This window comes from Arenibacter palladensis (genome assembly GCF_900129275.1).
In the GTDB taxonomy this organism is placed as follows: Bacteria; Bacteroidota; Bacteroidia; order Flavobacteriales; family Flavobacteriaceae; genus Arenibacter; species Arenibacter palladensis.
Map to the genome: position 1 here is coordinate 145,138 of NZ_FQUX01000006.1, position 57,671 is coordinate 202,808.

47 protein-coding genes (1 of these 47 running past the window's edge) are annotated in these 57,671 nt (G+C 40.7%); 25 read left to right on the top strand and 22 right to left on the bottom strand.

Going from position 1 to position 57,671, the window contains the following annotated elements; all coding sequences use genetic code 11:
- The 6 genes from BUA60_RS23460 to BUA60_RS23065 all read left to right on the top strand — a co-directional run.
- Window positions 1-2,385, top strand: a 2,385-nt coding sequence (locus BUA60_RS23460; protein ID WP_218587933.1) for a hypothetical protein, incomplete at its 5' end; no start/stop codon positions are given.
- 191 nt (window positions 2,386-2,576) lie between these two features.
- Entirely contained in the window at window positions 2,577-4,178 is a 1,602-nt protein-coding gene (locus BUA60_RS16155; protein ID WP_072863455.1) for an autotransporter outer membrane beta-barrel domain-containing protein, read from the top strand.
- 4 nt (window positions 4,179-4,182) lie between these two features.
- The gene (locus tag BUA60_RS16160; protein ID WP_072863457.1) at window positions 4,183-5,352 is read left to right on the top strand and encodes a T9SS type B sorting domain-containing protein; all 1,170 of its coding nucleotides are present in this window, start codon (window positions 4,183-4,185) and stop codon (window positions 5,350-5,352) included.
- Between the two features lie 288 nt (window positions 5,353-5,640).
- The gene (locus BUA60_RS16165) at window positions 5,641-6,375 is read left to right on the top strand and encodes a M15 family metallopeptidase (protein ID WP_072863459.1); all 735 of its coding nucleotides are present in this window, start codon (window positions 5,641-5,643) and stop codon (window positions 6,373-6,375) included.
- 41 nt (window positions 6,376-6,416) lie between these two features.
- Window positions 6,417-7,184: a M48 family metalloprotease gene (locus tag BUA60_RS16170; RefSeq protein WP_072863461.1), complete on the top strand. Its 768-nt coding sequence runs from the start codon at window positions 6,417-6,419 to the stop codon at window positions 7,182-7,184.
- 125 nt (window positions 7,185-7,309) lie between these two features.
- Window positions 7,310-7,477, top strand: coding sequence for a DUF6747 family protein (locus BUA60_RS23065; protein WP_178347015.1), 168 nt, complete (start codon window positions 7,310-7,312; stop codon window positions 7,475-7,477).
- A gap of 108 nt (window positions 7,478-7,585) precedes the next feature.
- On the opposite strand, the gene BUA60_RS16175 is transcribed toward BUA60_RS23065, so the two are convergent.
- Window positions 7,586-7,984: an ankyrin repeat domain-containing protein gene (locus tag BUA60_RS16175; RefSeq protein ID WP_072863463.1), complete on the bottom strand. Its 399-nt coding sequence runs from the start codon at window positions 7,982-7,984 to the stop codon at window positions 7,586-7,588.
- Window positions 7,985-8,209: 225 nt separating this feature from the next.
- Between BUA60_RS16175 and gpmI the strand changes: the two genes are divergently transcribed.
- From gpmI to BUA60_RS16190, 3 genes are all read left to right on the top strand, one after another.
- On the top strand, window positions 8,210-9,727 hold the full coding sequence (gene gpmI, locus BUA60_RS16180) for a 2,3-bisphosphoglycerate-independent phosphoglycerate mutase (RefSeq protein WP_072863465.1): 1,518 nt from the start codon (window positions 8,210-8,212) through the stop codon (window positions 9,725-9,727).
- Between the two features lie 78 nt (window positions 9,728-9,805).
- Window positions 9,806-10,624: a type I methionyl aminopeptidase gene (gene map, locus BUA60_RS16185; RefSeq protein WP_072863467.1), complete on the top strand. Its 819-nt coding sequence runs from the start codon at window positions 9,806-9,808 to the stop codon at window positions 10,622-10,624.
- A 170-nt stretch (window positions 10,625-10,794) separates the two neighbouring features.
- Complete coding sequence (locus BUA60_RS16190) at window positions 10,795-11,559, top strand: class I SAM-dependent methyltransferase (RefSeq protein WP_072863469.1); 765 nt, start codon at window positions 10,795-10,797, stop codon at window positions 11,557-11,559.
- On the opposite strand, the gene BUA60_RS16195 is transcribed toward BUA60_RS16190, so the two are convergent.
- The 8 genes from BUA60_RS16195 to BUA60_RS16230 all read right to left on the bottom strand — a co-directional run bounded on the left by BUA60_RS16195 (window position 11,560) and on the right by BUA60_RS16230 (window position 19,175).
- Window positions 11,560-12,591 (bottom strand): FAD:protein FMN transferase, encoded by a 1,032-nt coding sequence (locus BUA60_RS16195; protein ID WP_072863471.1) that lies wholly within the window; start codon window positions 12,589-12,591, stop codon window positions 11,560-11,562.
- Window positions 12,569-12,928, bottom strand: coding sequence for a Na(+)-translocating NADH-quinone reductase subunit F (locus BUA60_RS16200; protein WP_072863473.1), 360 nt, complete (start codon window positions 12,926-12,928; stop codon window positions 12,569-12,571). The genes BUA60_RS16195 and BUA60_RS16200 overlap by 23 nt, the downstream gene beginning before the upstream one ends.
- A 143-nt stretch (window positions 12,929-13,071) precedes the next feature.
- A complete protein-coding gene (gene nqrF / locus BUA60_RS16205; protein ID WP_072863475.1) occupies window positions 13,072-14,379 on the bottom strand; it encodes an NADH:ubiquinone reductase (Na(+)-transporting) subunit F in 1,308 nt (435 codons plus the stop codon).
- Between the two features lie 2 nt (window positions 14,380-14,381).
- Entirely contained in the window at window positions 14,382-15,119 is a 738-nt protein-coding gene (gene nqrE, locus BUA60_RS16210) for an NADH:ubiquinone reductase (Na(+)-transporting) subunit E (protein ID WP_072863477.1), read from the bottom strand.
- Between the two features lie 24 nt (window positions 15,120-15,143).
- Entirely contained in the window at window positions 15,144-15,791 is a 648-nt protein-coding gene (locus tag BUA60_RS16215) for an NADH:ubiquinone reductase (Na(+)-transporting) subunit D (protein WP_072863479.1), read from the bottom strand.
- A gap of 3 nt (window positions 15,792-15,794) precedes the next feature.
- Window positions 15,795-16,547 (bottom strand): Na(+)-translocating NADH-quinone reductase subunit C, encoded by a 753-nt coding sequence (locus BUA60_RS16220; protein WP_072863481.1) that lies wholly within the window; start codon window positions 16,545-16,547, stop codon window positions 15,795-15,797.
- Window positions 16,548-16,549: 2 nt separating this feature from the next.
- Window positions 16,550-17,818, bottom strand: a complete 1,269-nt coding sequence (locus BUA60_RS16225; protein WP_072863483.1) for an NADH:ubiquinone reductase (Na(+)-transporting) subunit B — start codon at window positions 17,816-17,818, stop codon at window positions 16,550-16,552.
- 4 nt (window positions 17,819-17,822) lie between these two features.
- Window positions 17,823-19,175 (bottom strand): Na(+)-translocating NADH-quinone reductase subunit A, encoded by a 1,353-nt coding sequence (locus tag BUA60_RS16230; protein WP_072863485.1) that lies wholly within the window; start codon window positions 19,173-19,175, stop codon window positions 17,823-17,825.
- Window positions 19,176-19,324: 149 nt separating this feature from the next.
- Here BUA60_RS16230 and BUA60_RS16235 point away from each other — a divergent pair, with 149 nt between their 5' ends.
- Together BUA60_RS16235 and BUA60_RS16240 are read left to right on the top strand one after the other, a co-directional pair.
- Window positions 19,325-20,569 (top strand): type IX secretion system plug protein, encoded by a 1,245-nt coding sequence (locus BUA60_RS16235; protein WP_072863487.1) that lies wholly within the window; start codon window positions 19,325-19,327, stop codon window positions 20,567-20,569.
- A 226-nt stretch (window positions 20,570-20,795) separates the two neighbouring features.
- Window positions 20,796-21,671 carry a glycerophosphodiester phosphodiesterase family protein gene (locus BUA60_RS16240; protein ID WP_072863489.1) on the top strand — a complete coding sequence of 292 codons (876 nt, stop codon included), beginning with the start codon at window positions 20,796-20,798 and terminating at the stop codon, window positions 21,669-21,671.
- 42 nt (window positions 21,672-21,713) lie between these two features.
- On the opposite strand, the gene BUA60_RS16245 is transcribed toward BUA60_RS16240, so the two are convergent.
- The 3 genes from BUA60_RS16245 to BUA60_RS16255 all read right to left on the bottom strand — a co-directional run bounded on the left by BUA60_RS16245 (window position 21,714) and on the right by BUA60_RS16255 (window position 25,950).
- A complete protein-coding gene (locus BUA60_RS16245) occupies window positions 21,714-23,489 on the bottom strand; it encodes a TIM-barrel domain-containing protein (protein WP_072863491.1) in 1,776 nt (591 codons plus the stop codon).
- A complete protein-coding gene (locus BUA60_RS16250; protein WP_072863493.1) occupies window positions 23,486-24,919 on the bottom strand; it encodes a PHP domain-containing protein in 1,434 nt (477 codons plus the stop codon). Before BUA60_RS16250 ends, BUA60_RS16245 begins: the two co-directional genes overlap by 4 nt.
- Before the next feature lie 104 nt (window positions 24,920-25,023).
- Window positions 25,024-25,950, bottom strand: a complete 927-nt coding sequence (locus BUA60_RS16255) for a dihydrodipicolinate synthase family protein (RefSeq protein WP_072863495.1) — start codon at window positions 25,948-25,950, stop codon at window positions 25,024-25,026.
- A 304-nt stretch (window positions 25,951-26,254) separates the two neighbouring features.
- Here BUA60_RS16255 and BUA60_RS16260 point away from each other — a divergent pair, with 304 nt between their 5' ends.
- Window positions 26,255-27,103 (top strand): AraC family transcriptional regulator, encoded by an 849-nt coding sequence (locus tag BUA60_RS16260; RefSeq protein ID WP_072863497.1) that lies wholly within the window; start codon window positions 26,255-26,257, stop codon window positions 27,101-27,103.
- A 164-nt stretch (window positions 27,104-27,267) separates the two neighbouring features.
- On the opposite strand, the gene BUA60_RS16265 is transcribed toward BUA60_RS16260, so the two are convergent.
- From BUA60_RS16265 to BUA60_RS23390, 6 genes are all read right to left on the bottom strand, one after another.
- Entirely contained in the window at window positions 27,268-27,927 is a 660-nt protein-coding gene (locus tag BUA60_RS16265; protein WP_072863499.1) for a hypothetical protein, read from the bottom strand.
- Between the two features lie 17 nt (window positions 27,928-27,944).
- Entirely contained in the window at window positions 27,945-29,216 is a 1,272-nt protein-coding gene (locus tag BUA60_RS16270; protein WP_072863501.1) for a hypothetical protein, read from the bottom strand.
- A 114-nt stretch (window positions 29,217-29,330) separates the two neighbouring features.
- Window positions 29,331-30,452: a metallophosphoesterase family protein gene (locus BUA60_RS16275; RefSeq protein ID WP_178347016.1), complete on the bottom strand. Its 1,122-nt coding sequence runs from the start codon at window positions 30,450-30,452 to the stop codon at window positions 29,331-29,333.
- Between the two features lie 277 nt (window positions 30,453-30,729).
- Window positions 30,730-32,385 (bottom strand): SusD/RagB family nutrient-binding outer membrane lipoprotein, encoded by a 1,656-nt coding sequence (locus tag BUA60_RS16280; RefSeq protein WP_072863505.1) that lies wholly within the window; start codon window positions 32,383-32,385, stop codon window positions 30,730-30,732.
- Window positions 32,386-32,402: 17 nt separating this feature from the next.
- Window positions 32,403-35,804: a SusC/RagA family TonB-linked outer membrane protein gene (locus tag BUA60_RS16285; protein WP_218587934.1), complete on the bottom strand. Its 3,402-nt coding sequence runs from the start codon at window positions 35,802-35,804 to the stop codon at window positions 32,403-32,405.
- 51 nt (window positions 35,805-35,855) lie between these two features.
- On the bottom strand, window positions 35,856-36,794 hold the full coding sequence (locus tag BUA60_RS23390) for a PKD domain-containing protein (RefSeq protein WP_072863507.1): 939 nt from the start codon (window positions 36,792-36,794) through the stop codon (window positions 35,856-35,858).
- Window positions 36,795-37,097: 303 nt separating this feature from the next.
- On the opposite strand from BUA60_RS23390, the gene BUA60_RS16295 reads away from it, so the two are divergent.
- The 12 genes from BUA60_RS16295 (at window position 37,098) to BUA60_RS16350 (ending at window position 52,945) form a co-directional block, all read left to right on the top strand.
- On the top strand, window positions 37,098-38,384 hold the full coding sequence (locus tag BUA60_RS16295) for a hypothetical protein (protein ID WP_218587935.1): 1,287 nt from the start codon (window positions 37,098-37,100) through the stop codon (window positions 38,382-38,384).
- Window positions 38,385-38,416: 32 nt separating this feature from the next.
- Complete coding sequence (locus BUA60_RS16300) at window positions 38,417-39,802, top strand: PhoPQ-activated pathogenicity-related family protein (RefSeq protein WP_072863511.1); 1,386 nt, start codon at window positions 38,417-38,419, stop codon at window positions 39,800-39,802.
- Complete coding sequence (locus tag BUA60_RS16305; RefSeq protein WP_072863513.1) at window positions 39,789-40,706, top strand: alpha/beta hydrolase; 918 nt, start codon at window positions 39,789-39,791, stop codon at window positions 40,704-40,706. The genes BUA60_RS16300 and BUA60_RS16305 overlap by 14 nt, the downstream gene beginning before the upstream one ends.
- Window positions 40,707-40,725: 19 nt before the next feature.
- The gene (locus BUA60_RS16310) at window positions 40,726-41,754 is read left to right on the top strand and encodes a polysaccharide deacetylase family protein (RefSeq protein WP_218587936.1); all 1,029 of its coding nucleotides are present in this window, start codon (window positions 40,726-40,728) and stop codon (window positions 41,752-41,754) included.
- Between the two features lie 294 nt (window positions 41,755-42,048).
- Complete coding sequence (locus tag BUA60_RS16315) at window positions 42,049-42,939, top strand: bile acid:sodium symporter family protein (RefSeq protein ID WP_072863515.1); 891 nt, start codon at window positions 42,049-42,051, stop codon at window positions 42,937-42,939.
- A gap of 175 nt (window positions 42,940-43,114) precedes the next feature.
- The gene (locus BUA60_RS16320) at window positions 43,115-44,068 is read left to right on the top strand and encodes an alpha/beta hydrolase (RefSeq protein WP_084532634.1); all 954 of its coding nucleotides are present in this window, start codon (window positions 43,115-43,117) and stop codon (window positions 44,066-44,068) included.
- Complete coding sequence (locus BUA60_RS16325; RefSeq protein WP_218587937.1) at window positions 44,065-45,021, top strand: alpha/beta hydrolase; 957 nt, start codon at window positions 44,065-44,067, stop codon at window positions 45,019-45,021. Before BUA60_RS16320 ends, BUA60_RS16325 begins: the two co-directional genes overlap by 4 nt.
- A 15-nt stretch (window positions 45,022-45,036) precedes the next feature.
- Window positions 45,037-47,403: a GH92 family glycosyl hydrolase gene (locus BUA60_RS16330; protein ID WP_072863517.1), complete on the top strand. Its 2,367-nt coding sequence runs from the start codon at window positions 45,037-45,039 to the stop codon at window positions 47,401-47,403.
- Window positions 47,400-48,479, top strand: coding sequence for a sialidase family protein (locus BUA60_RS16335; protein ID WP_143153212.1), 1,080 nt, complete (start codon window positions 47,400-47,402; stop codon window positions 48,477-48,479). Before BUA60_RS16330 ends, BUA60_RS16335 begins: the two co-directional genes overlap by 4 nt.
- Before the next feature lie 8 nt (window positions 48,480-48,487).
- The gene (locus BUA60_RS16340; RefSeq protein WP_072863521.1) at window positions 48,488-49,888 is read left to right on the top strand and encodes a neutral/alkaline non-lysosomal ceramidase N-terminal domain-containing protein; all 1,401 of its coding nucleotides are present in this window, start codon (window positions 48,488-48,490) and stop codon (window positions 49,886-49,888) included.
- Window positions 49,889-49,899: 11 nt separating this feature from the next.
- Window positions 49,900-51,465 carry a hypothetical protein gene (locus BUA60_RS16345; RefSeq protein WP_072863523.1) on the top strand — a complete coding sequence of 522 codons (1,566 nt, stop codon included), beginning with the start codon at window positions 49,900-49,902 and terminating at the stop codon, window positions 51,463-51,465.
- 100 nt (window positions 51,466-51,565) lie between these two features.
- Window positions 51,566-52,945 (top strand): exonuclease domain-containing protein, encoded by a 1,380-nt coding sequence (locus BUA60_RS16350; RefSeq protein WP_072863525.1) that lies wholly within the window; start codon window positions 51,566-51,568, stop codon window positions 52,943-52,945.
- Between the two features lie 41 nt (window positions 52,946-52,986).
- Here the strand turns inward: BUA60_RS16350 and BUA60_RS23395 are convergent, their stop codons facing one another.
- The 3 genes from BUA60_RS23395 to BUA60_RS16360 form a co-directional block, all read right to left on the bottom strand.
- A complete protein-coding gene (locus tag BUA60_RS23395) occupies window positions 52,987-53,115 on the bottom strand; it encodes a hypothetical protein (protein WP_262482703.1) in 129 nt (42 codons plus the stop codon).
- Between the two features lie 71 nt (window positions 53,116-53,186).
- Window positions 53,187-54,596, bottom strand: coding sequence for an MBL fold metallo-hydrolase (locus tag BUA60_RS16355; protein WP_072863526.1), 1,410 nt, complete (start codon window positions 54,594-54,596; stop codon window positions 53,187-53,189).
- A 207-nt stretch (window positions 54,597-54,803) separates the two neighbouring features.
- Window positions 54,804-56,528 carry a SulP family inorganic anion transporter gene (locus tag BUA60_RS16360; RefSeq protein ID WP_072863528.1) on the bottom strand — a complete coding sequence of 575 codons (1,725 nt, stop codon included), beginning with the start codon at window positions 56,526-56,528 and terminating at the stop codon, window positions 54,804-54,806.
- Window positions 56,529-56,675: 147 nt separating this feature from the next.
- On the opposite strand from BUA60_RS16360, the gene BUA60_RS16365 reads away from it, so the two are divergent.
- On the top strand, window positions 56,676-57,554 hold the full coding sequence (locus tag BUA60_RS16365; RefSeq protein WP_072863530.1) for a 3-keto-disaccharide hydrolase: 879 nt from the start codon (window positions 56,676-56,678) through the stop codon (window positions 57,552-57,554).
- 18 nt (window positions 57,555-57,572) lie between these two features.
- Here the strand turns inward: BUA60_RS16365 and BUA60_RS16370 are convergent, their stop codons facing one another.
- A protein-coding gene (locus tag BUA60_RS16370) for a cytochrome-c peroxidase (RefSeq protein WP_072863532.1) crosses the window boundary here: on the bottom strand, window positions 57,573-57,671 show its final stretch. The gene runs 1,080 nt beyond the window's last position; only the last 99 of its 1,179 coding nucleotides appear in the window; its start codon lies beyond the right edge, outside the window; the stop codon is at window positions 57,573-57,575.

Genomic DNA, 57,671 nt, shown 5'->3' on the forward strand with positions numbered 1-57,671 from the left:
ACTGGAGAACAAGGTGAGAAAGGTGACACAGGAGCCAAAGGCGACAAAGGTGACAAGGGAGATACCGGAGCTCAAGGAATTCAAGGTATCCAAGGTGAGACCGGAGCTACAGGAGAAACTGGAGCTACAGGAGAAACTGGTGCTACTGGTGAAACCGGAGCCAAAGGTGACCAAGGTGAGAAAGGTGACAAAGGAGATACTGGAGCTCAAGGAATCCAGGGTATACAAGGTGAAACTGGGGCCACAGGAGCAACTGGTGCCACAGGTGAAACTGGTGCCACTGGAGAACAGGGTATCCAAGGCGTAAAAGGTGATCAAGGAGATAAGGGTGAAAAAGGAGACACAGGAGCCAAAGGTGACCAAGGCGAGAAAGGTGACAAAGGAGATACTGGAGCTCAAGGGATTCAAGGTATACAAGGAGAAACTGGAGCTAAGGGAGACCAAGGCGATAAAGGAGATACTGGTGAAACCGGAGCTACAGGAGCAACTGGTGCCACTGGAGAACAAGGTGAAAAAGGTGATAGTGGTGCCACAGGAGCAACTGGAGAGCAAGGTATCCAAGGTTTAAAGGGTGACAAAGGTGACAAGGGAGATACTGGAGAAACCGGTGCTACAGGTTCAACTGGCGCTACTGGAGACAAGGGTGACAAGGGTGATACTGGTGCTCAAGGTATTCAAGGTATTCAAGGAGAAACTGGAGCCACTGGTGAGAAAGGCGATAAAGGAGATACTGGTGCGACAGGAGACAAAGGTGACACTGGTGCGACCGGAGCCACAGGCGACCAGGGCGTCAAAGGAGATACTGGAGCTCAAGGAATCCAAGGTATTCAAGGTGAAACTGGGGCTAAGGGAGACACCGGTGCGACCGGAGCCACAGGCGACCAGGGCGTCAAAGGTGATACCGGAGCCCAAGGAATTCAGGGTATACAAGGAGAAACTGGTGCTACAGGAGCAACTGGTGCGACAGGAGCAACTGGAGAACAGGGTATCCAAGGTGAGAAAGGAGACACAGGAGATAAGGGTGACAAGGGAGATACTGGAGCTCAAGGAATCCAAGGTATTCAAGGTGAGACCGGGGCAACAGGAGCCCAAGGAATTCAAGGTATACAAGGTGAGACCGGAGAAACCGGAGCAACTGGTGCCACTGGAGAACAAGGTGAAAAAGGAGAAACCGGAGAACAGGGAATTCAAGGTGACAAAGGAGATACTGGAGAGCAAGGAATCCAAGGTATTCAAGGAGAAACTGGAGCTACAGGAGCAACTGGTGAACAAGGTATTCAAGGTGTTCAAGGTGAAACCGGAGCTAAGGGAGACACCGGTGCGACCGGAGCCACAGGCGACCAGGGCGTCAAAGGAGATACTGGAGCCCAAGGAATTCAAGGTATCCAAGGTGAAACCGGGGCAACTGGTGCTACTGGTGCCCAAGGTATCCAAGGAATCCAAGGTGTAAAAGGTGATCAAGGCGAGAAAGGTGACAAGGGCGATACTGGAGCTCAAGGGATTCAAGGTATCCAAGGTGAGACCGGTGCAACTGGTGCTACCGGAGAACAGGGTATCCAAGGTGTAAAGGGTGATCAAGGAGATAAGGGTGAAAAAGGAGACACAGGTGACCAAGGCGAGAAAGGTGACAAAGGAGATACTGGAGCCCAAGGAATTCAAGGTATCCAAGGTGAGACCGGTGCAACTGGAGCCACAGGTGACAAGGGTGACAAAGGAGATACTGGTGCACAAGGAATTCAAGGTGAAAAAGGTGATACTGGAGCTACAGGTGCCCAAGGAATCCAAGGTGTAACCGGTGCTACAGGCGCAACGGGTGCCCAAGGTAATACAGGAGCTACCGGAGCCACTGGAAATACAGGTGCTACTGGGGCCAAGGGTGACACTGGTGCGACCGGATCAGCTGGACCTGCTGGATCAGATGGTATTGATGGCGCTATTGGACCTAAAGGCGATATAGGGGATACGGGTGCAACTGGCCCAACCGGTGCTGCAGGTACCAACGGAAATGATGGTGCCACAGGGCCTACCGGTCCAACTGGTGCAAAAGGTGATACAGGACCACAAGGAGATAATATGATAAAAGCAATAGGAAAAATATCTGCGGCAGGTGGAATTGTAAAAGCAACTGCAGGGATAAGCGTAACTAAATTATCCGGAAACGGGCATTACAGAATTAACCTTCCTTCCGGTATGGTTTCCAGCGCTAATTACATTATTCAATTAACGCAACCAGACCGTAACGGAGCCGGCAATGACAACCCTGGTATAGGATACATTAATCAAACTTCCACCAGTTTTGAAGTCATCATCGGTGATAATGACAATGGAGCATCTGACCGTGTAAGGTTCAATTCTGAATTTATGTTTATGATTTTGGATTTTTAAAATAATATGGAACCAAAACAGCACTTAAATAAATTCTCCAATTTTACCCGAAAGTCGGGAGAATTAGATGCCAGAAATTTAATAACGTCATATCCAAATAAATCAGAACTCAATGGCGTTTTAAATCAGTTCATAGACATCCCTATAAACTCCGATTTAATCAAATAATAAAAAGCAAACAAAGAGATATAATGTTCAACAATAGCAAATATAAAGTTCGAAGAAAAGTAACTAAAAAGGGAAGGTCTCTGGTTAACAAGGCGGCCCTTAATTTATTCTTCATTATACTTTTTACTACTCAATTTGTGGCCCATGCCCAAATAGACCCTGGACTTTTATTGGGTCTAAATACGGCAACCACAACAGAAATGAACGCCATAAGTGGATCTATTACCGGGTCCATGATCTACAATACAACAGATAAGAAAGTATACTATTACAATGGAACCAATTGGGTAACCCCTTCAAATGACAACTGGTTATTGGATGGGAATACCGCTGTAGCTGGAGCATCATTTTTAGGAACTAAAAACGATGTGGCCATGGATATTAGATCCAACAATACAAGTGTTTTAAAATTTGGTAGGCGACAGACCTTAGGCTTGGTACAAGCTTATCCCGATTATACGGATCCAAATCAATATATTACTTATGTTGGCGGAGGTAACGGTGTTTCAGCTTTGCAATTCCAAGCAGATGCGGCCTCTTTCTATAAGCCCATGTTCTACACTAACACTGATGGTAATTTTAGGCTTAAAGGTAGTGCGGCTGGAACCGATTTTTTTGAAATTGGATCTACCGGAACATCCAATAATGGTCAGGTAGAGTTCATAATAGGTGATGATGGTTCAGAACCCTTTATCTTTAAAAGATACGATTATAGGGATGGCCTTCTTAAGGAGCTCCTGCGTATACAGGGGAGCGGAGAATCCGTAACTGCTTTACCACGGGTAGGTATCAATACCGGGTCGCTTGCAAATTCAACCTTACAGATAAATGGCTCATTGTCTACTGCAATTACCACTGCCGGAAGTAACCTAACCTTGGATGAAAGCCATTATACTGTAGTTATTAACTCCAATATTTCCATTACTCTCCCTACCGCAAGCGGAGCAACAGGTAGAATTTACGTCCTGAAAAACACGACCAATAGTTCCAGAACCATTAGCAATTACGTTAATGGCTCGGGAGTTACATCCAACCAAATTAGTGCCCAAAGTACGCTTTGGGTACAGAGCAATGGCAGTACTTGGAATTCAATTTCCGCAACCGGATCCAGCTCTTCCTCCGGCACTGTTGTCTCTACAGATGCCAACAATATTATTACAACCGGAACTGACGGGGGAGCCTATTTAAAAATAAATAGAGGGGGAAGATGGACAAACACTAACACTTGGACCAATTTAAATAATGATGGTACCTCCGTGCCAATTTTTGGAAATGAAAATTACAAGGACGATGGAAACAACTTATATCAAGTCTCCGGGAATACTCTAAGGGTAAAGGAAGCAGGCAGGTATGATATTAGAGCTAATATAATGCTATGGACAGATGACGATAAGGTTAGCCTAACTTTTAGAATTCATGTTAACGGATCTGCTATGGGAGCTATAGGAGCAACTGGCTATTTTAGATATAAAGATGAGTATATGCCCACTATTGCCCTAAATGAAATATTGCAATTAAATGCCAACGACGATATTACGATTATTGTAGAACGAGAAGGAGATAGCGGGGATGTTCACCTTTCAGGAAATGGCTCTTCCAGCTTCATAATCAATAAAATAAAGTAAGTCAATGAGAATAAAGGCCATAATAGCGCTATTTTTTACTTTGCAGGTCATTAATGCCCAAGATGCAGTGCATAATTATGGTAATATTCAAATCCATGAAACTGCCATGGTGGGTTTCCATATGGACGTAATCAACGATGGTACCTTCGATGAAAATTTAGGTTTGGTAGGTTTTTATAGCGACAACAACCCCTTGACCATTTCCGGAGCCTTTACCCCTGTTTTTTATGATTCCGAGGTAGCTGTAAATGACGGACTCTATCTGGAAACGAGCGTAGGGATACTGAATAATTTCAACTTTATACATGGCAATGTATTTACGCCTAGGAATCGCTCCAATGTTTTCCTAAACTTTGCCGATGATTCTTTTTTTGTGGGCGAGGGAAACAATACTAAGATTGATGGCTACGGAGCTATTGCCAACAAGGAATCCTTTACTTTTCCCGTTGGGGATGATGACCGTATCCGCCCTTTAACGATAACTTCGGAAAGCGTTAATGCGCTGGCCAAATGTGCCTATTTTTTTGTTGCTCCGGATAACCAATCCAGTTTCAATGAAAATTTTGATACGGGCGCAAAGGATTTTAATGTGGCTGCCGTAAGCAACCAGGAATTTTGGCGTTTGGAGGGCGACTCGCCCAGTACAGTTACTCTAAGCTGGGACAATAGGAGCAATATAGGTAATCTTGGGAATTACATTAGTGACCTAATTGTAGTTGGCTGGAGCAAAAGTCAACAGAAATGGATCAATCTTGGGAATTCCGCTTTGGAAGGTGAATTTTCTTTTGGAACGTTAAGCTCGGATACCTTTGTTCCAAATGATTATGAGATTATTACCATTGGCGGGGCGCTTGATCTAAATGAAACCCTTACCACCATAGACTTGGGCAATTATTTCTTAACGCCTAACGGTGATGGCACCAACGATTATCTTGTTATTGATGGCATAGAGGAATCTCCCAACAATCTACTTCAAATCTTCAACAGATACGGGGTATTGGTCTATTACAAAGAAAACTATAGGGATGAATTTGAAGGTATCTCCAACAGAAATATGCTGGTCAAAGGGGATATAGGACTATCCTCGGGGGTATACTTTTACATTATAACCCTCAACGATTTAAAAATAAAACATCAGGGCTATTTGTACCTTTCCCAAAATTCGAAGAACTAATTAATAGCATACACTTCAATACCGCTATCAGCTACCAATTTTTATTATGGTTCTTATAGGGAAATGTATTGCTTGTTTTAGGAAAAGTCCTCCTTCCCTCCCCTATCCTGAATGGTAATTCCTCTGTGTTCCGGACCAAATCTTACAGAAATTAAGTAACTTTATTGTCTCCATTTTGTTCCTATTTCCCAAGTTTTATGGATCAATACCCATAGAATGTAAATCTTGGCAGTATTTTTGGAGTAATTGGATTAAATGGATTGCTTATAATTATATAATTAGTACCCTATGCAAAGAAGATCTTTTATTAAAAAAAGTAGCTATACCGGTCTTGCCCTTTCACTACTGCCAGGCCTTACCCTATCCCAGGAAGCAGAATATTCAGTAGCCGAATTAATGGGCAAAGTGGATATTAAATTATATGGCGAGAACATCAACTTAAGAAAAGAAGCGCATGACGCCTTTGTTGAGATGAAAAGGGCTGCCTATAGTGAGGGTATGGATCTGAAAATTGTATCGAGCTATCGTAATTTTTATCGTCAGGAAGGCATTTGGGAACGTAAATACCTGCAGTATACTGGGGAAAAAGGGATGACCAAATTGGGTGCCATTGAAAAAATTATTGAATATTCCACTATCCCGGGAACCAGCAGGCATCATTGGGGAACCGATATAGACATCATTGACGGCTATCCAAAAACTACAGGAGATGTTTTGGTACCCGAAAAATTCGAAGAAGGCGGTCCTTTCCAACTCTTAAAAAAATGGATGGACGACAATGCCAATAAATATGGCTTTTATTTGGTATATACCGATAACCCCAAAAGAAAGGGATTTAAATATGAACCATGGCATTATAGCTATGCCCCCCTTTCCATCCCCATGTTAAAGTCCTTTAGACGAAAGAATATTTTTAAACTATTATTGGAGGAAGACATTATTGGGAAGGAAAACTTCACTACAGGATTTCTAAAAGGTTATATTCAGAACAATATTTTGGATATTAATCCAGATCTCCTATAAGTAGTTTTTGTAATTTCATAACTATGACATAAAAATTACAAATGAGAAGAGGTAGTTGGAAAATAAGGATATTCATAGGCTTGGCAATTGTAGCCTTCGCCTTTGTACAGCGCTGTAGCAACAAGGAGGAAAATCCTTATACCGGCAGGGTCCAGAACATTAATATGAGCACGGAGCAGGAAGTGGCCATTGGCTTGCAAAGTGCACCTGAAGTGGCCCAACAGTATGGCGGACTATATCCCGATGAACGCTTGCAGTCTTTTGTTGATCAGTTGGGCAATAAATTGGTGAATAACAGTATTGCCAGGGAAACACCATATAAATACGATTTTCATTTATTGGCAGATGATCAAACCATCAATGCTTTTGCACTCCCAGGTGGCCCCGTTTTTGTAACCTATGCCCTTTTCTCCCAATTGAACGAAGCGCAGTTGGCAGGAGTATTGGGACATGAGATTGGGCATGTAATTGGCAGACACTCCGCAGAGAGGATTGCGGACAGCAACTTTTGGCAGACGATAAGTATGGGAGCTTCCGTTGGTGCCGATGCTGGTGGAATTGTCAGTAGTATTGGCCAAAATACCCTATTGACCAACGGCCGGGAAGATGAATTGGAAAGTGATGAATTAGGAGTGCTTTTCATGATACAATCCGGTTACGACCCCTATGAAATGATTAATGTGATGGAAATTTTAAAGGCTGCGGCCGGTCCAAATAGAGTACCCGAATTTCAGAGTACACATCCGGACCCCGATAATCGCATTGAACGGATAAAAGAGGCCATTGACCGATTTACAGGCCAACAATAGCCAAATTATCTTAACAAGATTAGTATTTAAGCGTATTATTAGTATATTGCACCGGAACCAAATCTTATTGCCCACACAAATTTAACCCTTATAGCTTTGATTTACAATCATTTAAATGAGACTATATGGGAACTTTATTACACTTTAAGAACATTTATTTAGCGGCATTCGAGAATTGTAAACCAGAATTCGTAGTAGTATTTTTAAAGATCTACTCTGTATTCTGCGTGGCAATGCTATCCATGGCACTTTATGCTTTTTTATTTAGGGCCTTTACTGGATTTGAATTCTAGACATTTGAATTTGCTCTTTTACCTGAACACTATAAAAGCAAATTAAAGTAATAAAAAAACCTATCGATTAAATTCGATAGGTTTTTTTTATTGCTGCATTCGCAACAACTACTTTTTCTTCAGGCTGGCGTTGATTACCTCCAAGGCCTCTGTGGCATTGGATAGTTCGGCATGTTTCTTTGCGTTGTAACCATTATCGCACTTAATTTTAAGATCGGCCCCATTGGCGATAAGCAGCTCCAGAATTTCAACCTTGTTGTAACGCGCGGCAAAAATGGCAGGTGTTTTTCCCAAAGATTTTTGATTAACATCTTCACCTAACTCAATTAGTCGTTTAACGGTTTCCAAGTCTCCTTTGAGAATTGCCTTACAGAAAGAGCTTAATTCTCCTGGCTTAACCATTATTACCGATTCACTTAGGGTGTAAAGATTGTTACTACTCTCGGCGCGAACGCCTGCAACCATAAACAATAAAGCTATGGCGACTGTTAAAATTGTTTTTCTCATGATGAATAAGATTAATTAGTGATTATTGATTACCCTAACAGACTCCATTCCGTTAAATTTGTTTCACTTTTTTCTATTAAATAACAAAATTTTAACAAAAAACCTTCTTTTGGCCTATCTCCTAAAAAAAATCCTATGTGGATATAAAATTTTCGAAAAAGCTGTCCCAAATTCTAGTAATCCATATACAATAGTTTTATTTTTGACACTAACAACAAACGTAACATGAACAAGAAAGTAATTTTGATGATTTTGGATGGATGGGGTAAATCCCCAGACCCCAAAGTCTCCGCCATAGAAAATGCCAACACGCCTTTTATAGACTCGCTTTATACCAAATACGCCAATTCCAATCTCCTTACCGATGGAATGAATGTAGGGTTGCCTGAAGGACAAATGGGCAATAGTGAAGTGGGCCATATGAACCTTGGGGCCGGCCGAATAGTATACCAAGATTTGGCAAAAATAAACCTGGCTATTGATCAGGATACCCTAAAAGATGAGCAAGTGCTAAAAGATGCGCTGCTGTATGCCAAAAACAATGACAAACCGGTCCATTTATTGGGATTGCTTAGTGATGGTGGCGTACATAGCCATACCTCACACCTTAGAGGAATTATTGATGCCAGTGAAAGTTACGGCCTTAAAAAAACGTATATCCATGCCTTTACCGATGGTAGGGACGTAGACCCCAAAAGTGGAATAGGATATGTTGAAGCGCTGAATAATTATTGCTCCGACAAAAATGCAAAACTGGCCAGTGTCATTGGTCGGTATTATGCCATGGACCGGGACAAGAGATGGGAGCGTGTAAAATTGGCCTATGACCTTTTAGTGAATGGTGAAGGACAAAAAACAGCCAATATTGAAGAGTCCATACTGGCCAGCTATGAATCCGGGATTACGGATGAATTCTTAAAACCATTATTGGTAACCGATGATCAAGGGGCGCCCTTATCCACCATTAAAAATGGTGATGTTGTAATCTTTTTCAATTTTAGGACAGACCGTGGCAGGGAGCTTACCCAGGTGCTAAGTCAGGAAGATATGCATGAACTCAACATGCACAAATTGGACCTATATTATGTTACCATGACCAACTACGATGATTCGTACAAGGGAGTGAAAGTAGTTTATGATAAGGATAATATTAGCGAAACCTTGGGAGAAACCTTGGCCAAAGCCCACAAGAAACAAATTAGAATTGCAGAAACCGAAAAATACCCGCATGTAACCTTCTTCTTTAATGGAGGTAGGGAAATTCCATTTGAGGGGGAAGAGCGAATTCTATGTCCGTCACCCAAGGTAGCAACCTATGATTTAAAGCCAGAGATGAGCGCCTACGAGATAAGGGATGCCATAATTCCCGAGTTAAAAAAAGGGGAGGTGGATTTTGTTTGTCTCAATTTTGCCAACCCCGATATGGTTGGGCATACCGGAGATATGCAAGCGGCAATTAAGGCCTGTGAAACTGTGGATAGTTGTGCGGAATCCGTTATTAACGCGGGTCTGGAAAATGGATATACCACTTTGGTCATTGCCGATCACGGAAATTGCGAGACCATGATAAATCCGGATGGTAGTCCAAATACGGCACATACCACAAATCCAGTCCCCTTAATTTTGGTAGACAAAGAATTGAAGAGTATAAAGGATGGTGTTTTAGGAGATATTGCACCTACCATTCTTAAGCTTATGGGTGTTCCACAACCCGCATTGATGACAAGAAAACCCTTGGTATAATTATTTTTCAGCTTTCAATGTATTTGCAAATACCTCTAAACGTGCAGTTTTAAAAGTATTGTTTTACATTTGCATTCTATGATAAAGATCAAGACTTTAGAAGAGATAGAATTAATGCGCGAAAGTGCATTGATCGTGAGCAAGACTTTGGGAATGTTGGCCAGTGAGGTTAAGCCAGGGGTTACCACCTTACAGCTAGACAGCATGGCAGAAACATTTATAAGGGATCACGGTGGTGTCCCGGGTTTCTTGGGATTGTACGATTTTCCCAATTCATTGTGCATGAGCCCCAATGCCCAAGTGGTCCATGGAATTCCCAACGATACCCCTTTGGTTGAAGGGGATATTATCTCTATAGATTGCGGGGTCCTTAAAAACGGTTTTTATGGGGATCACGCCTATACCTTTGAGGTTGGGGAGGTTGATGCCGAAACAAAAAAACTATTACAGGTCACCAAAGAATCCTTATATGTGGGGATACGTGAATTTAAGGTCGGAAATCGTGTAGGAGATGTAGGTTATGCCATTCAACAATATACAGAAAGCCATGGTTACGGAGTGGTTAGGGAATTGGTCGGTCACGGATTGGGCAGGGAAATGCACGAAGATCCAGAAATGCCCAACTATGGCAAACGTGGTCGGGGCAAGAAATTTGTAGAAGGTATGGTTGTGGCCATTGAACCCATGATTAATCTGGGAACCAGAAGAATAAAGCAACTAAAGGATGGCTGGACCATTCTAACAGCAGATAATAAACCTAGCGCACATTTTGAGCACGATGTTGCCATCATAGATGGAAAACCCGAGATATTGTCCACCTTTGCCTATATTTATGAGGCATTGGGAATAGAGAGTGATGAAGAAGCGGAATTCCGCCAAAAAGCGTTGGTACTATAAATTTAAACTGGTTTTTCCACCTAGTTTTATTTTTATAGGTTCACTTTCAATAACCACTTTGTAGGTCAAAGTTGGCAAGTCTGACATTCACTTTTAAGGCCATTATTAATTACCACTTGAAAACGCTTGGTGAAATTTCTTTATTCCTATGGCAAATTCGGTAAAGCACTTTGAAAAAATTATTTAAATACATCTTAAATACCATCCCCAGGCCAATTCTTATTAAACTAAGTTATTTGGTTCGTCCCCTTATGGCACTTAGCATGCGGGGCGATCGTTATACCGACCCTATAGATGGAAAGAAGTTTAAAAGCTTTCTTCCCTATGGCTATGAGCATCCAAGGGAAAATGTATTATCGCCCTCTACCCTATCCTTGGAACGGCACCGATTATTATGGCTTTATCTAAAAAATGAGACCAATTTTTTTACGGACAAACTTAAGGTCTTACATTTTGCGCCTGAACAGGCGTTTTACAAAAGATTTAGAAACCAAAAAAACCTGGACTACACTACCACCGATCTAAATTCGCCCTTGGCGGATGTAAAAGCGGATATTTGCAACCTTCCTTTCACAGAAAATTCCTTTGACGTAATATTCTGCAACCATGTTCTGGAACATATTCCAGACGATACCAAAGCAATGCAGGAATTGTACAGGGTATTAAAACCTGGAGGATGGGGTATTTTTCAAATTCCGCAAGATCTTAATAGGGCCGATACTTATGAGGACAATAGTATTACGGACAAAAAGGAAAGGGCCAAAATATTTGGACAGTACGACCACGTTCGTATTTATGGACGGGATTATTTTGCAAAGCTAAGATCCATGGGCTTTAAGGTAGAGGAAGTGGATTACACCAATAAACTATCCCCTGCCGAGGTGGACAATTATCGTTTGGCCAAAGGAGAGATTATTCCCTTGGTATTCAAATAACTACTCCAGTACATTCTCCTTAAATCCGTTCGTCATATATTCCAAGACGTTCCCTTCTGGATCCAAATAAATAATATAGCCTTCCAATTCTTTATGTTGGGCCAATATTGTCTTTGTTTTCTCCAGATCCATGGCCATAAAAGAAGTGGCAAAAGCATCTGCAGTGGCACAATCCTTAGCCATTACACTTGTCGCCAAGATATTTGAGCTTTTGGTATAACCGGTTTTGGGGTCTATTGTATGGACATACTTTGCGCCAGTTTCGGGATCAATTTTGAATTTTCTATAGTTCCCTGAGGATGCCATGGCAATGTCTTTCATATACAAGGTTCTTTTGTAGGTCCTACTTTCCTCCATCATGGGATCATCAATGGCTACGACCCATTTTTTATCCTTGAGCCTGTTTTCCCCTTGGGCCACCAGTTCCCCCCCTACCTCGATCAAAAAATCCGTAATGCCCTTATTCCTCAACAAAACGGCAAGACGATCTACCGCATAACCTTTGGCTATGGCATTAAAATCAAAATATATGGCAGGATCCGCCTTTTTTATGGTACTATCATAATTAATGGCAACTTTGTTGAAACCCACGTAATCCAACAGACTATCTACCTTAATACTGTCCATTTCCAACTCTGTTCCCGGTCCAAAACCCCAAGCATTCACCAATACGCCAACTGTAGGATCAAAATAACCGTCCGTAGCTTCAAAGACCTTACCCGAAAGTTCAAATACCTCCCTAAACATTCCGTCTACAACAATAGTAGAATCTCCCGCATTAATTCGTGAGATATCGGAAGTAGGTATATAGGTAGACATAGATTGATTTAAAACTTGAAAAAGGGAATCAATTTCCTGTTCAAAATTCAATTCTGTGGTAGCCAAATAAGTAATGTTATAAGAAGTTCCCAGGGCCGATCCAGAACTTACATTCTTTACCCATTTGGACTCATTGGTCCTACATCCTGCAAGGAACAGAATTAAAAAAATTACTCCTAAACGAGTGACACTATATTTTAATAAGTCCGTCATATTCCAATATATAAGCTTCATTAAGATAAACCGGCAGATTCCTATCCTCTGCATTATATAGACCTACCCCGGCATAGTAGGCTTCACCGTTTTGGGCAAGGGCATGATCCTTAATTTTCTGCATTAGGGATATATCATAATCTCTTGGATCTTGCGGATGCATTACACTACGCACCACTATAAAAAATAGTTTCTTATTCTTAAGACAGACAAATTGGGGATTTTTTTTGGGTTTACTGTTAACCCCCATAAACTCGAACCCCTCCGCCTCCAATTGTTTCCCAACAATATTCATGGCCAAATTATGCAATTCCTGTTCCGTTAAGGGCGTACTCATTATCTCTATTTTGAATTCCTAAGCCAAAAATAAATTTTGGCATTCTTAAAACATTACTCAAAAAAAAAGACCTGTCAGGTTTTGAAAACCTGACAGGTCTAATATTAGACCTTCAAGGTCCTGTAATTTGCAAAGGCTATAAATTAACCCCCGAAATCGTCAAATCTAATATGCTCATCAGGGATACCGAAATCCTCTCCCATTTTCTGAACTGCCTTGTTCATCAATGGTGGTCCACAGAAGTATAGTTCAATATCTTCCGGAGATTCGTGATGGTTCAAGTAATTTTCTATTACACAGTTGTGAATAAACCCTACGAAACCGTCTCCTGGGGCATCAATATTCTCTTTTACCTTCCAGTTATCCTCTGGTAAAGGTTCTGATAGTGCCAAATAGAACTTGAAGTTTGGAAACTCCTTTTCAAGTCTATAAAAATGATCTAAATAAAACAATTCACGTTTAGACCTACCACCATACCAATAGGTAACTTTTCTGTTGGTCTTTAAAGTGTTGAACAGGTGATATAGATGTGAACGCATTGGAGCCATTCCAGCACCACCACCAACATACAACATCTCAGAATCCGATTCGTTGATAAAGAATTCACCGTAAGGTCCGGAAATTACCACAGGATCACCTTTTTTCAAATTGAAAATATAGGAAGATGCTATCCCTGGATTAACATCCATCCAACCATTTTTGGCCCTATCCCAAGGCGGAGTGGCAATACGAACGTTCAACATGATTTCCCTTCCCTCAGCAGGATAAGAAGCCATAGAATAAGCTCTTTCCACAGTTTCTGGGTTCTTCATGACCAACGGCCATAGGTTAAATTTATCCCATTCTGCCTGAAACTTATCTGGGGTTTCGTGCTCTTCAGGATGCGCAGTGATATCCATTTCAGAGAATTTCACTTCACATGGAGGAATCTCGATCTGTATATATCCACCGGCCTTATACCCCATATCTTCAGGAATTTCAACTACAAATTCCTTGATAAATGAAGCCACGTTATAATTACGTACAACAGTTCCCTGCCACTTTTTAATTCCAAAAACTTCTTCAGGAATAGTGATTTCCATATCCTGCTTCACCTTTACCTGACAGGCCAAACGAGCACCATGGTTCAATTCCTTTTTGGAAAAATGTGGTGTTTCCGTAGGTAGTGCCTCACCACCACCGGACAACACATGACATTCACACTGAATACAGGTTCCTCCACCTCCACAGGCAGAAGGAAGAAATATTTTCTGGTTTCCCAAAGTGGACAATAATGACCCCCCAGAACTTACTTCAATTTTCTTTTCACCATTAATGGTTATGGTTACAGGCCCTGATGGGGATAATTTTTCCTTGGTAAACAGTAATAGTGCCACCAACAATAACAGTAGTATTAAAAAAGCAACTACCGTGATCACTATTGTTCCAATTGTACTTGTAGCTAATATCATTTTTACTCGTTTATTATAGCGTTGTTATAAGAAACCGTATTTTCCTTGGTCTCCTTAATTATTTTATCTTCCTCTAACTGTTGTGCAGTATTCTGCTCCACTTCCTTTGGAGCCTCATCACCGCCAGTTAACATACCGCCAAAACTCATAAAACCAATAGCCATAAGTCCAGTGATTATAAAGGTTATTCCAAGACCTCTAAGTGGTGGTGGAACATTGGAGTATCTAATTTTCTCGCGTATGGCTGCAATGGCCAAAATAGCCAAGAACCAGCCGATACCGGAACTAAGTCCATAATTAAAGGCCAATCCAAGAGTTTGGATGTCCCTAGACTGCATAAATAACGAACCTCCCAAGATGGCACAGTTTACCGCAATAAGTGGTAAAAATATACCCAAAGAATTATAGAGCGCAGGAGAAAATTTTTCCACAACGATCTCTACCAATTGCACCATAGTGGCTATGGTTGCAATAAAGAGGATAAAAGATAAAAAGCTTAGGTTATAATCCGCATACTCAGGTCCTAACCAAGCTAAGGCCCCATCCCTTAAAAGATACTGATCCAATAACCAGTTTAGGGGCACCGTTACTGCCAATACAAAGATCACAGCTGCGCCAAGACCAACTGCAGTAGTCACTTTTTTAGAAACGGCAAGATAAGAACACATTCCTAAGAACGTGGCAAATACCATATTATCTATAAATATGGATTTAAAAAATAATTCTACATGTTCTAACATAACATTCTATTCTTATGATGACTACTAGTTTTCTTCTATTAAAGCTTTGTTTCGTGAACGTTGTACCCAGATAATGAGACCAACAACGATCAAGGCCATGGGAGACAACAACATAAATCCGTTATTCTCATAGCCTATGGCATAAAGACCAGTTTTTTCTATAGGATCGCCCAAGACTTTAAACCCAAGCAATGTACCTGAGCCCAATAGCTCCCTAAAAAATCCAATTATGATCAATATTAAACCATATCCGGCCGAGTTTCCGATACCATCCAAGAAAGACCTCCATGGTCCGTTTGCCAAAGCAAAAGCCTCAAAACGTCCCATAATGATACAGTTGGTAATGATAAGACCCACGAACACAGAAAGCGTTTTGCTCAATTCATATGCAAAGGCCTTAAGCACCTGATCCACCATAATAACCAAGGCAGCTACAACCACCAATTGTACAATAATTCTAATTTTGGAAGGTATAATGTTCCGCATTAAGGAAATAACAACATTTCCCATACCCAATACGAACATAACCGATAGGGCCATTACTATGGACGCCTTTAGTTCTGCTGTAATTGCCAATGCTGAACAAATTCCCAATACCTGAATGGTAATAGGGTTATTATCTGCCAAAGGGTCTAATATTAGACTCGTATCTTTTTTTGAAAGTAGTGCCATGTTTTAATTTTTAACTCGTATTGATTCCAAGTAGGACTTGTATAGGTTTACGCTTTCTTTGATCATTGCAGACAGACCGTTACCGGTAATGGTTGCTCCCGCCAATGCATCAACCTCATTATCATCTTTAATTTCGTTGGTAGGATCGTTATTTCCCTTGGCAACGGCTATACCGGCATATTCGGTACCGTTTAAAATGGATTCTCCGGTAAAGTCGTCCATAAAGTAACGTTGCTTAATATTGGCCCCTAAACCTGGGGTCTCCCCTTTATGGTCGAAGTACACGCCTTTTACTACCAAATTATTATCCAGGGCAACAAATCCCCATATAGCATCCCAAAGACCTTTGCCCCTCATAGGAATGATATAATACTTTGAGCCGTCCTTTTCACCAATAAACAAAGGTAATTTCCTTGTTTTACCAGCTTTGGCCTCAGTTTCCTGTTTTTTAAGATCGATTAGGTAGGCATTGTCGTCCTTGGTAATCTTATCCCCTTCAATTACCAATTGCTCCGTGATATATTTTTCAAATTCACCAGCAACCTTATCGGTAGAAACAAAATTTACACTTCCTTCATCCTCATTTTCGTTTACGCCCATGGCATAAAGAATATTCTGTTGTTTTTCCAGTCTTTCGTTCTCCTGGATCTTTTCACTGAGTGAAGACGCAAAAAATGCCAAAAGAGACCCTACTATGACCACCATAACGGCGGCGAAAATAACGGTGTAACTATTTTTATCTGTATTAACTGCCATGATTATACTGTTTCTGCTTTTAATTCCTGTGCTTTTCCTTCACCGTCCCTAGGTAAAATAGTAGCGTTCTTAGCACGCTTCAATCTTTTATTTATATTCCCCCTAACCACATAGTGATCAATTGTTGGAGCAAAAACGTTCATCAACAAAATAGCCAAGAATACGCCTTCTGGATAAGCAGGGTTGAAAACCCTTATCAATACTGAAATAAATCCTATAAAGAATCCATAAAACCATTTGCCCTTATTGGTCTGGGCACCAGTAACCGGATCGGTTGCCATGTACACAATACCAAAGGCCAAACCACCAACTATCAAGTGTTGCCAGAAGGCAAAACTCATTAATCCGTAAAACTTGCTTGTCTCGGTTATCCAGCCTGCATCGACCACGCCATTAAAGATAAGTCCCATGACCAAGGCCCCTAATACTGCACTCAGCATGATCCTCCAACTAGCAATCTTACTATAAATCAAGAACAGTCCACCCAACAAAATTAGTATTGTAGAGGTTTCCCCAACAGATCCGGGGATAAACCCAAAAAACATATCGGCAACGGAATAAGACATTTCTGCCCCCTTACCTTGTGCCAAATAACCCAAAATAGTTTCTCCGGAAATAGCATCGGGACCACCGGCCAAATCAACCGCTTGGTGTACCCAAACCTTATCCCCACTCATCCAAGTAGGATAAGCAAAGAATAAAAATGCCCTAATGGTAAGCGCCGGGTTCAAAATATTCATTCCGGTACCTCCAAAAACTTCCTTTCCGATAACCACTCCAAATACTACGGCTACGGCCAACATCCACAAGGGAGTATCAATAGGTACTATCAAGGGAACCAACATACCGGTAACCAAATAACCTTCCTCTACCTCGTGACCCTTGATTACGGCAAACAAGAATTCAACCGCAAGTCCAACCGCATAGGAAACGATTACCAATGGCAGCACGGTCCATGCTCCCATAATAAAATTCTCCCAAGTTAGGAAGTTCCCAAAAAGAGAAGCTTGTCTAACCACACCATTGGCCGCATCAACAGCAGCATAGTGCTGATACCCGGCATTGAAAATCCCAAAAATAAGTACGGGGACCAAAGCCATGATAACCGTGTTCATTGTACGCTTTAAATCATCCACGGCACGTACATGGGAACCAGAATGTGTAGTTTCGTTGGGAGCATACAAAAAGGTATGGATTGCATTGAATGCAGGGGCCATTTTCTTGCCTTTGTACTTCTCCTTTAGGTTATGTAAATTATTTTTTAAGCTCATCTTTTTATCCTATTTCTTTATATAATAAATCCAACCCTTCCCTGATGATCTGTTGATGGGGTTGTTTAGAGATGCAAATAAATTCTGTAAGTGAAAAATCTTCGGGAGCAACTTCGTAAAGACCCAACTGCTCCATTTCATCCAAGTCCTTTACCATACATGCTTTTAGAAGCTGTAAGGGATAAATATCCATTGGAAAAACCTCTTCATACAATCCAGTTACCACAAAAGCCCTATGTTCACCATTGGTATTGGTATCCAAATCGTACTTCTTATTGGGCTGCAACCATGAGAAGGTCAAGGCCCTAGTTGAGGATATTTTATTGAAAACAGGCTTGTTCCAGCCAAAAAATTCATAATCATCACCTTCGGGAATTACAGATACGGTATTGTTATAATACCCCAAATATCCGTCCGGCTTCGTTTTGGAACCCGTAAGTACATCCCCGTTTATCACCCTGAAATTCTCCGTATTTACGCCACTGGCATAAAGAAAGGTAGCTATTTCAGAACCTATTTTGGTGGTGTAATATTTTGGGGTCTTAACACTGGAACCTACCAAGGCAACAACCCTTTCAGGGTTATACCTACCGGTAAGCAGAAGCTCCCCTATTATAACAAGGTCTTGCGCAGCAATTGTCCAAACCACTTCGCCCTTATTTATCGGGTCTATCTTATTGATCTGGGTACCTACCAATCCAGCAGGATGGGGGCCGGAAACCTTATGTATTTCCGCACCTTCCATCTTGGAAAAAATAGACTGTCCACCTTTACCTATAGAAACATGTACCTTTCCAGGGGTTAATTTCCCTAGGGCTGTAATTGCAGCCTGAATTTCATTTTCCTTCCCCTTTAATGCATAATCTAAGTCGGCCGCCATAGGACTGGTAACATAAGCAGATATAAAAATGGACTTAGGTGTTACACTTGGGTTTGCAATAATATCATAAGGTCTTTGCTTAATGAAAGGCCAACACCCAGATTTTAAAAGCAGGGCCTTAACCTCCTCAGCTTTGGCGCTTTTAGGAGACAATGGTGCATGCGATACAAATTCTTGGCTTTTGTCCGCCAATATTTTCAAAGTTAAAATTCTTCTTCTTGCACCTCTCACTACCTCGATCAGTTCTCCGCTTACCGGGGAAACAAAAAGCATGTCTTCCACATTTTTATTGTAAAAAAGTGGTTCTCCCGCCTTTACTTCAGCGCCTTGCTTAACTATTAATTTAGGTGTAATTCCGTGAAAATCCTGAAGATTAATCGCATAAACATTACTTAAAACAGCTTTGGAAGTAGTCTTTTCCGCATCACCAATAAGATTAATGTTCAAGCCTTTTTTAATTCGGATGTCTTTAGACATATTTAGTAGACCTTAGGTTATCAAAATTTCGAGCAAATTTAATACTTAATAAAAAGTTTTCATAATTATTACTTATAAATTTAGAGATTAAACCACGCTAATCTATTTAGGCTTGCTTTTTGCTTACCTTTACGTGAAAATATTACCAAATGAGATTGAATTTTTTTGCGCTTATACTATTCATTTCCTGCCATTTTGCTTTTGCTCAGGTGCAGATTGAAATAAACCCTCCATCAAATATCAAAACCGTTGTATTTAAAGGTGACACCGATGACCAATTTCCGGTCGTAAGCTTGGGCAACCCAATTTATCTGGAATTTGATGACCTTCTTGCCAATGAACAGGACTATTATTACAAAATAGTACATTGTGATTATGACTGGACCCCATCTTCACTTTTAAAATCCCAATATCTAAACGGAATGGACAACGAGCGGATTGTAGATTATGCCAATAGCTACTCTACACTACAACCCTACTCCAACTACAAGCTTACTATCCCCAATGATAATACCCGACTAAAAGTTAGCGGCAATTACGTACTGGAAGTTTACAACAGTCATAATGAGCTTCAATTTTCCAGAAGATTTATAGTATATGTAGATAAGGTAACTGTAGGCGGCGTAGTAAAACGTTCCAGGGATTTTAACTATCTAAATGAAAAACAAGTAGTGCAATTTACCATTAATGCCAATCAGGTAAATTTGGTAAACCCCAACAAGGAAGTAAAAGTCGCCATAATACAAAACCATCTCTGGCCCACCACGATTACCAACATAAGCCCACAGTTTATACTGGGATCGGAACTGGTATATAAATATGATAAGGAAACCAGTTTTTTTGGCGGTAATGAATATTTTAATTTTGACACCAAAGACCTTAGGGCGCCAAGTTCATCCATTTCCCGAATAGAACTTACTGATCTGTACAACCATTATTTATTTATGGATTATTTTAGGTTCGACCGACCCTATACCTACTACCCGGATGTTAACGGTGATTTTGTGGTCAGAACTTTGCAGGGAGATGATAGCTCCAGGGAGGCAGAATATAGCTACATACATTTTACCCTGCCCTACACTGAAAAAATTGGCCTTAACGATGTATATGTATTTGGAAAATACAATAATTACGCCCTCGATGAAGAGAATAAAATGACCTATAACGAAGCTACCGGCAATATGGAGGCGGTTATAAAAATGAAACAAGGATTTTACAATTACAAATATGTAATGAAAAACAATGAAGGTGATATTGATATGAACACCATTTCGGGAAATTTTCATTTTACGGAAAACAACTACCTCATCCTGGTCTATTATCGCAATTTTGGCGATATGTACGACAGCATAATTGGAGTGGGCTCTGCCAATTCCCGTTCCATTACCAATTAACTATTGTTTAAACGGTCGCTTCAAATAGCACTTTTCCCTAAATGGTCTTAAAGAATTAAGATGGACTGGCCTAGGAACAGGACAGCAACCACAAATTAATTTATCAAAAAAAAGAAGCTCCAAAGCAGATATTAACATTAGCTTAAACGTGTAAACAAAAAGTCTTATTATATTGTGCCATAATAATGATGGGAATCTCAACCTAATCCCTAACCCATAATTAAACATGAATATTAGCTTTTCTTCTATTTGGAACAAAACCATTTTAGTTCTTCTACTTTTCCTAGGCCTAATCTCCCAAGCTCAGGAAACCAAACTAGATAGTATTCTTGACGATTACCACAATAATCCGGAACAGATCCTGGTAGCGGCCCACAGAGCCACCAATCCCAACTACCCGGAGAACTCTTTGGCCGCCATAGCCGAAAGTATTCGCATAGGGGTTGATATCGTGGAAATTGATATCAGAAAAAGTAAGGACGGTGAATTGGTAATCATGCACGATAAAACTATTGACAGAACTACCAATGGGACAGGGAAAGTGGATGATTTTACGCTTGCAGAACTCAAGGAGTTTAAACTTAAGTTGGGAAATGACGTTACAAATGAGCAGATACCAACTTTTGAGGAGGTACTACAATTAACCAAGGGCAAGATGTTATTGGATGTAGATTTTAAGCTGGAAGGAGAGGCCGCCGTAAAACAAACTTTTGAGTTGATAGAAAAATACGGAATGGAAAACCAGATATTATTTTTCCTTTATGATTACCCCGAAACCGCACAATACCAAAAATTGAACAAGGATATTAAAATAATGCCCAGGGCATATTCCAGAAAGGATATTAGGAACATAAGGAAATTGGAGGATATTTCCATAATACATATTGATGACAGCTATTATAGAAATGGAACCATGCGCCGACTTATAAAATCCGGATATAGGGTTTGGATCAATGCTTTGGGAAAGTATGATAGGATGGAAACCGAAGCTAAAAATTCAGGTTTTGATGCCCTATTGACCCGAAAATACGTGAACGTAATTCAAACCGATTTGCCTGAAGAACTAATAAGCTATCTTCGATCCAGAAACCTGCACCGATAAGATTTATGATATTTGTGAAGGAAAACTATGAAGGTAGGAGGATCAATATTTTATTTCATATACCCCATTCCCATAACCACCATCATTTCTGACTAGAAGTTTATGGTGTTGGACGTCATAATTCCAAAACACCTCCTTTTCCAACAGTTTTCCATCCAGCGACACCGATTTCGGGATTTTGCTGAAATGAATCCTTAACAGATGGGCGAATTTTGTTCCTTCCACGGAAAGTCTCAAAGTACCAGCTGTTACTTCATAAGAAATGGTACTTTCACCCGCGGTATCCGTATGATGATAAACAAAACTATTTTCACCTTTGGGATATACTAAAATGGTAGTATAGCCTTCGGAATCCCCATTTCCCAATCCGGTATAGGATCGCTTAATATCCATAGGAACAATGGCCCCTTCCTTAATATAGACTGGATATTCGTCCATTGGAAAATCCCGCTTAATTTCAACCTCTCCATCAATGAGTTTATGATCATCAAAAAAGTACCTCCATTGACCTTTTGGCAAGGTAACGGTCCTAGTTTTAGAATCCATATATATTGGGGCCACCAAAAAATCATCCCCGAACATATAGTGATATTTGCCTTTTTTTAGTGGAGTCTGCAATCTTTTTCCTCCGTTATGGGCCGTTACCACATAGTGGTACATATAGGGCACCAATTCCGTATGCAACCAGGAAAACTTCCGTATTACCTGAAGCTCCTCTTCTGTTCTTTTCCATAGTCGCCTTTCTCCATGGCCCCCATTCATGAAGAGACCGCAAAAAGTGGAAAATTGCGTCCAACGCATATAAAGTCGAGCAGGAATCGTTTTCCCCGAGAATCCGGCTACATCAGACCCTACAATATTATATCCCAAGTCTGCACTTTTTAGGACACTCTCTATGGCCGATTCAAAACCTTGGATTCCATCCAAAGCGATATCCACATTCTCACCCCCACTTTCCATGATCATTTCATCGGTAACCCATTCGTGCTTCTGATCGCCTACCCAATTCACAGGGGAAGCATCAATGGGCGAAAAGCCTTCAGGATGAAAGCCACGGTCTATAGATCTGGAAAGCGTTACAAATTCAGGATTTTGGGAAAGCCCATGCGCATATTCGTCCCTATAATAGTGGTCCATATAGGTTCTAGTAGTCATAATTCCTTTGGAAGAACGCTTATAAAAAATTGGCAAGGGACCCAACTGGTTCCAAAAAAGGGTTGCGGTACCATCCAGCTTCCATCCATCTATACCAAGATCAAAAACATTTTGTTGCAACCCACGCCACCAATCCATGGCTTTATCATTCGTATAATCTATAAAACCACCCTCACCTTTCCACCATTTATTGGGGTGGCGGGATTTAACCAAGAAACCATTATCCATTGCCCTTTGATACCAATCCTTGGAATCCTTAATGTTGGCATCCTTACTAAAACTATTCACCATGGAAGTCATCCAGAGAACCACCCTATAATTACTGTCCTGTAGCTTCTTAAACCACTGATCCGGCTTCTTGTACAGGCTCGTATCAATTTCAAAATCATTATAGCGCAAAGACCAGGGGCTATCCAAAATAATGGTTCTAACGGGAATGTCATTTTCTTTATACCCTGCCAACAATTCATCTACATAATCTGAAGTATTAACATCATCTTCCCAAAGCCAACATTCCAATGCCCAAGGAGGGGTTAAAGGCGGATTTCCATGTCGCTGACTATTGAACGGTATTCCCCATACAGGGAAAATCCAATAAAAATAAGTGACAACAGTTAAAGTCGCCAAAACCCAAATACTAATTTTTAGAGCTTTACTTTTCAATTTAAATTTTTTACTTTTCTAAAGAATCTAAAATATATGGCCACTAGTGTATAGACCATAAAAACAGACCCTATTGTCAGCAGCAAGGAACTATACTCCGCAAACACCTTACTATAGCCTTTTACCGAATTGCCCCGAACCATATAATACAGACCCAAGACAACCAAAAACAGGGCACTTAACATACCCGTTAAGGCCATTCTTTTATGCATCGGAATAAAATGTTCCCTTCTGTAATTCCAAAGCAGTTGGAACAAAACCAACCACAAAGCCCAGGATAATACTTGCCAAACATTAAGGGTCCTAAAATAATTCACCAAAGTAATAAAGGGTTGGAACAATAAATTTTCTCCAGAATAAAAAGGTCGGTCCTGGTACATAAGTACCTTAACCTTACTTTGATCCATATTTCTTATTATTTCCAAAATAGATTTTTCCTTTTTATGAGGATCCATTTCGTGCCAATTTGGAATTTGGAAAGCATTCCATATGCCACACGCCCTACCATAACCATGAAAATCAAGTCCACCGATCATAAGGAGTTTGTTTTCCTCGCAGAACCTTTTAAGATCCTTAAAAATGGCGCGGTCATAATATAGTTCCTTGCCCACATTTTCTATTTCAAAACCATCAACCCCTAGGTCCCTATAAAATTCCTTATCCTTTCCCTTCCCGTCAAACCAGTGATTCACAATAACCGCCCCGCCGTGTTCATGCACCAATTTCACAATTAGGGAATCGGATTTGTCCTTGGTTTCAAATTTTCCGTTCAGCCCCAATAAACTCATATGATTGGAACCTGAATGCTCTTGACCAACCATGATTAAAGGTTTTATGGGGAATTGTTTATTTCTTTGTTGGGTTACGAATTCCAATGTTTTTTTGTGATTGGCATGATCTGTTATAAAAAAGGCATCGAACCCATTTCTTTTGTGCCATGCCCACATTTTCTCTTGGGATATTAAGCCATCATGACTAAATTCTGTATGGGCGTGACTAGTTACCAATATTTCATCCGGAGTATTGTTTACAATGGTATTATTAGGCAATCTAATGAAAAGGATAACGACAAAAACTGAAAAACAAATACCGATTAACATAGGCAGGTTGCCCAAAAACCGCAATGCTGTTTGCCTTCTGTACGGAGTTGAAGCAATTTTAAATATCTTGAAGAGACTTAGGCATATATAAAAAAGCAAAATCCATAATAAGGTAATCGGCAATTCCTGTAGTGGATAAATGGCCCGGTTTAAATATAGCAGCAATCCCAATATTGGTTCAAAAACAATTCTCAATACCGGAATGTGGATATTGTATTGGGGAAGGGTTTTTAGGGTAAGGGCGTCAATAATAACGATATCAAAATGGAAAAAAAGTGCTAGGACAGCGATAACCAAAATCGGAATTGCAACAAAAGACTTTTTCAACATTTTATATTATCCATTACCAGAGGACTTCCAGACAAACCTCTTTAATAAGAAAGGATTAAAACCTTTAATTAAGTATATATAACGACAGCTGCGCAGTGCTCTTTTTAATGCACTTCATTATACTCATTCTTGTAATTAAATTGAGCTACATACTTTTTTATCTTATCTCTTTGTTCTTCCGTGAAACGGTCCAATGGTTCAGCATTATGATCTTGACAAATACCCATGGCCATCAAAGCCGCTTTGGTACCCTTTATATGCCTTGAGGAATACTCCCCTACCTCATAAATTGTCTGGTGAACCATAATCACCTTTTCCCTCAATATTTTTATTTTCTCCAAATCTTGAACCATTGCGGCCTCGTACAAATCTACAAACAGCCTTGGAAAAAAATTGGCTCCCCCGGCAACCGAACCATGGCCACCATTCAAAATGGTCTCCGGCAAAAACAGCTCGGTTCCTGCAATTATGGAAAAAGAAGGATCACTCTTAAACTCTTCTATCAACATATACAAGTAGGTCAGATCTCCCGAACTATCCTTAATGCCGATGGCCCCTAATTCCTTGGCCTTTCCAACAACATCCATGGATAAATGAAGTTTTGTACAACTGGGCATATTATACAGCATAAATGGCAAGGGAAGCATTGGCACCAAACTTTCCAGATAATCCCCCATTTCTTCCTGGGCAATTGGAAAATAATAGGGAGGTGCCACTACCAAAGCATCCGCGCCAACTTTTTTGGCATGGTCCGCTATTTCCATTGTCCCATCAATAGAGGTATCGGTAATCCCTACCAAAACCGGAACTTTTTTATTTACGATTTTACAGGTTTCGGTTATGAGCTGTTTCCTTACGGCATAACTAAGACTAGGGCCTTCCCCGGTAGTCCCTAAAATAAAAATGCCATGGACGCCGCCATTTATTAAATGGTTTAATAAATTTTTTAAACCCACAAGGTCTAGTTGCTTGTTCTCTAGCAAAGGGGTTATCATAGGTGGTATTATTCCTTTTATAGCCAATTTCATCATTGTATAATTAAAGGATTAGTACTAAAAAATGACAATACCTACCGATAGACAAAAAGTTGCAATTACAGATTTCATAATGGTTGGTTTTTAGGTTGTTTATGAATTTATATCAGATCAACAAATCCGATAATTCCATAATCGGACCTACTGATACTAATTATATAAAACTTGATTTGCTGCTCTAACAAAATAAACGCAATTTAAAATCCCCTGCCACTACAATATTGTTTTAATTGCATTATATTTTAACCTTATTTCTGAATAATTTAATTATATTAGTCCTATATTGTCAATATACCAAGCTATGGAATTTATTTTTGAAAAAATTTTTGTCCCCAATAAGCATTCGTTTATATCGAGAAAATTACCCTTGGCATCAAATGCCAGAATACATTCCCATAGGAATTTTGAATTAAACTTCATCACTTCTGGATCCGGGAGAAGAATAGTTGGCGACAACATTTCTGGATTTGAAAAAGGTGATCTGGTTCTCCTTGGGCCCAATTTGCCGCATTGCTGGGAAGCCTTGGATTTTGAAAAAGGCAATGACCCCTTTTGCATTGTTACCCACTTTTCGGAAGATATCATTAACTCCGATTTTTTTAGGATGCCGGAGCTGGAACAAGTGGTAGACCTTTTGAAACAATCGAGCACCGGACTTCGTTTTAAACTTAATAATGACAGCCATATTAGGCAAAGTCTAGAGAAAATGACCCAATTGGAAGGTCTGGAGTATTATATAGAAATGCTAAAGATATTTAATTTTCTTTTGCAGGTAGATGAACGGGAAAACCTATCCAATCCCAATAACAGTTCGGCCGTTTTCTCCAAGAATCTGGATAAGATAAATAAGGTCTACGAATATGTTTTTCAAAACATACAGGAAGGCGTTAAATTGGAAGAAGCCGCTGCCGTATTGAACATGGCACCCAGTTCCTTTTGCAGGTATTTTAAAAAGAAGACAGATCTAACCTTTATGGAATATGTAAAAAGTGTCAGGGTAGGCATAGCGGCCAAATTACTGGCGGAAACCGATAAGCAGATTACGCAGATCTGTTTTGAAAGCGGATATAACAATCTGGCCAATTTTAACCATTATTTTAAGCATATTATGGGCAAAACCCCTTCGGATTACCGAAAGACGTTTAGGTAGTTTAACAATTGGCCCAGGATCTTATTTGTCATTTTATTGGCTAAGAAATTTCCCTAAACAATATAATTAATCCACTTTTAGTAATACTTCAATTTGCAGTTGAAGTTATCCTGCTTCATGTAACCAAATGCGTTGTACACATCCTCTGATAAAGAGAACACTAACTATACTTTTCCGACTGAAGTTCGACCAATGGCATTTATAAGGAAACCGAAAAATACTACGCCGAATGAAATAAGACTTATTGGAGGTAGTCCCCCTTGCCATTTTGATGGGCTGGCCCATGTAGTATACCCCATAAAAACAAGATGTATTCCCAACATTAACAACAGTCCCAATAGAAATTCCTTTGATGTAATAATATTTATAAGTAACTCTTTATTTTTTGATCGATTTCTAAAGCACCAGTGATAAAGTCCCAATATCATAAAGCTGGCCATGCCGGCGAGCAAGCTAAAATTACCAATAACGGACAAGCTATTATCGCTAACAAAAAACTTGGGATAGTATTGGGGATTAAAAATCAAAAAACTAAGGAGCACATGAAATATGGTCAACAACAGACCGGATATCCCCAAGATTTTTCTGCTCTCCTTCCCAAAATTTAAAGTTGGAATTCCCAAATTGACCAAGGGCTTAATGGAAAAACTAAAAGTAAGCAATACTATTGAGGCCAAAGACACTCCTTTGTTCAGAATAAATATTGGTAAATCCTTCCATGCAACAGTTCCCACCACATTATATCTTAAGACCGCATAGCCAATAGAAATGGTTAAAACGGCCACAATAGTCTTCAGGTATTTTCTTTGTACACTTACCTCCATCAAAAATAATCCTCAGTTTAGTTCATAGGAAATCTATCCCTGTCTCCCAGATCTCCGTGTACACTTATGGCTATCATTGCCAAAATTGCCAATACAACAAGTACGACCAACACATAAAAGAACCATTTTTTAAGGTCTACCTTATCCATTTCCGTATAGTTGAACTGCAAGCTACCGGATCTAAGCAAGACAAAAATTATTATTATGTTCACCACATAAAGATGATGGTTAAGATGCATTTCACCCCCAAAAATCCCGGTTACGGCATAGCTCATAAACGTATAAGCCAATAGCATGGTAAAAAAGGTAATCAAAACCTCCTTTTGTGTGAATTGATCTTTTTTAAATCTCCAAAAGATGGATATCACCATTGCCAACAACACCAAAAGGACCATAATGGTGCTAAAAGATGCAATGGATTCTATATTGGGCAAATTCTCCAAACGTCTGGCAATATGGGCATAGGTCAATGATTCCCTGTAAACGATCAATGGTATAAAAAGAACCACGATAAATAGGGCCGACCAATTTTCCCATTTCGTAGCCCTAGGAATCTCCTTAGGCCACTTGGAACTAAACACCCCGTAAGCCATCCCCGAGCCACCACAAATACCGATGCAGTATTCCATAACATTCCACATATTAAAAGGGATTTGCCAGGTATTTCCCAGTACATGTAAAAAATTACCAAAACTAAAACCAATACCTCCGCCCAACATAGCGTAAAAGGCCACCCTAATCGCCGAGTTTCTCTTTTCCCTGGCCATATACCACAACATGGCCAATCCTGCACCAAAACACACGGCCCAGGCCTCTGAACGCGGAGGTGTCATTTTAAAGCCGATCTGCTCTATAAGAAAATAATAGCTGATCATTCCACCAACTGTCATTTCGGATAGCAATGCACCCCACCTTACTCTGTTATCCTTGGTAGAATCCAAGGTTAAGCCTACTAGGCCACCCCCCAATAAACCGAATAAACCTCCTATAACGAAGAGCATCCCCAAGCCGTAATACGCATTTACAAAGTTATCGGCGAAACCATAGCCTACCACCATACCATAGCTGATCATTCCTCCGGCTCCCCAACCTACTGCCGATGCCAAAGCCACCAACATCATTTTGTTATACCAATCCTTTCTGCCGGATACAAGCACTAAGGCCAAGCCTCCTATTGCCCCTGCCCAGGCCGCCCCCTGTTCATGTCCAAACTGACCCCGAATGGCCCAAGCGGTGGCTAAAGACATAGCCACGACCAAAACTTGAATTGCTATTTTATTTGTTTTCATCTGTTTATAATTTTGTAATTGATTACAAGGAAGTAATTACAAAATTTACAAACAGTTGTAATCACTTCGTTTTCGCATAAATTTATTTTAATCGTTTCATACTTTTACCAGGGTTCATTTTCTTCTTTTAATTTCAATAGTTTCAATTTCATCGCCGTTTATATCGGTCACATACAAATAGGCATTCTTCTTATTGATTTGTACATTGACAAAATGCTCTATCTTACTGGATTTCTTAGTTTCTGGTAAGGTAATCTCAATATCATATAAGGGTGCTCCTGCTCCCGCAGAGGTTATATAATGCACTCCATTCTTGGTAGCGCGGTGATAATGGTGATCATGACCATTCAAAAACACCTGAACCTTATGCCTTTCAAAAATGTCTCCCCAGAATTTTCGGGTCTGTTCGGCTTCCGCCTTTCTATTTTTCATGGCACTGTATAATGGTTTGTGTTGAAAAATGAACACGAATCCAGCTTCCTTATTCAATTCCAAAACGTTTTCCAACCACTTTTTCTGGGTAATGAAATATTCTGAGAAAGCACTTTGCCAGAAGGTATCACTATTCATTTCCGAGATAAAATTGGGTTCGGAAATTTGCTTGCCCTCACTGTCCAAAACAATAAAAAGGGCGTCCCCAACGGTGAAATAGTAGTATTTTTCATTATTGGGCAAATCGAAAAGATCGTAATAATAAGGTGAATCCTTTTCGTGGTTGCCCAAAACCGGATAGTAGGGCGTATTCTTCATAAGCTCCTTGTTCACCCCAAAAAAGGCTTCCCAATCGCTAATAGAGCGCCCATTGGCTACCAAATCCCCTGAATTGATAATAAACCTTGGATTGGTCTCCATGATTCTGGCCACTATTTTAGCATGCACATCGTGCCTGTTCCTAGAGTCGCCCGTGACTGCAAAATTAAAAGGTGTTATTTCATCTGGATAGGTAGTCAACGTACCTTTTCCTTCATCCGATCCGTCGTTAAGGACATCATATTGATACTCGGTATTGGGTTCCAGATCCCCTAAGTGAATTTTATGGTGTTTGTATTCCGCAATAGTTTTTACATTCCCTTCCTTATCGGTAATAGTGGGCGAACTTTCCAGGGTTGACCAACATATAGTGGCATCTTTGGTGCCCATTTGCTGAATATATGGGCCAAAGGCAATTTTTTCCCTTTCTTGTGCAATACTGTTGAAGCCAATAAATAAGAGGGATAAGAATAACACTTTTTGCATGATTTTGGATTTTAAAATTCGGAATACTTTATCCGACATTAGAAAAAAAATATAATAACAAATGGTTTTGGACCCCACGGCAAGCCCTGGTTCCATTAAGGAACCGATCCAAAGACCGCGGTGCAAACCAATAACCCGTTAAAAACTCAGGATTCCTTCGGTTATTAAATTACTTGAGGCCTACAGTTTTTGAAATATTGGGCTCTGGAATAAAAAGAGGCAACCCTTGCGGAATGCCTCCTTTTTAATAGTCGCTAAACTAATTCAAATAAATAATTTAGTAAGGTTCTCCAGTACCCTGCAACAACCACATTTTGGACCATGCACTATTATTACTGACATCATCTCCTTTGAACGAAGTAGTTTCCAATTTCTGAATAGCTGCTTCGGCATTCTGTGTATTGTTGTCTATCTCATCTATATGGTAGTAGAAACGCAAGGGCAAAGCCGGACGTTTGGCCGCAGGACCTGCCTGTAAATCTGGCAAGCCTGTCCTTCGATAATCGAACCAAGACTGAGCGGCAGAGGTCCAACTGGCTATCCATTTTTGTTCCATAATATCTTCCAGTCCCCCATAGGCAGCTCCAGCAATATAACTGGAATAGTCAGCTTCCAAGCCCCAAGCCTTCAGGGACTGTTTCACCCCTTCGTTATAATGGGCTTCCGCACCACCTGAAGCCCAACCTTTTAAGGCTGCCTCGGCCAGGATAAAATGCACCTCTGCCGCCGAAATCAATCGAGATTTAAGTAGTGGCCCACTAGCCTCTTTGTAAATATTATTCAATTGGGAAACATGGGGATTATAAGACCCTTGATTAAATTCCTTTTTTAAGTTATAGGCTGGCCCCAATGGTATGGCGGTAGGAAGTCCAACATATTCCTTATCAAAATCCACCGGAACACCAACAATATCCAAATGATCATCTACCAATTTTTGACCTACATAGCGTTCTCCGTTCCTTATATCATCCGTATCCTCGGCCTCACCGGTAGCCAAAACCAACGGTATTTCAATTTTATTGGCCCAAACCCCTAATCTGGGATCGTCAAGTGCCTGTAATGCTTCCACCAAGGTTGCTGCCATTTTTATTCTAAAATACGCACCTTGTGGATCTACATCAAATTTAGTGTTGGTGGGCCAGGAGTCGCTTGTACTGGTACCAACGTAATCAACATTGGCGTCGTCCGAAGCATCCAATATAAGTGGATATTGCCCAGGATTGGAAGATATTCTTCTTATGCCCTCTTCCGCCAAACCAGGTTCCTTTGCCGACAATCTCATATAATAGCGCAAGGCCAGGGAATTCGCGAATTTACGCCACTGTGAAACAGTACCGCTGTAAAGTACATCCTGATTTTGTTGAATGCTAAAGTATTCACTTTGGTTTTTAGACAAAAGGGTATTGGCCCGAGCCAAATCAGTAAAAATACCCAAATAGATATCTTTTTGATCGTCAAAAGAAGCATCAAAAAACTCAGCTCCCTCGTCACCCCTAAGCGCTTGGGAATAAGGAGCATCTCCCCACAAATCCGTTATCATCCCAAAAAGATAGGCTTTCATTACCAAACCTACTCCTATATGGAATTCCAAATTATCGGCTTCCGCCTTTTCAATTAAGGTTTTGTTATTGGTCAACAGTCTGTAATACCCGCTCCAACTATGGGAATCATTGCTCCAGTCATAAGCATTATGCCCGCCAGACCAACCATCTTTTTGGGTATGTTGCATCACACCCGCCATTTCACCGAATCCCAATCCAACCACATTCTTAGCGGTTCCCGAAATCACGGTACCCACCAATAGGTTGGGATCGACATTGTCCGAACCAATTTGGTTGGGGTTTTCATTTAAATCCTCTAGACCGTGGCAGGAAACCAATACGATGAGTCCCAAAACCAATATGGCCATTTTACTTTTTATTTGATACATCATGATCTTAGTTTTTTATATTAAAATGTTATACCAATTTTAAAACCTACCGGGATTACCCAAGGATCAACATTATACCTCTCTATACCCTGTTTAAACTGTGTTCCCCTTTTATCTCTTCCGGACTCTGCCTGGAATGCCCTTTCAGGATCTACTCCAAAGGAAGAATCCTTGGTCCATAACATGATATTCCTGCTGTAAACGGATACACTAATGTTATCCAATCCTGTCCTTTCTATCACCTTGCTGGGCAGGCTATAACTTAAGGACACCTCCCTTAGTTTTATATAATCGGCATCGAACATATGGGGAGTTCCAAATTCCCAAGGATTCGCAACGGAAAAGGGAAGAAAAGTTGTTCCCACATCCCCAAGGTTTTCACTTTCCAATATAAAGTTACCATTTTCATCATGGGTTCCCCTTACCCCCGGACTAAAAACACCGTCATAAACTACGTTTCCACTAAAGGTTTCTGGCAACCCGCCATTACCTGGTGTACCACCAACGGAAAGGAAATTCTCTCCGTAAATCAATTCATCGGCTCTATCCAATACCCATTGTTTCAATTCCGGACCTGCTTCCGCTATTCCTGGATTAACCAAATTATCCAACAATTGTTGACCGTAGCCGTCCTCTACCATGTATCTTGAGGTTTGTGACATATACTGTCCTCCCGAACGCCAATCGAAGGTCATATTCAAAGTAAAGTTTTTAAATGTAAGGCTGGATTGGAGACCCATAACAAAATCTGGATTATAGTTCCCCACCTTTACACGTTCTTCCTCTGGCAACCATTCGGAATCTTCTGCCTGCCCAATAAGGGGATATCCAAAGTATGGCGAATTGGGATCGGTTACCCTTTTAATCCTAGGGGAATACAGATTTCCAACAAGTCCGTCTTCACCAGTAGCAGGATCCGCTATATAAGCTCTGGAAACACTCTTGTTCTCGCTCCACAATTCAATATAATCAACTCCTGGCGCTAAGGCAACTACTTTAGATTCGTTGGTGGTGTAGTTTAGGTTTAGGTCCCAGTTCCAGTTTTCCGTTCTTACCGGTGTTATGCCCAAAGACAATTCATACCCTTTACTCTCCAATACCCCTGCGTTTATGCTTACGCTACCGTATCCAGAAGATCCTGGTATAGGGATACTGGGAACAATTTGGTTCCTATTTTCAACCGTATAATAAGTACCTTCAAAACGAAACCTGTTGTTGAACATCGTCAAATCAAGCCCCAATTCCTTGGAAGTAGCCTCTTCAGGCTCCAAGGTAGGTGTACTTAAACTTCCTGGTGCGGAATACAATACCGCATTCTCCCATTGTCCGGCATTATTGTAATATGCACCCAACTGATAGGGACTGGTGTCGTTACCAACTCTGGCCCAACCTCCCCTAAGTTTTAATAGATCTACCTTAGGAATATCCACAACCTCGCTCAGCAAAAAACTCAAGGAAGCTGAAGGATAAAAATAAGAACGATTATCTACTGGTAACGTACTGGACCAATCGTTCCTGGCCGTTACATCCAGATACAACATGTCCATAAAACCAAAGTTACCCAAGGCATACACACTATTGATTCCCCTTTCACTTATAAAACTGGAATAATTCAATGCCGTTGGGGCAATGTTTGAAACCGTAAAAAGGTCTGGCACCACAAGTCCCACACGTGATGAGGCCGAATTATTCAAGCCTGAATTCTTTTGGTACATAAGGTTTCCACCCCCGGAGATACTGAAATCAAAATTGCCAAAATCCTTTGTAAAAGTGGCCAATAGGTCTACGTTGGTCTCCACACCATCTGTCTTGGAGATACCATAGGTACCATTGTTGGATTCCGCACTATAACCTGGAGACATTTTGGTCTCTTGGGTCTGATTATAACTATTCAAATTATAACTACTTCGCAACTTAAAGGAAGGAGAAATATTCCAATCCAACACCATGTTTCCATAGACCCTGTATCGGGAATAACTGTTATTTACACCATAAGCCAAGAAATAAGGGTTATTGTAGCCTGGCGCCAAGGTTAATACATCTGTTCCAGGAAGGTCATAATCCCTCAAAAGGCCCAAATCAATATTGGCCGGGGTAGAATATGCCCATTGTAAAGGATTGGCACCCCTGTTGGAGGCCGGCCTGTTATCAGCATAACTGTGCACCACGTTTACATTGGTACTCAAAATTAACTTATCGTTTAGACTAGATGAGGCCGATAAGGAGAAACTATTCCTGTTAACATCGGAATTAGGGACAAGACCGGTATTCTGCATATTGGTCACGCCCATTCTATAGTTCATAAACTCTGTACTATTGGTAACCTCAAGACTATTGGTGGTTGTAATTCCGGTCTGCACAAAATTCTTTACATTATTTGGGTATGATTTCAATTCCGTTGGAATGGGAACCCCATTGGCATCCACAGGAGCGTTCCACTGTACCGCGAAATATCCACGATCCAATTCCGGACCACCGTTACCCCCAGATAATTGAACATCCGGAAGCAGGTAACTACCACCTTGCGATTCAGGAGAAAAAGAGAACAGACCTGAAGCAAACCTAGTTTGTTGTTCCAGGAATCTATAAGGAACATCGAACACCGTATTGGTAGTAAAGGAAACTTTCATTTTTTCCTTGTCCTTGGCTTTTTTGGTAGTAATCAATACTACCCCATTACCTGCTCGGGATCCATATAAGGCAGCGGCGCTAGGCCCTTTAAGAATACTTACATCTTCTATGCTATTTGGATCCAAATCCGATACGGCATTTCCGTAATCCACTCGGTTGTCACTACCAAAACCTCCTATGTTGTTCAAAGAGTTGGTAACCGGAACCCCATCTATAACAAATAACGGTTGGTTGTCCGAACTAAGGGAGATGGCCCCACGAATTACCATACTTACCGAAGAACCTGTACCTCCTGTGGAGTTTAGCGTTACACCCGCTACCTTTCCAGACAGCGAATTTAAAACGTTTTCCTGGGCAACCCTTGTTAGCTCCTCTCCTGCAACATTTTCTACGGAATAACCCAAAGACTTATCTTCCCTTTTTATACCCAGGGCCGTTACTACCACCTCGTCCAATGCCTGCGCACCAGGGGCCAAGGCAATATTCATGGAGGTTTTTCCGTTTACCGCGACTTCCTGAGTTTCAAAACCTAAATAGGAATAAACTAAGGTACCGTTACCGTTGGGAACATTAATACTGTAGTTACCATCAAAATCTGATGAAACTCCCTGGGAAGTCCCTTTAAGAACGATACTAACTCCCGGCAATGGCATGCCATCTTCGGAAGATGTAACGCTACCCGTTACCGTATGTTGAGCAGATTGGGCCATTAGCGAAGTGGTGCAGAAAACTAGCAACACCATGGACATTTGCCCAAACATCCGAATTTTATTTTTTAAATATGTGTTCATAGAATTGTTTTGTAGTTAGTTATTTATTTTAAATGTTTACCACATAAATGATTAGTTCACAACTTCAAAAGTAAACACCAAGGCATGCGTATTTACCCCAATATAATCTTGTGAAGCCGCCATAAACATAACCACCCTCATAGAATTATCCTTTATTTCCTGCACAATCACCTTACTCTGAAAATCCTTGAACCCAAGAAAACCATTTCCAGAAAAATCAAGCGTGGTTACATTACCAAAAGTTAGTACACCCCCTGGACCATATACCGAAGGCACATTCAAATCCTCATTTTCCACATAAGTAAAAGTTAGATTATCATCCGGTGTAAACAGTCCCGTACAAAGACCATAATCCTGACCATTGGCATTTACAACACCTCCGAAGCCCGCAGTTACAATTTGGTAAACCAAACCACTAAAAACCGCACCATCGGCCTTGGTATCAATCTCATAACCTCCCTCGAAATGAAAAGTAAAAGTATCCTCGTAAACTTCACCCATCCCTAACAATCCTAATATTCCAGTGGCCAATGGTTGCTCTATTGGGCTGAAATCAGCATCAGCATCCGCCAACTTATCAGCTGCTGAATGTGCACTTGCAATCCTCCATGTTTTACCATTGGTAGCAGTTGGTCCACCAGTAAGTAATATATAAGGAGTAAGATCAATAGCAAGTATAACCTCCTTGCTAATAGAACTTCCATCTGCAGATGTGGCCGTTAACTTGGCAGTATAGTAACCACCATCAGAATAAACATGCACCGGGTTTTTCTCACTGCTAGTAGTTCCATCCCCAAAATCCCACGTCCATGAGACAGCATTGTTGGTCAACCCTTGGAAGGCTACTTTTTTCCCGACGACACTTTGAAATATATCAGCGGAAAAAGGAATATCATTCGAACTAGAACTATCATCTGAGCTACAGGAAGACAGGGACAGCATCATCGAAAATAAAATTCCATACAACAGTATTAGATTTTTTTTAGTCATAAATAACAGTTTTTAGTTAGTTTTTTCTGCCATCAAAGATCAAAAATTAACGATTGCCAAAACCTTGTTCCCAGCTTGATAACCTCTAGTTAACGATATGTTAATATCAGGACCTTCTGATTGCACTATTACCAAAAATATATTTAAATTTTTCAAAACAATTCAGATATATTATTAAATATGCATTAAATATTAACCCTCGATTTAAGAAATTAAATATATTTTTGTAAAATAAGTCAATATTCTTATTAAGTTTTATGCATGCATAATAGGAGCATTTTTAACATTTAAATGTGAAGATTTATGAAAATTAATTCTTACAAAGCTTGTAAGTCGATGTTGACTCTGCAAATCTTTATCTTTTTTGTTTCTTTCCATATACATTCCCAGCAACTAAAGGCGGGTGCGGCCAAACGAATAATTACCCCTGACCCCTTGATTGCGGTTTCTGGCGGTGTGGGCACCCCTAAACCCGCCACCGAAAAGAAAGGTGAGCTTTATGTTAGAGCCATGGTACTGGCAAAGGGAAACGAAAAAATTGCCATCGTTAATATCGACAATCTGGGATGGCCGGCAGCATTGGGCAATAGAGCAAGGAAATTGATCAAGGACATTCCGTTCAACAACATACTAATCGGTGCTACGCATACCCATAGCGCTCCCGATGCGTATGCATTCCCTGATGAAAAAGGTAATAATGCAGCCGATTTAAAATATCTTGACTGGTGCGTCTCCCAAATTGCCGATGCCGTAAATGAGGCTTCAGCAAATCTGGAACCCGCAAAATTAAAAATAGCCGTTGGCGAAGCCCAAGGCAAAATAGCCTACAATTATTACGCCCCTGAATTGTACGACCCCAGATGCGGTATAATACAGGCACTGGGAACCAAGGGTAAAAACAAGGATCTACCCATAGTAACTTTGGTAAACTATGCCATTCATCCAGAGATCATAGGTAGCGATCAGGGAATATTGAGTCCAGATCTAATAGGCCCCTTGTACGATAGAATTGAAGCCAAGGCAGGTGGAATGGCCTTGTTTATGAACGGTGCCCAAGGAGGAATGGTAACGGCAGACAATAGGCGGGACAATAATATGGAAGCCAATGATTGGGAAGAATGCAAGCGCATAGGGAACCTTTTGGCAGACGAGGCCCTGAGGATTTTATCCGAGGCCAAGATTCAGGAGGATCCAAAAATCTATTGTGCCTCCACCCAGGCCGAATTCCCAATAGATTCGGAAATGATGCGGTATATTATAAACAATTCGCCTTTAAAAATGGGCAACTCCGACCGTTTTGTTAATACAACCCTTAACCTATTAAATATTGGATCGGCCCAAATACTCACCATACCTGGTGAAGCCCTACCCAATATAGGTTACTATTTAAAAAGAAATATGCCTACAGAACATCCTTTTCTTTTTGGGCTGACCAATGATGCATTTGGGTATATTTTGACCAAAGAAGATTTTAACAGTTTTAAAAGATATATGTATGTAAGTCGCACTAGTCTCGGGGAAAAAACAGGAGAAATCCTTATCAATGATTTATTGACCCTTATCCAAAACAGTCCAAAACCTGATAAGTAATACAATTCTTAACCTTTTAATACAAGTTCCAAATGAAAAAGTTGGTTTCTATTTTTTTATCGATATCCTTATTATTTGTTTTTTCCTGTAAGGACAGTCCAAAAAAACTGGTGGAAAACATTGCCCCAGCGGCAACTAAAATAACTCCTTCCATTGCGTTGCAAAGCTACCTAAACAATGACGATACAACGTATAAATGGGAACTGAAGGAGAATTATGCCATAGGGGATGTAACCGCCTATGAGCTTATGCTGACCTCCCAAAAATGGCGCGAACATGTCTGGAACCATGAACTTACCGTATTGGTTCCCAATGAAGTTGCCCATGATGGAGCGCTACTATTAATCACAGGCGGGAGCATAAAAGAGGGGATACCCAATTGGTCATCCAATGAAGATGACAAGAAATCCATCAGTTTTGCCCAGGTAGCTGATAAGAACAAGGCCATAGTTGCCATTGTAAGACAGGTCCCTAACCAACCATTGTACGATGGCCTTACGGAAGATGCACTTATATCCTATACTCTTCACAATTATAAAAATGACAAGGACCCAACATGGCCTTTGTTATTTCCAATGGTAAAAAGCGCTGTCAGAGCCATGGATGCCGTACAGGAATTTACCAATAAAAATCTTCAAAAGGAGGTAACACGCTTTACGGTAACCGGAGCTTCAAAAAGGGGTTGGACTACCTGGTTGACCGGGGCAAACGACAAAAGGGTCGAGACCATTGCACCAATGGTAATAGATGTTTTAAATATGCCCGTAAGCTTGGATTATCAAATTACGGCATGGAACGAATATAGTGTACAGATCAACGACTACATTAAACTCGAAATCCCTCAAACGGTAGGAACCGAGGATGGAAAGGCCATAACGCAAATGGTAGACCCATATTCCTACAGGGCCAATTTAACCATGCCCAAATTAATATTTATCGGTACAAATGATGAATACTGGCCTGTGGATGCCATCAAAAATTACATTGATGATATTCCTGGTGAAAATTATATCCATTATGTACCCAATGCCGGCCATGACTTAGGTGACGGAGAACAGGCCATAAGGGCCCTGAGCGCCTTTTGGGGCAAATCCCTGAAGAAATCGCCACAGGCCTCATTGTCCTATGGCCTAACGACCGATAATACCTCGGCGACCCTAACGGTCAAAACCACTTCCGATGAACTTGAAAATGCCTATATATGGTCTGCAGATTCCTCGGATCGGGACTTTAGGGACGAAACATGGACCTCCAAAAAATTGGACTCCAAAAACCATGGCCAGATTTTACAGCAGGTAAAATTTCCTAAAAGTGGTTATAAGGCATTTTATATAGATTTGGAGTATAAAGACCCCAACGGCGGGAAATACACCAAGAGTACAAGAATGTATGTAGCGGACGACGATGAAATCCTATAAGAAAAAACGGATATATTGGTTTTTTGGTATTATCGCCATTCTCTTCCTATTGGCATTTACCATCATTTACGCCGGTGATACTAGTGAGACTTTTCCGGTAAGGGAATATTATACCTATGACAAGGCTATCCCGCTTAAAGATACCCTTAGTCTATTAAAGGACACTACAGATTTTAAGTTATATCACTTATCTTACTATAGTGTTCACCATAAAAAGGTAACAGGCCTTCTGAGTCTACCCAAAATTGCCACTTCTCCCCTACCGGTAGTTATATTAATGCACGGTCTTGGAGACAACAAGAACGTGGATTATGTATCCTACGGAAACGAACTTTTCCTTAAAAACGGTTATGCCGTGTTAAGGATAGACTTTAGCGGGCACGGGGAAAGAAAAGAAGATGTTTATGATTTTAACCTTACTGGAAAATATAAACACTGGAGCAGGGACATTATTAGTCAGACCGTATTAGACCTAAGACGGGCGGTCGACTTTATCGAAACACGGGAAGAACTGGATGCCCAGAGAATTGGATACTACGGCATCAGTTTAGGAGGCATTACAGGCACCATTTTTTGCGGAATAGATAATCGAATAAAAGTTCCTATAGTGGCCTTGGCCGGTGGACAATTAAATTTATTGTACGAAAAAGAAGCATTGACCAAGGAGGCAAAAGATTTTGTCAGTATTATTGAACCCTTAAACTTTGTAAAGCAGATTGCTCCCCGTCCTTTACTTATGTTAAATGCGAAAAATGATGAAATAGTACCCCCCTTAATGAGCAGACTGCTTTTTAAAGCCGCAGAAGAACCCAAAGAAATTATATGGTACGATGCAAAACATCGGGATGCCCCAATAGACATCATTTATGGAGATGGGCTCAACTGGTTTAAAAAATATTTATAACTTAAAACATCGAATAAAAATGAAAAAGTCATATCCAATCATCTTGTTCATGAGCTTTTGTATGGCTCTATTACTATTTAGTTGTGGGGAAAAGAAAAAAAATGCCGATGAGGCCATTAACAACATCCCTGCGGAATTGGAAACAACCTTAGAGGCAAAAAACTGGGCCGAAAAATTGGGATGGCCTGCCGGAAAAAAGGTAATCATGTTACACGCAGATGACATTGGCATGTGTCCAGAAGCGAACATTGCCGCCAAGGAACAACTGACCAAAGGGGAAATTCAATCAGCTGCGGTCATGATACCCTGCCCCAACGCCGAAGAATTCATAAATTGGGCCAAGGAAAATCCTGCTATGGATATTGGCCTACACCTTACATTAACCAGTGAATGGAAAAAACATCGTTGGGGCCCAATTACCCCAGATGCAGAAGTCCCCGGACTATTGGACCCGGAAGACATGCTATGGAGGAGCGTACCGGAAGTAGTACAACACGCTTCGGCCGAGGAAGTGGAAAAAGAAATAAGGGCTCAAATAGAACAATCCATAGCCTGGGGCTATAAACCGGACCATATAGACACCCATATGGGCACCTTGTTCGGCGACCCCAGTTATGTAAAGGTCTATATGAAAGTAGCCCAGGAATACGGCATTCCAGCAAATATTATAGATATATCCGTTCCTTCGGTTCTGGCAGAGTTTAGAGCAAAAGGGTATCCTATGGATGATTCTGTGGTAAAGATGACCGAAGAATACACCTTGCCCAAATTGGACTTCTTTTCCAGTGCACCAAAGGCGGATTCCTATGAAGAAAAGGTGGAAGCTTTTAAGACCTTGATAAAATCCTTACCTCCCGGACTAACAGAAATCATTTTTCACCCCTCCGTTGAAACCGACAACCTTAGGGGCATTACGGGATCATGGCAACAGCGGGTTTGGGAATCACAGATTTTTGGCGATCCAGACCTCATCAATTTCTTCAAAGAAGAGGGGATAATTTTCACCAATTGGAAAGAAATCATGACCCGTTTTAATTCCATGAAATAAACGCCCATATAGGGAAGAACGCGGAATATTCAATTAAAAGCATATTGATTTAAAGGACCGGATAAGGCCAACTGACCTTCCCGGTCCTTTCTTTTAAATCTTAAACCAAAACAATTATAAAATCTAAATTATCCTAACCATTTTAACATAAATATTAACAGATATTTCATTTTCTGATAAATTATAATGCAAATCCAATAAAATATAATAAGGAAAATAATATTTAATAAGTTTTATTTGTGTATATCCCATTTATGAGGGAAATGATAATCATTTACTTAAAACCTATTTGTCATGAATTCTACCTCTGGAATTATCCTTGCCATTTCATTGATCATTATCATGTTCGGAATGGGCCTATCATTGACACTTTCCGATTTTAAGCGGGTGGTTACCTATCCAAAAGCCATGATCATAGGTCTTATCTGCCAGATGTTGTTGTTGCCGATGATAGGATATTTTATTGCCGTTTCCCTAAGCTTGTCCCCGACAACCGCTATCGGCATTATGTTATTGGCGGCCTGCCCTGGCGGACCTACCTCCAATATGTTGACCTATTTAGCCAAAGGGGATTTGGCCCTATCCGTTTCCCTTACCGCTGTATCCAGCATCATTTCCATTTTAACCATCCCATTTATTGTTCAATTTTCGCTGCAAGAATTTTCCAATGAGAGTATGGCCATTACAGTCGATGCCCTTACTATGATAAAACAATTGATGGTCATTGTGATCATTCCAGTAGGCATCGGCATGTTCATAAAAAGTAAATTTGAAGCCTTTGCGAACAAGATGGAGAAACCGGTAAAAATAGCTTCGGCCATTATATTTGTATTGGTTATCATTGGGGTGACCATTAGCGTCAAGGATGTTTTTATGAGCTATTTAAGTGAGGCAGGGCTACCGGCAATATTGCTCAATGTGAGTACCATGACCATTGGGTTTTTAATGGCAGTACTCTTTAAACTAACAAGACCACAGGCTATAAGCATATCCATTGAAACCGGAATCCAAAATGGCACCTTGGCAATTACCTTGGCAACCATTGCCCTTAACAATGCCGAATACTCTATTGTGCCTGCCATTTATGGCCTGTTAATGTTCGTTACGGCCACGGTAATAATTTTTATAAGGAAACCTCTTGGGGTAAAAGATGAACTAAGCCTCGAGAAAGACTCGGCCAATTAATCCTGACTAACAGAAGATGGAAAAATATCAATTTAATGTTATCCTCGTTTTATTCATCTTTTTTGTCATTTCCTTGCTTATCCATATTGCAACTCCCCTGGCAAACAGCAAAACAATAAAACTGAATTTTTTTTTGGGCAACAATAAAAAATCCGAACCTTAAGGATAATCATTTATGGCCGCTAGAATAGTGTTTTTTTTATGGATGGTTTTATTATTTGTTGGTTGTAAGTCAAATCAATACGATCCTTCCTTGCCACCCAAAGGCTTTGCAAATAACATTAGCCTTAAAATAGCATATACCCTGGGAGCCATTGAGCCTACCATTACCAAGGTAGCAATCCCTAATAGTATCCAGGAGCATAAGAACCTGGTTTATAAGACCATAGACACCACTACATTAAAGCTGGACGTCTACCAACCAAAAGCTTTAAAAAAAGATGCCCCCTTAATAATTTTTTTACATGGTGGTGCTTGGGAAAAAGGAAGGAAAAGCAATGTTTTACACTATTTGATCAGCTATGCCCAGAAGGGATATATAACGGCAACCGTACAATACAGATTGAGCGGCGTGGCAAAATACCCTGCCCAACTCCTTGATGTTTCGGACGCCGTAGAATGGCTGAAATCCCATGCCAAGGAATACAACATCAATGCCCATAGGGTAGCTATCGCTGGTGGTTCTGCAGGGGCACATTTGGCCATGCAGTATGCCTATACCCATTCTTCCAAATCTATGGATAGCAATGGCTTACCCTCCAATGTCCAGGCCGTAATTAATATTTATGGGCCTTCCGATTTAACAACCGAGATTGCCAAAAAGGAAAAGCGGGTACATAGATTTATTGGAAAAACTTATGAAGAAGCTCCGGAAATGTATAAAGAGGCTTCACCAATTTTATATGTAAACAAATACTCCCCGCCTACTATTTCCTTTCATGGCACTTTGGATGAACTGGTGCCCTATGGCCAGTCCAAAAAACTTCATGAAACCCTGAAATCTTATGGGGTACCCAGTTACTATCACGAATTAAAGGGTTGGCCACATGCCATGGACCTTTCCGCAAAAGTGTTCTCATATATTCAATATCATACGGACATATTCTTGGAAAAACATTTAAAATTATGATTAGAAATATATTCATTGCCATAATTGCCTTCACCTTATTACTGGGTTGTAAAGCGAAACAATATGATGTTTCCGTACCCCCAAAGGGATATTCCAACAATACCACTTTAAAGATAGCCTATGCCACTGGGGCATTAAAAATAATTGAAAAAGACTTCCCCGTTCCTGAGGATATTAAGGAATACAAAGATATCACCTACAAAACCGTGGACACTATCCCGCTTAAATTGGACATTTACCATTCCAAGGAAATAGAAAAAGATGCCCCCCTTATAATTTTTATCCATGGCGGGGCTTGGAAAAAAGGAAACAAGCACGACTATCTGGTGTATTTGTCCAGTTTTGCACAAAAAGGCTATGTTACCGCTACCGTTCAATATAGATTGACGGATGTCGCAAAATATCCTGCACAGCTCCACGACGTGGAAGACGCTGTAAGATGGCTTAAACTCAATGCTGCCAATTACCATATAGATGCCACTAAAGTTGCCTTGGTAGGTGGTTCCGCCGGGGGACATTTGGCCTTAATGAACGCCTATTCCAATACACAGGAAGATGTTGATGAAAAAGGAATATCCGCCGCGGTGCAGGCAGTTGTCAATTTTTACGGGCCTTCCAACCTAACCGATGAAACGGCGATCAATGCCTCTTCTGTGCAATATTTAATAGGCAAATCTTATGAAGAGGCCCCTGATCTTTACAAAAAGGCCTCCCCATTATTCCTAATCTCCAAAAACGTACCTCCAACCCTTACATTCCAAGGAACTTTGGATGAGTTGGTACCTTATGAGCAATCGGACATATTACACGCCACCCTGCAAAAGGCCGGTGCCATTTCCTATTACCACAAACTAAAAGGATGGCCACATACCATGGATGCTTCGGTAAAGGTAAATGCCTATTGCCAATACCATATGGACAGGTTTTTTGAAAAGTACATTCCATTCAACTAAATTTTAAGAAACCTCATGAAGTTGCTGAAAAGAATAGCGAAAATCACGGTCATTGCCATTGTAACGGCAATTGGCATAGTGCTGGCTGCTATTTCTATTGCAAGCTATAAGTACAATACTATTGTAAAGGCAACTCCCAATAATCGAACTGATAACTTTAGCCCGGGACAATTGGGTAAATACGTGAATACCTTTATAGGTACAGGGGGCTTTCCCTATTGGGTGTGTGGATTTAACTTTCCGGGTGCTACTGTTCCCTTCGGAATGGTACGCCTAAGCCCAGAAACCATGTCCTTCTTTAATAACACCAAAGATTTTAGTACTTCTGGGTATTATTATGGAGACAATAAAATACTTGGCTTTAGCCATACCCGGTTGGCCGGCACAGGCGCTACCGATGGAGGGCATTTTTTATTTACACCGACCACGACTCCCATTGATAAAATTGATTTCCATTCGGATTACTCACATAAATTTTCCCATAAGAATGAAACCGCATTTCCGGGTTATTACCGTGTAGCATTGAAAAAAGAGGCCATTGTTGCCGAACTCACGACCACAGTACGAAGTGGCCTGCACCGGTATTCCTTTACAAAAGAAGGCAACAGAAATTTACTTATCCATATTACCAATACCACCGGCAACCATCGGGCAAAGGAAGGATTTGCAAACATACTTCCCAAAAACAATGAAATTGAAGGTTTGGTTAGGACCTTTGGCAGCTTTGCAAGCCGATTCGGTGGAGTACAGGTATTCTTTGTGGCCAAATTTGACCAACCGTTTTCCGACTATGGCATATGGGATGGACAAACATTGGACAAAAAGGGCCTGAGTAAAAAAAGTGATAGTCTAAAAATTTATCTCGGATTTGCCCAGGACATCATTAATGCCAAAGTTGGTATTTCGCATGTAAGTATTGAAAATGCCCGTTTAAACCTGGAGACAGAAGCGGGCCATTTTAATTTTGCCGAAATACTCCAAATGGCCAAGGACAAATGGGAAAGAAAACTGGCTTTAATCAAGATTGAAGGCGGCACTCCGGAAGATAAGAAAGTCTTTTACAGTGCTTTATATCGCAGTTTTCAAATGCCAACCATCTTTAATGATGTAAATGGGGAATATAAAGGATTTGACAAAAAAATACACCAAGCCAAAGATTTCAACTACTACACGGATTTATCCTTATGGGACACTTTCCGAACCGTCCATCCATTGTTCAATCTAATAGCCAAGAATGAACAAAGGGACATGTTGGTCTCCTTAGTGGAAATGTCCAAACAAGGGGGTAGCCTGCCCCGATGGCCCTCGGGTTACGGATATAGCAACTCCATGCTGGGCTCTCCAGCAGATATGGTTATTGCGGAATCTTACCTAAAAGGCATACACAATTTTGATATACACCTTGCGTATAAAAAAATGAGACAAGTGGCCCTGGAACCCATTCCCAAGGACAGTTCCGCTGCTGGCCGGGAAGAGATAAACGGATACCTTACCTACGGATATTGTCCTACGGAATTTGGGGATGAAGCCGTAAGCAAGACCTTGGAATATGCCTGGGCCGACCATTCCATAAGCCTTTTGGCTAAAGAACTACAACTCCCTGAAGACCAAGCACTTTTTGAAAGTCATTCCAAATTTTACAAAAATGTATGGAATCCCGACACCCAATATTTTCAGTCCAGATATAAGGATGGACGATTTGTGGAAAAATTTAAGCCCTTACAACTTACCTATACGGATTGGGACGATGAGTATACCAAGGACTATACCGAAGGAAGTGCCCTGCAATGGCGGTGGGCGGTACCTTATGATATGGACGGCCTGGTATCCCTTTTTAAGGACAAAGATTATTTTGTTGATGAACTGAACAACTTTTTCGCCAAAGCCGATCCAAAAATGGCTACCTGGACCCCAGGGTCCTATTATTGGCATGGAAATGAACCGGATATCCATGCGGCCTATCTTTTCAATGCTGTGGACCGGCCAGACTTGACCCAAAAATGGGTTCGTTGGATCCTGGATAATAAATACGATAATTCCTATGTGGGCATAGACGGCAATGATGATGCGGGCACCTTGTCCGCCTGGTATATTTTTAGCTCCCTTGGTTTTTATCCTATTGCCGGAACGGACATCTATCAATTGGGCGCACCATTATTTAAGAATGCTGTTCTCCAAATGGGCGAACATCAATTGACCATTGGCACGGAAAATTATGACCCCAGCAATATCTATGTAAAAAAAATATTGCTAAACAGTAAACCCTTGGATCGCACTTGGATAAAGCACAAAGAAATTGCCAATGGCGGCCAACTAACTTTTATTATGGCCAAAGAGCCACACTATTTAATTAATCAACAATCATCTAAATCTACCTTATGAGACTTTTATTTTTATTCTGTACCTTGTTAGTAATATCATGTAAAGGAAAAATGGAAAAATTACCTGAAGTAGTTCCATTGGACCATCCTGCCATTATAGAACAAGAATTTATATATGAATTGGAAGACGCACTTACTCCGGAATGCCATGCCTCTACAGTAGAAGTAAGTAACGGGACCGTAGTTTCTTCTTGGTTTGGTGGTACCGAAGAAAAAAATGATGATGTTGGTATTTGGGTATCCCGAAAAACTAGTGGTTCATGGTCTACCCCAATAGAAGTAGTGAATGGCGTTCAGGAAGATGGTAGTAGATACCCATGTTGGAACCCTGTTTTGTTTAAACCAAAAGACCAACCGCTTTTTCTATTTTACAAGGTAGGACCTAGTCCTACCGAATGGTGGGGACTCTATATGACGTCCAATGATGATGGAAAAACCTGGTCCGAACCTGTAAAACTCCCAGAGGGTATTCTTGGACCCATTAAAAACCAGCCCATTCAATTGGCAAGTGGCGAAATTCTCTCTCCATCCAGCACGGAAGATGATGAAGCAGGTTGGCAGGTACACTTGGAACTGAGTTCCGACAACGGAAAGACTTGGTCCAAAACCCAACCCCTTAATGATGGGAAAGAGTTAGGTGCCATACAGCCCGTAGTCCTGAATTATGGAAACGGAAAATTACAGCTATTGAGCAGAACCGAAAATGAGGTCATTGCCGAAAATTGGTCCAATGACTATGGCAGCACCTGGAGCAAAATGAAAGCTACGGCCTTGCCCAATCCAAACTCTGGTATAGATGGGGTAAGCCTAAAAGATGGGCGCCAATTATTGGTATACAATCCTACGGGTAAAAATTGGGGAGATCGGGTGCCTTTAAGCTTGGCCCTTTCCAATGATGGCACTAATTGGAAACGCGTTCTGGACTTGGAGCCCTTAAGGGAAAATACGGATAAGGAAGGGGAAGAATATTCATATCCCACCATGATACAAGCTCCCGATGGGAAAGTGCATATCGTATATACATGGAACAGAAAAACGGTAAAATACATTGTTTTAGATCCACAAAAACTTAATTAAGGATAAAAATGGGAAAATGGTTACGGAGATTGCTCAAGTTTTTTGGGGCACTGATATTGCTCTTGGTTATTCTTTTCTTTTTTGCAACCAGTACTATAGATACCACGCCATATTTTGAAACGGAGTATTACAGGAATACTATTGCAAATATAGAGGAAGCTGTAAAGAATAAAACCAAGGCCAAAGGCCCGTTGCTTGCCGGTTTTGCAAGGACAAATATCACCCCAAAAATCACTAGCGGTACTCCCGACCCTACCAAAGGCGAATTCAACAATATTAAAATGGCCGGCTATGGAGATGGTAAAATTGCGACCTCTGTTCACGATTCCATTTTCGCCAAAGCAATTGCTCTTGAAGTCGATAATGAAACCGTTATTCTGATCAATGCGGACCTAGTGGCAATACCGGAAGATGTTGTTAATAAGGTTACCGACAACCTTAAGGGCAAAATTTCCAGAAAACAGCTTTTTTTTGGGGCTACCCACACCCATTCCAGTATTGGCAATTGTATGCCCGGTTATGTAGGCAAAAGTTTCGGTGGGGAATATCAACCAGAGGTAGTAACATGGCTCGGCCAGAAATTTTCCTCCCTTATTTTACAGGCCTTGGCAGACAAACAACCCGCACAATTTTCTTCGGGCTATATTAAAGTTCCCAATTTGGTGCGGAATAGGATCATTGGTGAATCAGGGCGACTCAATGATAAATTGGACCTTTTATCCTTTATTCAGGAAAACGGCAAAAAGGCCACTATCGGCGCTTTTTCCGCGCATGCTACCGTAATAGGTACCGATAACGAACAATATACGGGTGATTATCCGGGATACTTTCAACGGCATTTGGAAATGAATGGGGTTGACCTAGCCATGTTCTTCGCCGGTACGGTAGGAAGTCATTCCAATAAAGGAGTAGGTGAGAAATTTGAAAAAGCCAAATATATTGGTGAAACCCTTGCCGATTCGGCCCGATCTGCTTTAAACAAAATGGAACATCTCACCAATATGGATTTTTCGGCGATATCGTCGGAAATAGAAATTCCGAAGTTGCAATTCCTTTACCTATCGGACCGTTTACGTCTTTCCCCCTACCTCGGCAGCAAACTGATGCCAAAGATGAACCCTATACAGGTACAAGGCCTTAAACTAAATAACCTCATCTGGCTTGCCTTGCCCTATGAATTAAGTGGGGAATACGGTTTGGATTTAAAAAATGCATTGGAACTACAGGGTTATAACTCCGTACTCAGCAGTTTTAACGGCCAGTATCTGGGCTATATCGTACCACAAAAATATTATTATTTTGACACCTATGAAGCTAGGTTAATGGGATGGTATGGACATAGTATGGGAGATTACCTGATGGAGCTCAATTTTAAAATGGCCAATGAATTAACGAACACCAAGCTATAAAAACATAAACCATGAAAACTTTAAAAAAGGCCTTAAAAATACTTGGGATAGGTATACTTCTACTCATCATCGTTGGGGCATCCTTAGTGATGTACAATTGGCGCGATCGCCATCCTGACTACTCCATCGATCTTAAAATTGAAAACAAAACCCCTCAACCCATAAAAGCCGGGTTTTCCAAAAGACCCATAACCCCTACCATTGTGGATACTTGGAACGACGCGAATGGCAACAACAAATACAGCAAGGCTGAAGGTGACACCTATAACGACAACAATAACAATGGTAAATTTGATGCCTATTGGATAGCAGGGATGAGCAATGCCAAACCTGCCCAGGGAGTACATGACGATGTTTGGTCTAGGGTAATGGTAATCGATGATGGCAATACCAGGATAGCCATGATTTCTATGGATGCCATTGGTTTTTTACATGGCGATGTAATCGACATCAGAAAACGAATACCGGCCGAGTTGGGAATAGATTACACTTTATTGTCCTCTACCCATACCCATGAAAGTAATGATCTTGTGGGTATCTGGGGAGAAAACATTTTCAATTCCGGAGTAAATCCAGAAATGATGGAATATGTCAAATCCCAAACGGTAGCCGCCATTACAGAGGCAGCCAATAATTTACGTCCGGCTAAATTGGTTTTTGCAGAAGACCTATCCGGTGAAGATGGCAAACTCATCAAAGACACCCGAAAACCTATTGTTAAGGCTACTGGCATACATTTAATGCAGGTCCTGGATGCCGAAAACGATACTACCATGGGAACCCTTATCAATTGGGCCAACCACCCGGAAACACTTTGGTCACAAAATTTATTGATTAGTTCGGATTTTCCACATTATATAAGGGAAGCCATGGAAAGTGGGGTATATAACGGTGAGGAATTGGCAGAGGAAGGGCTTGGTGGAGTGGCCATATATTTTTCGGGAGCCATTGGTGGACTAATGGCACCACACCCTTCCTTGGGCATTCAAGACCCCTTTACCGGTGAAGAATACTTTAAACCTACTTTTGAGAAAACAAAGGCATTGGGCGATCAAATTGCCCTAATGTCCTTGGCTGCCCTAAAACAAAAAGGAGATACTTTGACGAATTCCAATATTTCGTTGAGGGCAAAGACCGTGTTGGCACCATTGGACAATACCACCTTTAAAGTTGCCAGTGGTATTGGCCTGATAAATATCGGCATGCCGAAATACTTTAAAACCAGAACGGAAGTCGGCGCCATTCGCATAGGCCCTGCCCTATTTTTGAGTATCCCAGGGGAAATATATCCCGAAATTGTATACGGTGGTATAGAAGCTCCGGAAGGGCGTGAATTTGATATTCAGCCTATGGAGATACCCCCACTACAAGAGCTCATTTCCGACAGGTACAAATTTTATCTAGGGCTTTCCAATGATGAAATTGGTTACATCATACCAAAAAGCGAATGGGATACAGGAAAACCTTATCTCTATAATGATAAAAGCGACACCTACGGGGAAGAAAATTCCTTGGGGCCGGAAACAGGTCCTATCATCTATAAGGCTTTAACAGAGGTCATCAAGGATTTGGACTAACATAAGAATATACTTCCAACATAAATTTAACCCTTTGAAGCTCTTTTTTTGATCATTTTCCTATAACTTTAAGGTTCTGTTACTTCCAGGACCTTATTACATGTATACCATAATTGACATTGAAACTACCGGAAACGGGATAAAAGGAAATAAGATTACGGAAATCTCCATTTTCAAATTCGATGGTCATGAAGTCATTGATGAATATACTTCCCTGGTAAACCCTGAATGTGAAATACCCTACTTTATTACAGGATTGACGGGAATCGACAACGATTTGGTACGCAATGCCCCAACATGGGAAGATATAGCTTCAAAGGTATTGGAAATAACGCAGGACACTATATTTGTGGCCCATAGCGTAAATTTTGACTACAATGTCATCAAAAATGAATTTCAGAATATCGGAATTAATTTTTCCCGCAAAAAATTATGTACGGTACGATTGTCCCGAAAACTAATCCCAGGCTTAAATTCCTATAGTTTGGGCAAGTTATGCACCTCTTTAAATATTCCCTTAACGGATCGCCATAGGGCAAAGGGAGACGCCCAAGCCACGGTAATTCTGTTTAAGAAACTACTAAGGACCAATGGCGCTGATAAGGTATTTAAAGCCTTTCTTAACGCCCGCTCACAAGAAGCGACCTTACCGCCATTGTTACCCAAGGAAATTTTTGAAAGACTGCCCAATTCCCCTGGTGTCTATTATTTTAAAGATGCAAAGGGAGCAATAATATATGTGGGCAAGGCCGTAGACATAAAAAAACGGGTTCTTGGACATTTTTATGACAAGTCCAACAAAGAAATTTTAATGTGCAAGGCCACCCACGACATTGATTTTGAATTGTCCGGGAACGAGCTTGTTGCACTTTTAATGGAGTCTGCAGCCATTAAACAACATTTCCCTTTATACAATCAGAGTCAGAAACGTACTTCAACAGAATATGCCATTTTTTCCTATGAAGATAGGAACGGCATACAACACTTGGCGTACAACAAACTAAAATTGACGCCCAGCCCAATATCCACTTTTAATACCATAACGGACTGCAGGTTGTTTTTGGAGGAATTATGTAAGAACTACGGTCTATGTCCCAAATTCTGTCATTTACAGGAAAATATTAGCAGCTGCTCCCATTATAGTATTGCCCAGTGCAATGGAATATGCAGGGGAACGGAATCTCCCATACACTATAATGCCAAGGTACAAAGGGCTATTGAGGCATTGATGGACAAAAACCAAAATTTAGTGATCAGGGAAAAGGGTAGACACGCAAAGGAAGAAGCATTTGTACTGGTGGTAAACAACAAATACAAGGGCTATGGATTCTTGCCACGGCACGAGCAGATTAATAGTATTGATGCCCTGGAAAATTTCTTGGAACTACAAAAAGAAAATATGGATACCAAACGGATTCTGTCATGGTATTTAAGAAAACACCCTAACAAGGCCATTCATTTTTCTCCACTTTCAATATAAAGAAAGATGGCCGGGTATTTCAAATTAATGAAATTCCCAGCCTATTTTTTCTTACCACTGTTCATCAACATCAATACGGCGGTAACCAGACCAACACAAACAGCGCCAAAAACAGAAATCATTATAATTCCGTTGCTCCAATTTACTAATGGCAAGTATTGTAAAATCATAGGTATTTATTTTAGATTTAGTAGGCTAAAATATATACAAACGGAACTATAAAATATGATAAATGTCACTTTTAAAGCGTAGTGGGACAAACATAATCGGTTACCTTATAGCCTGAATCCTTTATTTGATCAAAGCCACCAGCTATATCCACCAGGTTGTGGATACCCCTACTTTTTAAAATGGACGCCGCTATAACAGACCTATATCCTCCTGCACAATGTACATAAAAGGTATCCTCTTTTGGAAATTCGGCCATATGGTCATTTAAGAAATCCAAAGGAGTGTTGTTGGCATTCTCCATATGCTCCGAAAGGTATTCCGATTCCTTCCTAACATCAAAAACAGGAACTTCCTTGTTATCTAAAGATTCTTTCAAGTCCTTGGCGGAAATGGAAGTAATGGTATCATATTCCTTTCCAGCGTTTTTCCAAGCCTTGAAACTTCCCTTCAAATAACCAATAGTGGCATCAAAGCCAACCCTGGACAATCGTATAATTGCCTCTTCCTCCCTACCTTCCGGAGCCACCAATAAGATAGACTGCTTGGTATCGGCTATAAGGGCACCAACCCATGGGGCAAAACTCCCGTCCAACCCAATAAAGATAGATCGGGGAACAAATCCCTTTACAAACTCGTCCTGATGTCTAACATCCAAAATTACTGCATCTGTGGCATTGGCAGCCTCCTCAAAAGCATCGGGTGACAAGGCGGTAGTACCCCTTTCCAATACTTCCCCAATATCCTCATACCCCTCTTTGTTCATCTTTACGTTGAGCGGAAAATATTTTGGAGGTGGCAACAACCCTTCTGTAACCTCCTTAACAAATTCCTCCTTGGTCATATTGGCACGTAGGGCATAATTCATTTTCTTTTGATTGCCCAAGGTATCCACAGTTTCCTTCATCATGTTCTTTCCACAGGCCGAACCAGCACCATGTGCGGGATAAACTACCACATCATCGGCCAAAGGCATAATTTTGTTCCTAAGACTCTCATATAACAGCCCGGCCAAATCCTCTTGGGTCATACTGGCCGCCTTCTGCGCCAAATCCGGTCTTCCTACATCACCTAAAAACAAGGTGTCCCCAGAAAATATGGCATAATCCTTACCCTTTTCATCCCTCAACAAATAGGTGGTACTTTCCATAGTATGCCCTGGGGTATGCAATGCCTTAATGGTAATATCCCCAAGTTTAAATTCCTGACCATCTTCCGCTATTATGGCATCAAAGGAGGGTTTTGCCGTTGGACCATAAACTATAGGTGCACCCGATTCTTTGGATAGGGTAACGTGCCCACTTACAAAATCTGCGTGAAAATGTGTTTCAAAAATATATTTTATGGTCGCTTTGTCTGCCTTGGCCCGCTTAATATAAGGCTCAACCTCACGTAAGGGGTCAATAATGGCCACTTCTCCATTACTCTCTATATAATACGCGCCTTGCGCCAAGCATCCTGTATAAATCTGTTCTATTTTCATCTGTTTTATTTTATGGGTTACAAATAAGCCATCCCAATGACCATCGGCAAATATTCTCCTTGATATATTTCCCTAGCCATCAAAATCTGTTATGGCTCCTTTCAAACTCTAATTTTTCTATGGGGTGTTTAAAAATTAATCAAAATATTTTTAATTATAAAATCACCTTCACAAAGGTAAATAATATAGACCTCCCCGAATGCAACTTTAGTTACTTTGATTCTGATGTGCCACCCTTTCCCTAAGCGAGGGAATGTTATTGGGATCATCGTGATAAGCTACGGCTTCCTTTATCTTGACAAAAAGATATTCCTTGTGCAGACTATTGATAATCCCGCTCTTGAATATTATGTCTCGAATAGGTCCGGTAGCACCGGCTATATAAAACTCGATATTCCTGTTGTGGATCTCTTCAATAACATTGATCAAGACGGCCGATGCGCTGGCATCAATATAGTTAATGGCTTCGGCATTCAAAATAACGGCCTTCAAAGAACGGCCCTTAACATTGATGAATTTAAAAAGCTCACTTTTAAAATAGCCGGAATTCCCAAAATAAAGCTGGGAATCGAACCTTACGATCAACAAATCTGGACGAACCTCGGCCTCATCTCCAAAACGACTAATATTTTTATAATAATCAGAACCCTTAATACTTCCCAACACCGCAAAATGTGGTTTGGAGGTCCTGTACACCATTAAAAGCAAGGACAATAATACCCCTATCAAAATACCCTCTACTATACCAACGCCAAGGGTAATTAAAAAAGTTAACAAAAGAACCATAAACTCATCCCTACTTTGGTACCATAATTTTTTAGGATAGGAAATATCTATTAATCCAAAAACGGAAACCATGATAATGGAGGCCAGTGCTGCCTTTGGCAAATTATAGAATAATGGCGTAAGAAATAACAGTGTTAGGGCTACCACAACAACACTTATTACAGAAGCTACAGTACTCTTGGCCCCAGATTCGTAATTTATGGCCGAACGGGAAAAACTTGCGGTAACCGAATAGGACTGAAAAAATGAACCCACCATATTGGAAGCCCCCAAAGCTATCAACTCCTGATTGGGGTCTATTGTTTCTATGTTGTCCTTTTCTTCAAATGCCCTGCCAATGGAAATTGCCTCCAAATATCCAACGAATGCCAATGTTAGGGCAATTGGCCAAATGTCCCTAACCTTTTCCATGCTGAAACTATGAACATTAAAAGAGGGCAGTCCAGCCGGAACCTCACCTACCACCTGTACATCAAAGGCTTCCAAATTAAAAAAGTAGACCACAAGTGTGCTTAACACCACAACCAACAATATGGCCGGAAATCTATCAAACCATTTTTTAAATGAAGCAATAATAAGGATTCCAATGATCCCGATGGAGAAGTCATAAATATTGGTTTCCGATAAATGTCGAAATGCGTTAATAACCAGTTCGTGAAATTTATTGCTGTTAATGATATCCGCTCCCAACAAATGTTTTAATTGACTAAAAATAATGATCACGGCCGCCGCGGAGGTGAATCCACTAATAACAGGTCTTGACATAAAGTTTACTAGAAACCCCATTCGCAAAAACCCAAATATCAACTGAAATGCCCCTACCATAAACGACAGGAACAACGCCATTAAAATATAGTTTTGTACTCCTGATATAGCCAAGGTCCCCAAGCCTGCAGCTACCAGTAGCGAATCCATAGCCACTGGACCTACGGCAATTTGCCTTGAAGTACCCAAAAAGGCATATGTTAAAATAGGGAACAATGAGGCATACAGGCCATAAACTGGAGGAAGCCCTGCAATCATGGCATAGGCCATACCCTGGGGAATTAAAATTATACCCACGGTTATGCCCGCCACCAAATCTTTTCCAAAAAGGGTTTTGTTATATCTTGGAAGCCAATCCAAGAAAGGTAAAAATCTCCTCATTCACCAAATTTAGTATTAAATAGCTTATTCCAATGTAACGAAGGTTACAGAATTTTAGCTTTTACACACATAACTTCAATCGAAGTTGGTACTAATAAACATTAAAAATTTTATCTTGTGCTCTTAATTATATTAAATCCTTGGAATATGCAAAAAATCCCCTCGATAATAAGTTGTTTAATAGCAGCCTTACTTCTTTGCCAGTGCAGCACTGTAAAATCTGTAACTGAAGAAAAAAACGACGGTTGGATTTCCATGTTCAATGGAAAGGACATAAATGATTGGACCACTAAAATTCACCATTATGAAGTTGGGGACAATTATGGCGACACTTTCAGGGTAGAGGACAGTATTATAAAAGTACGCTATGACAAATATGAGGGCGATTTTAATGAACGATATGGACACCTGTACTACAATACCCCCTACTCCTATTATCATCTAGTGGTAGAATATCGTTTTGTAGGAGAGCTTCACCCGGGAGCCCCAAGTTACACCATAAAAAACAGCGGGGTAATGTTCCATTCCCAAGATCCCAGAACCATGCCCAAGGAGCAGGATTGGCCAATTTCTGTTGAAATGCAATTTTTGGCCGGATTGGAAGAAGGTAAATCTCGACCCACTGGAAATATGTGTTCCCCGGGAACAGATGTAGTATACGAAGGCAAAATTGACCCAAGACACTGTATCAATTCCACCTCCAAAACTTATTTTGGAGAACAATGGGTACGCGCCGAGGCCATTGTTTTGGGAGATTCCATTGTGACCCATATAGTAAATGGAGACAAGGTATTGGAATACACCAAACCACAAATAGGGGGAGGTGTTGCCAACCGATATGATCCTGCCATGAAGATCGACGGTAAATTATTAAAGGAGGGTTTTATAGCCCTTCAAGCAGAGGGACAACCTATAGATTTTAGAAAAGTGGAATTAAAAAACCTAAAGGGCTGTATGGACCCCAAAGCTTCCAACTATCGTAAATATTACATAAAATCCGATCCAGAGGATTGTAAGTACAATTAACTACAAGGCGTAAACAAACTATTGAATATTTCCTCCTACAGGCAATCCACTGGGGACCTTTTGGGGAATTTCCTTGTCAAAATTATCATCATTTAGGGTATTTAAAAAAGAAATTAT

What these genes read in the sequence shown, in the direction of transcription:
- BUA60_RS16155 (WP_072863455.1), top strand. Translation starts at nt 2,577, where the DNA reads ATGTTCAACAATAGCAAATATAAAGTTCGAAGAAAAGTAACTAAAAAG.
- BUA60_RS16160 (WP_072863457.1), top strand. Translation starts at nt 4,183, where the DNA reads ATGAGAATAAAGGCCATAATAGCGCTATTTTTTACTTTGCAGGTCATT.
- BUA60_RS16165 (WP_072863459.1), top strand. Translation starts at nt 5,641, where the DNA reads ATGCAAAGAAGATCTTTTATTAAAAAAAGTAGCTATACCGGTCTTGCC.
- BUA60_RS16170 (WP_072863461.1), top strand. Translation starts at nt 6,417, where the DNA reads ATGAGAAGAGGTAGTTGGAAAATAAGGATATTCATAGGCTTGGCAATT.
- BUA60_RS23065 (WP_178347015.1), top strand. Translation starts at nt 7,310, where the DNA reads ATGGGAACTTTATTACACTTTAAGAACATTTATTTAGCGGCATTCGAG.
- BUA60_RS16175 (WP_072863463.1), bottom strand. Translation starts at nt 7,984, where the DNA reads ATGAGAAAAACAATTTTAACAGTCGCCATAGCTTTATTGTTTATGGTT.
- gpmI (WP_072863465.1), top strand. Translation starts at nt 8,210, where the DNA reads ATGAACAAGAAAGTAATTTTGATGATTTTGGATGGATGGGGTAAATCC.
- map (WP_072863467.1), top strand. Translation starts at nt 9,806, where the DNA reads ATGATAAAGATCAAGACTTTAGAAGAGATAGAATTAATGCGCGAAAGT.
- BUA60_RS16195 (WP_072863471.1), bottom strand. Translation starts at nt 12,591, where the DNA reads ATGACGGACTTATTAAAATATAGTGTCACTCGTTTAGGAGTAATTTTT.
- BUA60_RS16200 (WP_072863473.1), bottom strand. Translation starts at nt 12,928, where the DNA reads ATGAGTACGCCCTTAACGGAACAGGAATTGCATAATTTGGCCATGAAT.
- nqrF (WP_072863475.1), bottom strand. Translation starts at nt 14,379, where the DNA reads ATGATATTAGCTACAAGTACAATTGGAACAATAGTGATCACGGTAGTT.
- nqrE (WP_072863477.1), bottom strand. Translation starts at nt 15,119, where the DNA reads ATGTTAGAACATGTAGAATTATTTTTTAAATCCATATTTATAGATAAT.
- BUA60_RS16215 (WP_072863479.1), bottom strand. Translation starts at nt 15,791, where the DNA reads ATGGCACTACTTTCAAAAAAAGATACGAGTCTAATATTAGACCCTTTG.
- BUA60_RS16220 (WP_072863481.1), bottom strand. Translation starts at nt 16,547, where the DNA reads ATGGCAGTTAATACAGATAAAAATAGTTACACCGTTATTTTCGCCGCC.
- BUA60_RS16225 (WP_072863483.1), bottom strand. Translation starts at nt 17,818, where the DNA reads ATGAGCTTAAAAAATAATTTACATAACCTAAAGGAGAAGTACAAAGGC.
- BUA60_RS16230 (WP_072863485.1), bottom strand. Translation starts at nt 19,175, where the DNA reads ATGTCTAAAGACATCCGAATTAAAAAAGGCTTGAACATTAATCTTATT.
- BUA60_RS16235 (WP_072863487.1), top strand. Translation starts at nt 19,325, where the DNA reads ATGAGATTGAATTTTTTTGCGCTTATACTATTCATTTCCTGCCATTTT.
- BUA60_RS16240 (WP_072863489.1), top strand. Translation starts at nt 20,796, where the DNA reads ATGAATATTAGCTTTTCTTCTATTTGGAACAAAACCATTTTAGTTCTT.
- BUA60_RS16250 (WP_072863493.1), bottom strand. Translation starts at nt 24,919, where the DNA reads ATGTTGAAAAAGTCTTTTGTTGCAATTCCGATTTTGGTTATCGCTGTC.
- BUA60_RS16255 (WP_072863495.1), bottom strand. Translation starts at nt 25,950, where the DNA reads ATGATGAAATTGGCTATAAAAGGAATAATACCACCTATGATAACCCCT.
- BUA60_RS16260 (WP_072863497.1), top strand. Translation starts at nt 26,255, where the DNA reads ATGGAATTTATTTTTGAAAAAATTTTTGTCCCCAATAAGCATTCGTTT.
- BUA60_RS16265 (WP_072863499.1), bottom strand. Translation starts at nt 27,927, where the DNA reads ATGGAGGTAAGTGTACAAAGAAAATACCTGAAGACTATTGTGGCCGTT.
- BUA60_RS16270 (WP_072863501.1), bottom strand. Translation starts at nt 29,216, where the DNA reads ATGAAAACAAATAAAATAGCAATTCAAGTTTTGGTCGTGGCTATGTCT.
- BUA60_RS16275 (WP_178347016.1), bottom strand. Translation starts at nt 30,452, where the DNA reads ATGCAAAAAGTGTTATTCTTATCCCTCTTATTTATTGGCTTCAACAGT.
- BUA60_RS16280 (WP_072863505.1), bottom strand. Translation starts at nt 32,385, where the DNA reads ATGATGTATCAAATAAAAAGTAAAATGGCCATATTGGTTTTGGGACTC.
- BUA60_RS16285 (WP_218587934.1), bottom strand. Translation starts at nt 35,804, where the DNA reads ATGAACACATATTTAAAAAATAAAATTCGGATGTTTGGGCAAATGTCC.
- BUA60_RS23390 (WP_072863507.1), bottom strand. Translation starts at nt 36,794, where the DNA reads ATGACTAAAAAAAATCTAATACTGTTGTATGGAATTTTATTTTCGATG.
- BUA60_RS16295 (WP_218587935.1), top strand. Translation starts at nt 37,098, where the DNA reads ATGAAAATTAATTCTTACAAAGCTTGTAAGTCGATGTTGACTCTGCAA.
- BUA60_RS16300 (WP_072863511.1), top strand. Translation starts at nt 38,417, where the DNA reads ATGAAAAAGTTGGTTTCTATTTTTTTATCGATATCCTTATTATTTGTT.
- BUA60_RS16305 (WP_072863513.1), top strand. Translation starts at nt 39,789, where the DNA reads ATGAAATCCTATAAGAAAAAACGGATATATTGGTTTTTTGGTATTATC.
- BUA60_RS16310 (WP_218587936.1), top strand. Translation starts at nt 40,726, where the DNA reads ATGAAAAAGTCATATCCAATCATCTTGTTCATGAGCTTTTGTATGGCT.
- BUA60_RS16315 (WP_072863515.1), top strand. Translation starts at nt 42,049, where the DNA reads ATGAATTCTACCTCTGGAATTATCCTTGCCATTTCATTGATCATTATC.
- BUA60_RS16320 (WP_084532634.1), top strand. Translation starts at nt 43,115, where the DNA reads ATGGCCGCTAGAATAGTGTTTTTTTTATGGATGGTTTTATTATTTGTT.
- BUA60_RS16325 (WP_218587937.1), top strand. Translation starts at nt 44,065, where the DNA reads ATGATTAGAAATATATTCATTGCCATAATTGCCTTCACCTTATTACTG.
- BUA60_RS16330 (WP_072863517.1), top strand. Translation starts at nt 45,037, where the DNA reads ATGAAGTTGCTGAAAAGAATAGCGAAAATCACGGTCATTGCCATTGTA.
- BUA60_RS16335 (WP_143153212.1), top strand. Translation starts at nt 47,400, where the DNA reads ATGAGACTTTTATTTTTATTCTGTACCTTGTTAGTAATATCATGTAAA.
- BUA60_RS16340 (WP_072863521.1), top strand. Translation starts at nt 48,488, where the DNA reads ATGGGAAAATGGTTACGGAGATTGCTCAAGTTTTTTGGGGCACTGATA.
- BUA60_RS16345 (WP_072863523.1), top strand. Translation starts at nt 49,900, where the DNA reads ATGAAAACTTTAAAAAAGGCCTTAAAAATACTTGGGATAGGTATACTT.
- BUA60_RS16350 (WP_072863525.1), top strand. Translation starts at nt 51,566, where the DNA reads ATGTATACCATAATTGACATTGAAACTACCGGAAACGGGATAAAAGGA.
- BUA60_RS23395 (WP_262482703.1), bottom strand. Translation starts at nt 53,115, where the DNA reads ATGATTTTACAATACTTGCCATTAGTAAATTGGAGCAACGGAATTATA.
- BUA60_RS16355 (WP_072863526.1), bottom strand. Translation starts at nt 54,596, where the DNA reads ATGAAAATAGAACAGATTTATACAGGATGCTTGGCGCAAGGCGCGTAT.
- BUA60_RS16360 (WP_072863528.1), bottom strand. Translation starts at nt 56,528, where the DNA reads ATGAGGAGATTTTTACCTTTCTTGGATTGGCTTCCAAGATATAACAAA.
- BUA60_RS16365 (WP_072863530.1), top strand. Translation starts at nt 56,676, where the DNA reads ATGCAAAAAATCCCCTCGATAATAAGTTGTTTAATAGCAGCCTTACTT.